We start from the raw sequence: 57,231 nt of genomic DNA, 5'->3' as shown, positions 1-57,231 counted from the left end.
CTGCGGCTCACCGAGGCCGGGCACCGGATCGTCTGCGACCGCGAGGCCGTGGTGGTGCACGACAAGAGCAGCATCGAGTCGCTCGGGACGGTGTGCCGGCGCCTGATCACGTACGGCCGGTCCGGCCAGTGGCTCCTCGACGTCCACGCGGGCCGGGGCCGGCCGAAGCTGAACCGGGTGAGCACGCTGTCGGCGACCGCCGTCGCCGGGCCGCTGCTGCTACCCGCGGTCGCGGCGGTGCTGCTCGCGGCCGACGCCCGGCAGCGCCTCGGCGACGACGCGCCCACGCTGCGCTCGCTGGCCGAGTCGATCGCCTGCGCCGGGCTCGACTGGTGCTTCGACCTCGGCGAGTTCATCGCCGCCTGGCAGCTGGGCCGCCCCGACCGGCTGTTCACCGGCTTCGGCTGGACCGACGACCCCGCGTTCGTCTGGGACCGCGAGCCGGCCCAGCGGTACGGCGGCTGAGCGCGTGGGCCACCAGGGACAGCTCGCCGCGGTCACCGGCGCCCCCTCCACCGACCTCGCCGCCGCCCGGGCCGAGCTGCTGCGCCGCCGGCTCGCCACCCGCCGCGCCGACACCGTCCCGCGCCGCGCCGACGACGCCCGCCCGCCGCTGTCCTTCGCGCAGGAGCGGCTGTGGTTCATGGACCAGCTGGCCCCCGGCACCTCCGCGTACACCGTCCCGATCGCGTCCCGCCTGACCGGCCCGCTCGACGCCGACCGGCTCCGGGCCGCCCTCGACGCGGTCGCGGCCCGGCACGAGACCCTGCGCACCCGCTTCGGCACCGACGCCGACGGCCGCCCGGAGGCGCACGTCGAGGAGCGGGTGAGCGTCCCGCTGGAGACGTTCGCCGCGCCCGGGGAGGCCGCCGCGCGCGAGATCGTCGCCGAGTTCGGCGCGCGCCCGTTCGACCTGGGCACCGGCCCGCTCGTGCGCGCCGCCCTGGTCCGGCTCGCCGGCGACGAGCACGTGCTGAGCGTGGTCATGCACCACATCGGCTCCGACGGCTGGTCCATCGACGTGTTCCTCAAGGACCTGCTGCGCGCCTACGCCGGCCGGCCGCTCGACCCGCTGCCGGTGCGCTACGGCGACTTCGCCGCCTGGCAGCGGGACCGCTACACCGGCGAGCGCCTCGAACGCGACCTCGCCTACTGGCACGGCCGCCTCGCCGGGGTGCCGCCGCTGGACCTGCCCACCGACCGGCCGCGCCCGCCCGAGCAGACCTTCCACGGCGCCGGGCACGCGCTGAGCTTCGGCGACGACCTCGCCCACGCCGTCGCCGGCCTCGCCCGCCGCTTCGGCGCCACCCCGTACATGACGCTGCTGGCCGCGTACCAGACGCTGCTGTCGCGCTACTCCCGCCAGGACGACTTCGCCGTCGGCTCCACCGTCGCCGGGCGCACCCGGCCCGAGCTCGAGGGCGTCGTGGGCCTCTTCGCCAACGTCCTCGCGCTGCGCGCCGACCTGTCGGGCGACCCGACGTTCGCCGAGCTGCTCGTGCGGGTCCGCGACGGCGTGCTGGACGCGTTCGACCACCAGGAGACGCCCTTCGACCGGGTCGTCGCCCACCTGCGCGGGCCGCGCGACGTGTCCCGCTCGCCGGTGTTCCAGGCGACGTTCACGATGCTCAACTACGGCCGCGGCGGCCTGCCCGAGGCCGGGCCGCGCGTCGAGCCGTTCCCGATCGACGCCCGGCAGACCCGGTTCGACCTGGAGCTGTACCTGTTCGACCCCGACGCCGGCGAGCTGCCCGGCTTCTTCACCTACAACACCGACCTCTTCGCGCCCGCGACCGTCGAGCGCATGGCCGGGCACCTGGAGCGCATCCTGCGCGCCGTGACCGCCGACCCGGACCAGCGCGTCAGCCGCATCCCCATGCTCGGCCCGGACGAGCGCGCGTTCGTCATGGACACCGTCAACGACTCCACCGTGAACATCGGCCCCGCCCGCACCCTGCACGAGCTCATCGCGCGGCAGGCGCGCCGGACCCCCGAGGCGCCCGCCGTCGTCTTCGAAGGGCAGCGGATGTCGTACGGCGAGCTGGAGGCGAGGGCCGCCGCGCTCGCGGACCGCCTGCGCTCAGCCGGCGCCGGCCCCGGCCGCACCGTGGGCGTGCATCTGGAGCGCGGGCCGGAGCTGGTCGTGGCCCTCCTCGGTGTGCTGAAGTCCGGCGCCGCCTATGTGCCGCTCGACGCGGACAACCCGCCGGAGCGCACGGCCTTCATGGTGTCCGACGCCGCCCCGGTGGCCGTCGTGTCCGAGGGCTCGGTCGAGGTCCGGGAGGGAGCGCCGCTACCGCGGGACGACGTCGCCTACGTCATCTACACGTCCGGCTCCACCGGCCGGCCCAAGGGCGTGCCCACCACCCACCGCGCGATCCACAACCGCCTCGACTGGATGCAGCGCGCCTTCGGCCTCGGCCCCGGCGACGCCGTGCTGCAGAAGACCCCGATCGGCTTCGACGTGTCCGTGTGGGAGCTGTTCTGGCCGCTCATCACCGGCGCCCGGCTGGTGCTGGCCCGCCCCGGCGGCCACCGTGACGCCGCCTACCTGCGCGACCTGATCGCCGCCGAGGGCATCACGACCGTCCACTTCGTCCCGTCGATGCTCGCGATGTTCCTCGCCGAGGACGGGATCGAGGCGTGCACGAGCCTGCGGCGGGTCATCGCCAGCGGCGAGGCGCTGCCGGTCGACCTGGCCCGGGCCGCGCTCGAGCGCCTCGGCTGCGCGGTCCACAACCTCTACGGCCCGACCGAGGCCGCGATCGACGTCAGCTGGTGGGAGTGCACGGCGGCGGGCCTCGCCGGACGGGCGCGCGTGCCGATCGGTCGGCCGATCCAGAACATCCGGCTGTACGTCCTGGACCCCGCGGGCGCGCCGGTGCCCGTCGGGGTCCCCGGCGAGCTGCACATCGCGGGTGTCGGGGTGGCCGCCGGGTACCTCAACCGGCCCGAGCTGACCGCCGAGCGCTTCCGCGACGGGATGTACGCCACCGGCGACCTCGTGCTGCGCAACCCGGACGGCACGCTGGAGTACCTCGGCCGCCTCGACGACCAGGTGAAGCTGCGCGGGATGCGGATCGAGCCGGGCGAGATCGCGGCGGTCCTGCGCGCCCGGCCCGGCGTGCGGGACGCGGCCGTGGTCGTGCGCGAGGACCGGCCGGGGGATCAGCGCCTGGTCGCCTACGTCGTCGGGGCGGACTTCGGCGACCTGCGCGCCGCGCTCAAGCGGGTGCTCCCGGACGCGATGGTGCCGGCGGCGTACGTCACCCTGCCCGAGCTGCCCGTGACCGCCAACGGCAAGCTCGACCGCCGCGCCCTGCCCCCGCCCGCGGCGGCGGAGCGGGCGTTCGCCGAGCCCTCGACCCCGACCGAGGTCGCCGTCGCCGCGGTGTGGGCCGCCGTGCTCGGCCTGCCCCGCGTCGGCGCCGACGACGACTTCTTCGACCTCGGCGGGCACTCGCTGCTCGCCACCCAGGTCGTGGCCAAGCTCCGCAAGGTCCTGCCGGCCTCGGTCCCGGGCTCGGTGAGCGTCATGGACCTGTTCAAGCACCCGACCGTGCGCGGGCTCGCCGCCCTCGTCGACACCCCGGCCGAGCGGCGCGGACCCCGCCGGCTCCTGCACGAGCTCACGAAGCCGATCCCCGAGGGCCACCCGGAGCTGACCCTCGTCTGCATGCCGTACGGCGGCGGCAGCGCCATCGTCTACCAGCCGCTCGCCGACGCCCTCCCGCCCCGCCACGCCCTGCTCGCGCTGGCCGTCCCCGGCAACGACATCGGCCTGGAGGAGCGGCGGGAGGCGTTCGACACCCTGGTCACCGCCACCACCGCCGAGATCCTCGAGCGCGTCGAGGGCCCGGTCGCCGTCTACGGCCACTGCGGCCTCGGCGGCGCCCTGGCCGTCGCGGTCGCCTGCGCCCTGGAGGCCGCGGGCCGCCCGGTGCAGACGCTGTTCACCGGCGCCATCTTCCCGTTCGCCCGGCCCCGTGGCCGGTTCGTCACGCTGCTCAACCGGTTCGAGCGCCTGCGCAGCGACCGCGCCTACGCCAACTGGCTCACCTCCATCGGCCTCGACCTCAGCGACTTCGGCGAGGACCAGATCCGCTCCATGGTCCGCGGGATGCGCCGCGACACCGAGGCGGCCGAGGAGTTCTTCACCGAGCTCTACCGGACCGGCGCCACCCGCCTGCGGGCCCCCGTCGTGTCGATCGTCGGCGAGCGCGACGACGAGACCATGTACCACCAGGAGCGCTTCCGCGAGTGGCACTTCCTGTCCGACCGGACCGCCCTGTACGTGCTGGACGAGGCGGGCCACTACTTCCTGAAGTGGCGCGCGGCCGAGCTGGCCGCCGTGCTGACCGCGCGCCTGCCGTTCGAGGCCGGCACCGAGCACGCCGCGGACACCTGGCGCCTGGCCGCCGTCTCCACCGGCGAGCGCGGCGCCGGCCCGGAGCCGAGCATGCGCCGCTTCCTCGGCGTGGCCGCGAGCCAGCTGGTGTCGATGACCGGCACGGCCATGACCGAGTTCGCCGTCCCGGTCTGGATCTACCTGCACACCCACTCGCTGCTCAAGCTCGCCCTGTTCTCGACGATCGCGCTGGTCCCCGGCATGCTGGTGCTCCCGGTCGCGGGCGCCCTGGTGGACCGCCACAGCCGCCGGGCGGTGATGCTCGCCAGTGACGCCGCCGCCCTGGCGACCCAGGGCGTGTTCCTGGCGCTGCTGCTCACCGACCGCCTGCGGATCGGGCACATCTACGCCCTGCTGGCCGCCCTGTCGATCGCCCTGACCTTCCAGCGCCTCGCGTACAACTCGGCGGTGCCCCAGCTGGTGCCGAAGCGGTACCTGGGCCACGCCAACGGCATGGTCCAGGTCGGCGCGGGCATCGCCCAGTTCCTCGTGCCCGTGGCCGCCGTCGGGGTCATGGCCGCCATCGGCCTGGACGGCATCCTCGCGCTCGACGTCGGCTCCTACGCGGTCGCCGTCCTGGTGCTGGCCTGCGTGCGGTTCCCGGCCCTGATGGGCTACCGCCGCCGCGAGCCCATGGGCCAGGAGATCCGCAGCGGGTTCCGCTACGCCATGGGCACGCCGGGCTTCCGTGCCATGCTGCTGTTCTTCGCGGTCTCGAACCTGTTCCTGGGCCCGGTCCTGGTCCTGGTCCAGCCCCTGGTGCTGAGCGTCGGCGGGCTGCGCGCGGTGACCCAGGTGGCGGTGGCGGGCGGCGCCGGCGTCGTGGCCGGCGGCCTGCTCATGGCCCTCTGGGGCGGCCCGGCCCGGCGCCGCATGCGGGGCGTCCTGCTGTCCGCGCTGACGTTCGCCGCGTTCGCCGCGCTGGCGGGGGTGTCCCGCTCGATCCCGGTCATCGCCGCGGGGGTCTTCGGCATGTTCGCGGCCCTGACGGTGATGAACGCCGTCTACGCCACGATCGTGCAGGTGAAGGTGCCGCCCCGCGCCCACGGCCGGGTGTTCGCGGTGAACACGGTCTTCGCGTTCGGCACGCTGCCGATCGGCTTCATGCTGATCGGGCCCGGGGTGTCCGCCGCGATCGGCCTGGCCCCGACGTACCTGCTCTTCGGCGCGGCCATCGCGGCGATCGCCCTGGCCGCGATGTGGTACCGCCCGCTGGCCCGCTTCGACACCGACGTGCCCGACACCGAGCCGGAGGACCTGATCGGCCTGGCGGAGCTCGAACGCCGCGCGCGGTGAAGGGGCGCGGCCGGGGCGTTGCGGCATTTGTGCGTTTGACCGATTGGCGAAAGACGATCTTCACGCGGACATACATAGCTTGATATCAATCTCCGGACTACGCTCCTCATCCCCTGGGAGTACGAAGTGCGGAGATCCCGTCTCGTTTCCATCGTCATCAGCGCGGCCGCCGGGTTCGGCGTCGTGCTCGCCATCGCCGCCCCCGCCAACGCGGCCGCGACCGACCGGTACGTCGCCCTGGGCGACTCCTACGCCTCCGGCGTCGGGGCCGACAGCTACACCGCCGAGAGCGGCTCCTGCCAGCGCAGCACCAACGCCTACCCCGCCCTCTACAACGCCAACGTCAAGCCCGCCGCCTACAAGTCGGTCGCCTGCTCGGGCGCGACCACCGCCGACGTCATCAACAGCCAAGTGTCGGCGCTGGCGTCCAGCACCACCCTCGTGAGCGTCACCGTCGGCGGCAACGACATCGGCTTCACCAGCATCATGACCACCTGCGTGCTGCAGGGCGAGGCGGACTGCGTCGCCGCCGTGTCGGCCGCGGAGACCAGGGTTCGCAACGAGCTGCCCGGCAAGCTGGGCAACGTCTACAAGGCGATCAAGGCCAAGGCCCCCTCGGCGCGGGTCGTGGTCGTCGGATACCCGGTGTTCTACCAGCTCGGCACGATCTGCGTCGGGCTCAGCGCGACCTCCCGGGCGAAGATCAACGAGGGCATCAACCTGCTCGACGACACCACGAAGACGGCGGCCACCGCGGCCGGCTTCAAGTTCGCCGACGTGCGCTCCGCGTTCGTCGGGCACCAGCTGTGCAGCTACGGCGACAAGTGGCTGCACGCGCTCAACTACGTCAACCTCACCGTCTCGTACCACCCGACGGCCGCCGGCCAGTCCGGCGGGTACTACCCGGTGTTCCGCTCCACGGCCGGCTGAGCGACCAGCAGCCGCTTCGGGGCGTGGATGATCGGGTCGTGGTCCCGCCACGGCGGGTCGGGCTCGGTGAGCTCCAGCCTCGGGAAGGCGTCGAGCAGGGCCGTCAGCGCCGCACGGGCGGTCTGGCGGCTCAGCTCGGCGCCGGGGCAGTAGTGCCGGCCCAGGCCGAAGGACAGGTGCGGGTTCGGGCTGCGGGCCGGGTCGAAGCGGTCCGGGTCCGGGAAGCGCGCGGGGTCGCGGTTCGCCGCGGCCGTCATGGCCACCAGGTCGGCGCCCGCCGGCAGCGCCCGGCCGGCCAGCTCGACCGCGCGGGTCGTGCGGCGCAGGACGCCCAGGACCGGCGGGGCGAACCGCGCGCCCTCCTCGACCGCGGCGGCCGCCGGGGCCGGCCACGAGCCGGTGCTGAGCATCGCGTGCAGGGTGTTCACGATCAGGTTCTGGGTCGTCTCGACGCCGGCGAACAGCAGCATCGCGCTGTGCGCGGGCACGTGCGGGTCGGAGTCGCCCCAGGCCGCCCGCAGCGCGGACGGGATCGGCGCCGCGGGCGAGAACGACTCCGGGGTCAGCCCGGCGATCGCCCGCAGGCCGGCCCGCCGGGCGCCGGGGTCGCGGGCGTACGCGCCCGCGTGCTCCAGGACCCGGGCGCGGGCCAGGAACGCGTCCGTCGCCTCGCCTGGCGCGCACAGCAGGCCGGCGACGACCCGGGCCGCGAGCGGGTGCGCGAAGTCCGCGAGGGCGTCGAACGAGGGGCCGGGCAGGTCCGCCAGCAGCCGCCGGGCCAGCGCGGCGATGGGCTCGGCCAGGGGCGCGATCGCGCTCGGGGCCAGGGCGCGGGCGACCGGCCCTCGCCGCGCCGTGTGATCCGGCGGGTCCAGGAAGAACAGCCAGCGCGCGGACCAGGCGGCGAAGCCGGCGAGCAGGTCCCGGTCGGCGGCGGGGACCGGCGGGGCCACGGCCGACGAGAACGTGACCGGGTCGCGCAGCACCGCGGCCACCTCGGCGTAGCCGGTCAGCACGAACCGGCGCAGCCGCGGGTCCCAGGTCATGCCCGGCGCGGGGCCAGCAGGTCGCGCACCGCCTCCACGGCCCTCGCGTAGCGCGCGGGGAAGTCGCCTTCGAGCAGCACGTACGGGCGGCCCAGGCGGATCAGCTCGCGCTCGGCGGCGGCGTGGAAGTCGCGGCGCTCGGCGGGGGCGTTGTGCCGTTCGTCGCCCACGTACGGCACGTCCGGAGCGCACAGGAGGTACAGATGCTGGGTCTGGCGCTCTGCCGCCTCGACCAGCCAGGGCGGTGCGGCGCCGAACAGCCGCTCGCTCCACAGCCGCGCGGAGAGCAGGTCCGTGTCGCAGAACAGCGCGACCCGGGACCGGCGGGCGATCGCCTCCTCGGCGGCGCGCTGGCCGTGCGCGGCGAGGGCGAGGTCGGCGGGGCCGAAGTCGGGGCCCAGGGCGCGCAGGCGCTCGGGCAGCCACACGGTGTCGAACTGCCGCGCGAGGTCCCGGGCCAGAGTCGTCTTGCCGGTGGACTCGGCGCCGATGAGGCAGACCCGGCGGGTGTACCAGGCCCTGACCGGCGGCGGCAGGTAGCGCTCGTAGTCCCATGGCCCGTTGCGCACCGCCGTGCCGGAGACCGGGACGGCCAGGCGGTCGACGCCGACGAACCGGGCCCCGAGCCGCGCCGCGAACCCGGGGCCCCAGGGCTCGGCGCTGAACAGGTAGTCCGGCTGGACCTCGGCCAGAATCCGCGGCACCCACTCGTCCTGCTCGCCGTCGACCGCGGTGACGGGCAGGCCCGGGAACAGCTCGAGCATCCACTCCCGGCGCACCTCCCACGGGATCGGGTCGTCGGGCGCGACCCGCGCGAAGATGTGCACGCGTTCGGCGTGGGCGCGGGCGAACTCGACGAGGTACCGATGGCCCTCGTGCACCGGCAGGAACCGGCCCAGCACGACGCCGGTGCGAGACCGCGGCCCGGGCTCGGGGCCGAAGCTCTCCGGCGTGAACCCGGCCCGGCGCCGCTCGCGGGCGAGCTCGGCGACGGCGTCGAGCTCCTCCTCGGTCGGCCCCGGCTCGGGCTCGTCGTAGTACACGAAGCTCCCGCCGTACCACGCGATCGGTGACGGGCTCTCGGCGACGGTCACCCTCGCAGGATACGGAGGATCGACGGGGATGCTCGACGGGGGAATCAGGCCGGGTAGGGCGCCGCGGCCCGGGCCGTGCGCAGGGCGCCCGCCCACCAGGCGAGCTGGTCCAGCAGCGTCTTGGCGTAGCCGGCCGCCTCGGCGTCGAGGGGCTCGCCGTCGCGCCAGTTGTGGTAGTACGCCGGGAAGGCCAGCCCGTCGCGGATCGTCACCGCGTGCAGCTCGGTGAGCACGTTCTCCAGGTGCAGCACCGCGTGCCGGCCGCCCGCCGCCCCGCCGTAGCTCACGAACGCGACCGGCTTCGCGGTCCAGTGGGTGAAGTGCCAGTCGATCGCGGCCTTCAGGGCGGCCGGGTAGCTGTGGTTGTACTCCGGCGTCACGATCACGAACGCGTCGGCCCGCTCGAGCGCGGCCGTCAGCGGCGCCATCCCGGCCGGGCGTGGATACTGCTCGCCGGCGTATTTCGGCGGTACGGCCGGCAGCCCGAGCGGCAGCTCGACGTCGGCGAGATCGGCCACCTCCACGTCGAACGCGCCGTGCGCGCGGGCCCGGGCCGCGACCCACTCGGCGGCCGTGGGCCCGAAGCGGCCCTCCCGGACGCTGCCGACGATGATCAGAAGCTGATGCGCGTTGGTCATGCCACCACCGTCGCCGGTCGCGTGAGGCGCATCCAGACCGCCGTGAGAGTGGTACCGCCGGTGCTCTGCTACTGTCACGCAGAGTAGTCATACAGTGTCACGGGGTGATGGCGATGATCGGCAGAATCGGCGTTCTCGCGGCGGTGCTGGTGGCCGTGGGCGGGATCGGAGCGTCGGCGAGCGCGGCCGCGGCCGAGGGGGTCGTGCACGGCGACGCGTCGGCGGAGTCGCACGGGTACGTCGTCATGCTCAAGGACACCGCGGGCGCCCAGGGCGCCGGGAACCCCGCGGACCTCGTGGCCCAGCGCGCCACGGCCCTCGCCCAGCGCTTCGGGGGGACGGTGCACGAGCGGTACAGCAGCGCCGTCAAGGGCTTCGCCATCGACGGCCTCGACGAGACCCGCGCGCGGCAGCTCGCCGCCGCCCCCGAGGTCGAGCGCGTCGAGCGCAACGTGCTGACGCGGCGCTCGACCCGCCCTGACGTGGCGCCGCGCGGCACGCAGAGCGGGCCGACGTGGGCCCTCGACCGCATCGACCACCACGAGCGCAGCATCGACGGGTACTTCGACTACCCGAACACCGCCCAGGACGTCAACACGTACCTGCTCGACGGCGGCATCCGCATCAGCCACAACGACCTCGGCGGCCGGGCCGGCTACGGCCGCAACTTCGTGGACCGGGTCACGAACCCGTCCAGCAGCCCGGCCAACGTCGACAACAGCAACGACCCGGCCGACGCCAACGACTGCGAGGGCTACGGCACCTGGTCCGCCGGGGCCGTCGCCGGCACCACGTACGGCGTCGCCAAGCAGGCCAAGCCGGTCGCCGTGCGGGTGTTCGACTGCGGCGGCCGCGGCTACGTCTCCGAGACCGTGGCCGGCATCGACTGGGTGACCGCCTACGCCCAGCGCCCGGCCGTCGCGGAGCTGGACGGGTTCTACGGCAAGACGATCATCATCGACGCGGCCGTACGCCGCTCGATCGCGTCCGGCCTGACCTGGGTGATCCCGGCCGGGGACTTCAACGACTACGGCGACGACGCGTGCTACTTCTCGCCGACCGGGATCACCGAGGCGATCGTCGTGTCCTCCTCGACGTACTACGACGACCCCGATTACTACGCCAACTACGGCCCGTGCGTCGACACGTACGCACCCGGCGAGGACGTGCCCGGGATCTGGAAGGACTCGGACCTGGCGCTGAAGACCATGAGCGGCAGCTCGATGGCGGCCGCGTACGTCGTCGGCGCGGCCGCGCTCATCCTGCAGGCGCACCCCGCGTACACCCCGGCGCAGGTGCGCAACGCGCTGGTCCAGGACTCGACGGTCGGCGCGCTGCGGATGGCGGCGATGCCCGCCTACTACTCCGCGGCCTCCCCGAACCGGCTGCTCTACGTGCGCCAGGGCGAGCCGTCGCGGCCGGTCGGGAAGCTGCAGAGCCTCTACAACCCGCGCTACGGCACGACCGAGGTCTACGCGCGCTCCGACAACAGCGACCACCTCATGTACGCGTACTGGTCCGGCGACTGGTCGGGCTGGATGGACCTCGGCGGCACGATCCAGGGCGACCCGGCGGTGCTGTACAACCCGAGGTTCGGCACGACCGAGGCGTATGCGCGGCTGTCGAACAACCACCTCGGCTACCGCTACTTCTCCGGCGGCTGGTCGCCGTGGATCGACCTCGGCGGCAGTCTCGCGGGGAACCCGGCGGTCATCTACAACCCGAAGTTCGGCACGACCGAGGTGTACGCCCGCACCTCCACGAACTCGCTCGCCTACGTGTACTACGCCGGCGGCTGGTCGGACTGGACGGATCTGGGCGGGACGCTCACGGCCGACCCGGGGGTGCTCTACAACCCGAAGTTCGGCACCACCGAGGCGTACGCGGTCACCGGCAGCGGCCTCGCCTACGTCTACTACCTCGGCGGCTGGTCCGGCTGGACCGGGCTCGGCGGCTCGGTGCAGGGGACGCCGGCGGTGCTGTACAACCCGAAGTACGGGACCACGGAGGTGTACCTGCGTACGTCGGGCAACCAGCTGTCCTACGTCTACTACCTCGGCGGCTGGAGCGGCTGGACCGGCCTCGGCGGCGCCCTGGACCAGGATCCTGGCGTCGTCTACAACCGGTCCTCGGGCACCACCGAGGTCTACGTGCACACGCCGTCGAACCAGCTGCGGTACGTGTACTACCTGGGCGGCTGGTCCGGGTGGAACGACCTCGGCGGCGCCACCGCGGGCAGCCCCTCGGTGCTGTACAACCCGCGGTTCGGCACCACCGAGGCGTACACCCTGGCCCAGGACGGGCACGGGTACTACAAGTACTACGCCGGCGGCTGGTCGGACTACGTCGACATCACGGCCTGAGTCAGCAGGTCCACCTGACGATCGCGTACGGGCCGTGGTCGCCGTCGCGCATGGTGGCCACGACCGTCCGGCCGTCCGCGGAGATGTCGGCGTAGTACACGAGCCCGGCGGCCGCGGCGGGCAGCGGGAGCGGCGTGACGGTACCGTCGCTCCACACGGCCGGCTGGTAGTCCTTCGTGTCGCGGACGCCGACGGCCCGACCGGTCTCGCTGAGCGCCACGGCCGTGAACGGGCCCATGGCGTCGGCCGTGCCCGTGCGCATGTTCCAGCGCACGCTCGGCTGGCCGACCTGCCCGTACTCGGCCGGCAGCGCGTGCCCGCGCAGCGCCAGGTCGGGCCCGACGTAGCCGGTTCCGATGACCCAGTCGCCCGCGATCAGCCTCGGCTCCCCGGTCGGCGCGTCGAGCAGCGTGCCCCCGCCGTCGAAGTTCCACCGGTAGGCCGCCGGGGTGCGACCCCCGTCGGCGGCCGGCGGCAGGTACACGTGGCCGACCATGACGCCGTCGCCGTTCATCGCGCTCGGGCGGGGCACGTCGGGGAACTCCCACTTCAGCTCGGGCGGCGTGACCAGCGGGACCGGGGCTCCCGCGCCCGGCCACAGCACCGGGATCGTCCCCTGGTGGCCGTCGAGCTCGACGGTGCCGAGCAGGTTGCCGTGCGCGTCCAGGTCCGTGACCTCGCTGGAGACGGCGTCGTTCGGCAGCTGCAGCCGGACGACCTTGCCGCCCCGGAAGAGGGCCGCGGCCTTGCGGTGGTCGGCGAGGTTCTCGTAGCCGCCGATGGTGCCCTGCGCGTCGACGGCGGCCGGCACGAAGTTCCGGGCGGCCGGCGGGCTGCTGACCTTGCCGTCGTGCCAGATCAGCGGGCCGAGCTTCGAGGAGCCGACGATCCACTGCCCGCTCGGGTCGATCGCCCGCAGCACGCGGCCGTCGGGCGTGGTGCCGGCCAGCTCCGGCAGTGCCTGCGCCGTGCACGACAGGGGTGCCCCGGGCTTCGTGACCGCGGGCGGCCAGGCCCGGGCCGTCCCGCTCACGGACGGGTTTCCCGACGGTGGTACCGCCGGCAGACCGCGATCCGGCCGGCGCGACGGCAGCGCGAACGCCACGCCCGCCAGCACGAGCAGCGCGGCGACCCCGGCGACGACGGCCACCCGGGTCCGGCCCCGGCGGATGCGGGCCCTCGCGGCGTCGAGGACGTCGTCGGCGCTCATCCGGGTCGGGGTGACGTCCTGCCCGGCGTACGACTGCAGCACTTCCTCGGGGCTCACGCTGACCTCCTCGCCGGCAGCTCGGCGCGCGACGACGCCTCGAACAGTTCCCGCAGCGTGCGCAGCGCCACCGACGTCTGCGCCTTGATCGTGCCCTCGGAGCGGCCGAGCACCTGCGCGACGTCGGCGACCGACATGTCGCACAGGAACCGCAGCGCCACGACGAGCCGCTGCCGCTCGGGCAGCCGGCGCAGCGCCTGGCGCACCGCGAGCCGGTCGTCGACCGCCCCCGTCGCGGCGTCGACCTCCCGGTCCGGCGGCGACCCGCGCAGGAACACCCTCGCCCACGGCCGCCGCTGATCGGACAGGCACGCGCGCACGACCATCGAGTGCACGTACGCGTCGAGGTTGGCCACGTCACCCCGCTTGGACCAGCGCTTGTAGAGCGTGGTCAGCGCGTTCTGCACCGCGTCCTCGGCGCGGTCGCGGTCCCCGAGCACCAGCACCGCGACGCGGTGCAGCCTGGGCAGCTGGGCCCGCACGTACTCGACGTACTCCCGCTCATCGTCGACCCGCACCCGCGCCGTCTCCCCTCCGTGGGCATGTCCGCCCAGTAGACGCGCGCGGCGGCCGGCGGGGTTTAGCGCATTCCCGGCCGATTGTCGCCGACGCCCGGCGGACCGGCGGGCGGGCCCGACGACTGCGCCACCGGGGCCCGGCCCGGCGCCGCGGCGGCGTGGGCGGGTGCTCGGTGACCGGCGGCGGTGCGCTGGACCGGCAGCAGCGCCGGGCGGCGGCGCGCGGCGAGGTCCTCCACCGGCCCCAGCACCAGCACCGGCACGCAGAGCAGCGCGAGGGCCACGGCGAAGTACCCCAGCTGGGTGGCGGGCCCGAGCTGCCACACGTGCAGCCGGTCACCGACCCAGAAGCACAGCGCGATGGCGATGTTGTGCCAGAGGTAGATCGTCACCGCCCGGGCGTTGAGCAGGGTGACCGCCCGGTCCAGCAGCGGGACCCGCCGCAGCCATCGCATCGCCGGGGCGGCCCGCAGCAGCAGGATCGCGAAGCCGAGGGAGTAGAGCCCCTGCGCGAGCGGGATGTCGTTGAGGTTGCCGGTGCCGTCCTCGGCCGGGTGGGTGAACGCCCAGGCGGCTCCGGCCGCGATGCAGCCGCCGGCCGATGCGGCCAGCGCCGCCGGGTGCAGGCGCCGCAGCGCGCCGGTGCGGTGCGCGAAGCCGGCCATCCAGCACGACCCGAACGTGGCCACGTCGACCACCACGGCCCCGGCCCGCCAGCCGAGCAGGTCCAGCCCGGCGTGCCCGGGCGCCAGCTGGGTGGCGGCCAGCACCGCCAGCGGCAGCACCGTCGCGACGACCGGCAGCCGGCGGAACAGCCGCCAGGCCAGGGGCGAGAGCAGGACCAGCCACAGGTACGTCACCAGGTACCACAGCACCACGGTCGCGTCGCCGGCCCAGGCGCTGCCGGGCGGGTCGGCGAGGGGCACGAGCCAGAACACCAGCAGGCGCAGGTCGCGGCCGTTCGGGTCGGCCGTCGTCCAGCCGTGCCACAGCATCACCGGCACGACGAACGCCGCCAGCACCCACAGGGCGGGCAGCAGCCGCCGGACGCGGCCGGTCACCGCCCGCACCGCCGAGCGCTGCAGCGACGCGGCCATGAGGGAGCCGCCCAGGGCGAACATGACCCCCATCGCCGGGAACGCCCAGCTGAGCCACACCACGCTGAACATGTGGAACACCACGACCCGGACGATCGCGACAGCGCGCAGCACGTCCAGATAGCGATCACGACCGGCAGGCATCGTCACAGACGACATGGTGGCCGCCGTCCGGTGCGCTCGCGGGCGCTTCGCCCAGACCTGGCCGACCCGCTTACCCCGGACGTGGACGCCGCGGCCCCTCGCCGCGCCCGGATGCTATCCGTGTGGCCGGACGATCGCGGTCAGTAGCCGGACGAGCTCGGCCCGCTCGGCCGGGCTCAGCGGGGCCAGGACGTCGTCCTCGGCCTCGGCCAGCAGGCCGTCCAGGGTCGCCAGCTGCCGGCGGCCGCGGGCGGTGAGCGTGATGACGTTCTGGCGGCGGTCGGCCGGGTTCGGCGCCCGCTCGACCTGCCCGCGCCCGGCCAGCTCGTTGACGACCGCGACGATGTCGCTGCGGAAGATGCCGGTGCGCTCGCTGAGCTGGGCCTGGCTGGCGGGGCCGGACTCGTCCAGCGTGGCGAGCACGGCGAAGTGCCACTTGCGCGCGTCCGCCGTCGCCAGGCCCTCGGTGACCCGCCGGTCGGACTGCATCGCGGCCAGCGACAGCAGCCGGGTCGGCAGGGAGCTCAGCCGTCTCACCATCGCACTCTACCACTTGCGTTAGTGCGACTAACGGTCTACCGTCTGCGTTAGTCGCACTAACGATTTACGGAGGGGTTCCCATGGACTTCGGCACGCAGCTGATCGGCCGCACCGAGAAGGCGCTCAACGCGATCCTCGAGCGGCTCCTGGCCGGTCCCGGCCTGACCGAGCGGCAGTGGGTCGCGCTGGCCCTGACCATCGGCGGCGGCTCGATCCCCGCCGCCCTGCACATCGACGCGGCCTCGGCCGAGCGGCTGGTGGCGGAGCTCGCCGAACGCGGCCTGGTCGACGCCGGCGGCGCGGCGACCGGGCGCGGCCACGAGGTGTTCCGCGAGGTCCGCGCGGCCGTCCTCGACGTCACCCACCGGCTCTGGGGCGACCTGCCCGAGGCCGACCTCGCCGTCGCCGGCCGGGTGCTCGACACGGTGCTGGCCCGCGCGAACGCCCTGCTGCCGGCCTGACCCCGCGACCGGCTGCCGGAGTCGTTCCGGCGAACGGGTCGCGACGCGCTGCCGACCGGGGAGCGCGGGCCGACGAACGGCGCGAAGATCGCGGGATTCCGGATGACGGTCTTGTGACGGCGCCGGGGGCTTCCATAGATTGACGCAGGGCCGCGCGAACCACGCAGCGTCACGCCGAATCGACGGGGAGTCCGATGACCACACAGGGCTGGGGCGGCGCGGGCGGCGAGCCGTGGGACCAGGCGATGCACAACGTGCAGGCGGCCTACCGCAACGCGCGGGTCACCTACACCGAGCCGGACGAGTTCGCCGACGACAGCGTGACCTGGAAGCAGCTGCGGCCGCACACGGTCCGGGCCGCGAACGTCGCGCTCGTGCTGTCCCTCGCCACCTTCGTCATCGTCTGCTGCGCGTGCGGCCTGTTCGCCAACATCGGCACCAGCTCGCAGGGCGACCTGAACACGCTCGGCGCCGCGACCGGCGCCTCGGTGGTCGTGCCGGCCGTCGTCATCGCGCTGGCCTTCATCGCCTGGATCGTGGCGCTGTTCTTCCCGATCAAGGAGCCGATCGCGGAGTACGCGCTGCTCGTGGAGAACCGGGCCGCGGCCGCCCCGGCGGTCTACGGCTACATGCTGCAGTCCGCGGCCCAGCGCGCGCTGCCGTTCCCGATGGCGCCGGTGCGCATCGCCGGGCAGTACCTGATGTCCTTCGGCGACACGCGGCTGCAGTCGCTCGTCGCCGTGCAGACCTACGGCGCCGACCTGTACTTCGGCTGGACCATGTGGCGCTCCCGCTCGACGATCATCCTGATCGGCCACGCGCTGCGCGACGGGTTCCGGGCCATGGCCGGCGGGGCCAGCTACCGCTCCGCGATCAACGGCGGGCGGATCCGGGCGCTGCGCGAGATCACGCACAGCATCACGCGCCTCGGCGTGCAGTCGGCCATCGCCGGGCTCGGCGCGACCGAGGAGACCAACCGGCTCGTCGCGACCACGCCGGAGGCCCCGATGCCGCCCGGCTCGCAGATCGCGCCGCCGGCCATCGCCCCGGTCATGATCGTGCCCGCCGCCGCGCCGCCGCAGCCGGTCACCGGCGCCTGGCCGCAGGTGCGGCCCGGCTACCCGACGAGCGCCCCGCCGGTCAGCGCCCCGCCGGTCAGTGCCCCACCGCAGAGTGTCCCGCCGAGCAGTGCGCCGCCCGCGTCCGGCCCGCCGTACGGAACCCAGCCGCCCCAGTGACCGGCGCGCTCGTCCCCGCTCCCTACCTGCTCCCCGGGCCCGGCCGGGTCTGGGGCTGGGTGGCGCTGCGGGTCACCGCCGCCGTCGACCTCTCGCGCCGCTCGGAGTACGCCCGCCTGGACGTCTCCGAGCGGCTCGCTCGTGCCGTCGGCGAGCAGGCCGCCTACCTCGGGCAGTTCCTCGCGCTGCCGGAGAGCGAGTCCGTGGCCCTGCGCCTGCTGCACCTCGAGCCCGGGCGCATCGAGGTGTACCTGCTGGGCCGCGTCGAGCAGCCGAACGCGGACCAGGCCCTGCGCGCCGCCCGCTCGCTCGCGGCCACCCTGGCCAACGTGCCCGAGCACGTGCGGGTCGAGCCGCTGTTCGAGGCCGAGCGCGTCCGCGAGGTGCTCTCCCCGTTCGTGCCCGCGCCGGGCGGCATCGCCCAGGTGCACAAGCGCATCCGGCTCGCGCGGCCCGAGCGCGTCGACGCCGGCGTGCCCGCCTACGTGGCCGTCGAGCCGTTCGGGCGCCAGCCGCACGGCTGGGAGGGGCTGCTGGAGGCGGTGCGGCTGCACCCGTCGCCGGTCGCGCTCTCCGTGGAGCTGACCGCCGGGGCGGTGCCCGCGGCGCTGCGCCGGATGCTGGAGACCGAGACCACGCGCTACCGGCGCCTCGCCCAGCCCAACGAGATCCCCGCGGACGTCGGCGGCCAGATCCGCATGCCGGCCGACGGCGGGGCGGTCGTCATCGAGCCCTACTACCTGGACGCGCTGCGGCGGTACGACGGCCGCGCCTTCCGCTTCGGGGTGACCGTCGCGAGCCCGGAGCCGCTGCCGGAGACCCTCGTGGGGCACGTCGGCGCGACCGTGAGCCCGGCCCCGAAGGCCCAGCCCGAGCGCGACGACCCGCAGACGCTCCTCAGTGGACACACGGTGGCCCGGCCGGCGGGCCCGGCCGAGCACGACGCGCTCGTGCGCGCCTTCACCACCCTGCAGCCGCTGGAGTGGGGCGGCGGGGAGCTCGACGCCGTCCTGCGCGCCGAGTCCGCCCCCGGCCGCGTCTCGGCCCGCGACAGCCTGCGCCAGCTGCGGCTGCTCGCCGACCGCGACGAGGCCGCGAGCCTCTTCCGGCTGCCGCTCGCGCTCGAGGGCCACACGCCCGGGATCGCGGTCGTCGCGCCGCGCGACCCCGTGCGGGTCGTCGCCGCCCCGACCGGCCCGGCGCTGCTGCTCGGCCGCCAGCCCGGCGCGGGCCCGGCAGGAGGCTCGGCGGGAGGCTCGGCAGGGGACCCGGCCGGGGGTGCCGTCGGACTCGCGGTCGCGGACCTGCCCCGGCACGGCTTCATCGTCGGCACTCCCGGGTCCGGCAAGACGAACACCGCGCTGCACCTCTGCCGCCAGCTGCGCGGGCACGGGGTGCCGTTTGCCGTCATCGAGCCGGTCAACGCGGCCCTGGACGACTACCGCTGGCTGGCCACCCTCGAGGACTTCGACGACCTGCTCGTGTTCACCGTCGGCGACGACGAGGTGGCGCCGCTGCGGCTCAACCCGTTCCAGGTGCCCGACGGCGCGACCGTGAACTCCCACGTGTCCAACCTGCTCGCCTGCTTCGAGGCCGCGTTCGGGCTCTGGGACCCGCTGCCGTTCCTGTACCGCCGCGCGCTCGTGGAGACCTACCGCCGCCGCGGGTTCCACGCCACGCACCGAGCCCGGCCCGCCGACGGCGAGCGGTGGCCGGTGCTGCCCGAGTTCGCCGGGGTCCTCGCCGAGGTCGTGGAACAGCTCGGGTACGCCGGCGAGACCCACGCGAACATCGACGCCGCGGCCCGGCTGCGCGCCGAGGCGCTCGTCGAGGGCGCGTGCGGCACGACGCTGAACTGCCGCCGCTCCTACGACATCGCCACCCTCATGCACCGCCCGGTCGTCTTCGAGCTCGCCGGCGTCGGCGACAACGCCAAGGAGCAGTCGCTCATCACGCTGCTGATCGTCACCGCGATGCGCGGCTGGTACCGGCAGCACCGCCGCTCCTCGGACACCCCGCACGTGGTGCTGCTGGAGGAGGCGCACCGGGTCTTCCCGCGCGCGACGCCCCAGAACGGCTCCGGCGACCAGAAGGAGGGCAACGCCCAGGCGCTCGCCGCGGAGCGGATCGCGCAGGGGCTCGCCGAGGACCGCAAGTACCGGCAGTCGTACCTGCTCATCGACCAGCAGGTCGGCAAGGTCGCCGAGGACGCGTACAAGATCACGAACCTGAAGATCATGCACCGCACCGCCGCCCAGGAGGACCGCGAGCTGCTCGGCTCGACCATGGGCATGCACGACGACCAGATCGAGGCGGCGGCGGCCCTGCGCCCGTTCGAGGCCGTCGTGTCGCACAACGGGCTCGACCAGGCGGTGCTGGTGGCGGTGCCGGACGTGCGCGCCGAGGACGCCCGGCGCCGGGGGCTGCCGGAGGCGCCGCTGGCCGACGACGCGCTGCTGAGGGCCCGGTTCGAGGCCTGGCGGGCGAGCGAGCCGAGCGTGCGGGACGCGCTCGCCCCGTTCGCGGAGTGCGCCGGGTGCCGGCACCGCTGCGTCTTCCGGCCGCGGGCCGAGGCGGTGCTCGGCGGCGCCGCGGGCAAGGACGACGCGGGGCGGCTGCTCGCGTCGATGGGGACGTCGGCCTGGTTCTCCTCGCTGCCGGCACGGATCGACGAGCTCGGCGGGGGACCGCCGGAAGTGCCGGACGGGGCCGATCCCGACGCGTGGCGCGCCGACTATCGCGTGTGCCTGTTCGTGCACGCGTTCCGGCGGCGGTACCCGCCCGCGGTGTGGACCGACAACGACCGGCGCTCGTCGGTGAACTGGGCCCGGGACGTGCGCAAGGCGGTGGACGGCCATGAGTGACCGGCACAGCGACCTCACGCCGCCGCAGCCGGAGTCCGTCGTGCCGGGCGGTGACACGGTTCCCCAGCGGGGCGACACGACGCCGGAGCCGGAGCCCGCGGAGGGCATCGCCGGGCTGGGGGAGGCCGCGGGCCTCGGCGGAGGCCGGGACACGGTGCCCTTCCGCGGCGACACGACACCCCTTCCCGACGCCCCGGAGGCCCCCGGAGCCCTCGATGCCCCCGGCGGACTCGGCGCCCTCGACGCCTCCGGCGCCGCGGCCGGTGGGGCGGGCGAGACGCTGGGTGAGGCCGTGCAGGCGGTCGAGGGCGGCGTCGAGTCCGCCGGCGGCCCCGCCCTCGAGCGCGACCTCGGGAAGTTCGTCGACGCGGCGGGCCAGGGCTGGGACCTGAAGGCGCCGGCCGACATCTTCCGGTCGGGGCCGAACGCGGGGGAGCGGATGCCGGCCGGCCAGCCCGGCGCCTACGACGGCGACGTCTTCGAGCACCAGCTCGACGGCGCGCTCGCCAAGGGCCTCAACGTCGTCGTCGACACCAGCGGCCTGTCGAAGGACGCGAACGCCGACGCCCGCCGCCGGGCCGACGAGCGCCCCGAATGGGCGGGCCGGGTCCTGTTCCGATGACGACGTACGGCCGAACCCCGGTCGCCTGGCCCGCCGACCCGCTCGCCCGGGCCGGGCTGGAGCGGGCCCTGGCCGGCGGCGGCCCGTTCGATGGCGGCCCGTTCGGCGGCGGCCCGTTCGGCGGCGGCCCGTTCGGCGGCGTGGGTGCGGACCTGCGCGGCGCCGACCTGACCGGCCTGGACCTCGGCGCCGCGGACCTCACGGGCGCGACCCTCGCCGGCGTGCGGCTGGTCCGCGCGAACCTCGCCGCCGCCCGGCTCTCCGGGGCCGACCTGACCGCGGCGAACCTCTCCGGCGCCGAGCTGGCCCGCGCCGAGGCCGATCGCCTGCACGCCCCCGGCGCCGCGTTCCGGGCCGCCCATCTGTTCGCCGCCGACCTCGTGCACGCCGTCCTCACCGGCGCCGACCTGCGCGACGCCCTGCTCAACTCGGCCACGCTGATCGGTGCCGACCTGCGCGGCGCGGACCTGCGCGGCGCCTCGCTGCGCCACTGCGTGCTGGGCACCCCGGCCGCCCCGCTGCGCCTGGCCGGCGTCCGCCTCGACGGCGCCGCCCTGACCGGCGCGGTGGGCTGCGTGTCGGGCGCGGCGGCGGTCGGCGACGAGGTGCTGACGGGCCCGGCCCTCACGGCGTGGTTGCAGAGCCGCGGATGTGTGATGCTGAGCCCATGATCGTCGAGTTCGAGGCCGAGCTGTGGGCATGGGACGCCAAGCGCGGCGACGCCTGGGTCTTCGTGAGCCTGCCGGACGAGCCCTCGGAGGAGATCCGCGAGCTGACCGTTGGCGCCCGGCGCGGCTTCGGCTCGCTGCGCGTCCAGGCGCGGATCGGCGCGACGACCTGGAAGACGTCCATCTTTCCGTCCGCGGACGGCCCGTACGTGCTGCCGCTCAAGCGTGCCGTGCGCACCGCCCAGCGCCTGGAGGTCGGCGACACGGCCGCGGTGAGCGTCGAACTGCTCGACGCGCCGTAGTGTCCGACGAGTACGGCCGCGACCCGTGGCGCTAGGTCCGCCGCGCACCGGCCTGGCTGACGTTCGCGACGACGTGGATCGCGCTGCTGTCCGGCGCCGCCCATCTGTATCTCGGCGCCGCCCGGGTCGTGTGGCTCGCGGGCTCGGCCGTGCTGGTGGTGTCCTGCGTCGTCGCCGTCGTGCTCCTGCGCGCCCGGGCCCGCGACCGCCAGCGGCGCCTGGCCGCCCAGACGCTGCTGCTGTGGGCGGCGGGCCTGCTGACCGTGCTCGTCGCCGCCGCCCTGCCCTAGCCGCCCGGCATCATGGCGGCGGCCGCGGCCGGTGGCGCGTCGCCGCGGCCCTGCCCTGGCGGCCCGGCATCATGGCGGCGGCCGCGGCCGGTGGCGCGTCGCCGCGGCCCTGCCCTGGCGGCCCGGCATCATGGCGGCCGGCCGTGGACGGTGGCGCGTCGCCCGGTCCCGGCTCAGCGGGCGCGGCGGCGCATGCCGGACGCCAGCTCGGCGGCGTCGAGGTCCCCGGCGGCCAGGCGGGCCCGCACGGTGCGGGTGACCATCGCGGCGGCCAGCGACGGCAAGTGCCGGGCGATCGCCATCTCGACGCGGCCGCGCGGGGTCGTGGCCACGTCGCGGGGCGGGCGCCTGGCGGTGGCGGCGCGCAGGATCGCGGCCACGACGCCCTCGACCGGCTCGTGGCGCGAGACGCCCTCCAGGGACAGGCCGGCCTGCGCCGTCGCGTCGTGGATCGGGGACGCGACCATGCTCGGGTACACCACGCTCACGCCGATGTGCGAGCCGACCTCGAGGCGCAGGGCGTCGGCGTAGGCGGCCAGGGCGCGCTTGCTCACGCCGTAGGCGGCGGCCAGGGGCAGCGGCAGCACGGCCATCCGGCTGGCCACGAACACGACCCGGCCGCGGGTGCGCTCCAGGGCCGGGATCGCGGCGGCGGTCGTGCGCCAGGCGGCGAGCAGGTTCACCTCCAGCTGGCGGCGGACCTCCGCGCCCGGGGGCAGCTCGGCCGGGGCCGGGCCGCCCACGCCCGCGTTGTTGATGAGCAGGTCCAGGCCGCCGAGGAGGTCCACGGCGTGCTCGACGGCCGGCGGCACCTCGGTGTCGGAGGTCAGGTCGCAGCGCAGCATCGGGGCCGGGCTCGTGATGGAGGGCACCAGGTCCAGGCCCACGACCTGCGCGCCCGAGGCCAGCAGGCGCTCGGTGAGGGCCCGGCCGAACGTGCCGGAGGCGCCCGTGATCAGCACCCGGCGGCCGTGCAGCGTCAGCGCCATCGCACGTCACCTTCCGTGGATCGGCGCCGCAGCTCGGCGGCGGCCTCGGCGAGGTACACGTCGAAGTCGACGCGCATGGCGGGCCGCCGCGAGCCCCAGCGCTCCGTCGCCGCCCGCAGGTGCCGGTCGCAGTCCGCGCGCTGCTCGGCCGGCGGCGGGAGCGCATACTGCCCGGCCAGGAACGCGCCGACCAGCCGGGCCTGCGCCTCGACCACGGGCAGGGCGGCGCCCGTGGACTGCATGAGGCCCACGAAGAACAGGCCCGGCGCGTCGAGGTGGAAGATCCGGCGGTACAGCGGCAGCCGGTCGGCCCCCGGGCCCAGCAGGGCGGGGTCGAGGAACGGCAGGTCGACCCGGTAGCCGGTGCACCACACGATGAGGTCGACGGGGTCGCGGCGGCCGTCGGCGAAGCACACCGCGTCGCCGTCGAGGCGCTCGATGCCCGGCCGCACGCCGATCTCCCCGTGCGTGATCCGGGGGAGCAGGCCGTCGGACAGGGTCGGGTGGTCCTGCAGAAAACCGTGCGACGGCGCCGGCAGCCCGTAGCGCTGCGGCGGCCCGACCGCGAGCCGCAGCAGCCGCTCGCTGACCCGCTGCCGCAGCCGCCACGGCAGCCGCCGGGCGAGCGCGCCGTTGAGCGTGTCGGCGGGCCGGCCGAGCAGGTACTTCGGCACGATCCAGACCCCGCGGCGCAGCGACAGCAGGGTCGAGACGGCCACGTGCGAGGCGTCGACGGCGATGTCCATGGCCGAGTTCCCGCCGCCGACCACGAGCGCCCGCCGCCCGGCGAGCTGCTCCGGCCCGCGGTAGTCGTGGCTGTGCATGCACTCGCCGCCGAACGTGCCCGGGTACATCGGCTCGGGCAGCCGGGGCACCGCGTTGTGGCCGGTGGCGACGACGACGGCCGGGGTCTGCCAGGTCCCGGTCGCGGTGGAGACGGTCCAGGAGCCGTCGGCGGCCCGGGTCACCGCGGTCACGGTCTCGCCGTGGCGGATGTCCTCGGCCAGGCCGAACGCGTCGGTGTAGGCGGCGAGGTAGTCGGCGATGTGCTCGTGGTCGGGGTAGTCGGGCCAGTCGGCGGGCATCGGGAAGTCCGCGAACTCGGTGCGGGTGCGGCTGGTGTTGAGGTGCAGCGTGCGGTAGGCCGACGAGCCGGGCGCGCCGAACACCCACAGGCCGCCGGGGCGCTCGCCGGCGTCGAGGCACACGACGGGGACGTGCCGGTCGCGCAGCGCCTTCACCGTGGCCAGGCCGGCCGGGCCCGCGCCGATGACGACGACCGGTTTATCCAACACGTGATGGATAATGCGCCGAGACGTCGACGGCGGTCAAGCCGTGCCGTACATCCGCCGCAGCCACCGATGCGCGAACGTGCGGGCCGCGCGCTGCCGGTCCGGGTCCGGGCCCTCGTGCAGCACGTGCACGGCGTGCGCGTGCAGGGCCCAGATGAGGCTGCGCACGGCCGTGTGCGGGTCGGGCTCGTGCAGGACGCCGGCCGCGTCGGCCGCCGTGAGCAGGTCGGCGACCTGGGCGTACAGCGGCGCCGAATAGCGCTCGTCGAGCCCCTCGTGCCCGGCCGGGTCGAGCCAGCGCCGCAGCCACAGCCCGGTGTTCTCCGGGTGCGCCTCCAGGAAGTCCACGAACGTGTCGACCAGGCGGTGCAGCACCGGCAGCACGGCGTCGGCCCCGCCCGGCAGCGCCAGGCGCGCGTCGGCCAGCACCGGGCCGAGCGCGGCCCGCTCGGCGTCGTGCACGAGCCCGAAGCAGGCCTCGTACAGCGCCGCCTTCCCGCCGGCGTGGTGGTGCACGGTGGCCACGTCGACGCCGGCCGCCTCGGCGACCTGGCGCAGGCTCACCGCGGCGAACCCGTGCCGGGCGAACAGGCCCACCGCCACGCGCAGGATCGACTCGCGGGTGGCGGCGCGCTCGTCCCGCCGGGGGCGGCCCGGTCCGCGGCGGGGGGTGTGCTGAGGCTCCATCGTCGCCTATTATCCATCAACCGTTGGATAACCTGGGGGCGGGATGGACGGCACGCGGCTACCCCGAGGCGGCCTCGCCGCGTTCGCGACCGGCTCCTTCGGCATGGGCATCTGGGTCACGGTGCCGGGGCTCCTGCTGCTGTACTTCCTCACCGACGTCCTCGCCGTGGCCCCGCTGCTGGCCGGCACCGCCCTGCTCGTGCCGAAGATCGCCGACGTGGTGCTGCACCCGTGGGTGGGCACCGTCTCCGACGCCGGCCTGGCCCGTCACGGCAGCCGGCGCCGCCTGCTGCTGGCCGGCTGCGCGCTGGTCCTGCCGTTCGCGGCGCTGTTCGCGGTGCCGGCCGGGCTCTCCGGGCCCGCCGCGGCCGGCTGGGTCGCGGTGGCCTTCGTCGCGGGCAACCTGCTGTTCGCCGCCTACCAGGTGCCCTACCTGTCCACCCCGGCCGACCTCGCGATCGGCTACCACGAGCGCACCCGGCTCATGGGCTTCCGCATGGTGGTGCTGACCGTCGGCATCCTCGCCAGCGGCCTCGCCGCGCCGCTGCTCGCCGGGCGCGAGGACCCGACCCGGGCCGGCTACGCCACCATGGCCCTGGTGCTCGGCGGGCTCATGCTCGCCGCGATGCTGACCGGCGTCGCGGGCGTGGGCCGGCTCGCCGCCACGGCCCCGCTGCAGCGCCCGCGGTCCGGCCCCGCGCTGCTCGCCGCGCTGCGGGACCGCCAGTTCCGCCTGCTCGCCGGCTCCTACCTGGCCATGTCGACCACCTCGCACCTGGTGCTCGCCGCGGTGCCCTACTACACCGAGTACGAGCTGGGCCGCCCGAAGCTCACCACGGTCCTCGTCGCCGCGTTCCTGGCCCCGGCCCTGCTCGCGACGCCGGCCTGGGTCGCGGTCGCGCGCCGCTGGGGCAAGCAGCGCGGCCTGCTGCTCGCCCAGGCCGTCTTCGTGGCCGGGTGCCTCGTGCTCGCGGCCGGCGCGGCCGCGGGCGTGGCGGTGCTCGTGGCCGCGGTGGCCGTGCTCGGGGTCGCGTTCGCCGCGCTGCAGCTGCTGCCGTTCTCGATGCTGCCCGACGTGGTGACCGCCTCGGGGCGCCCGGAGAGTGCGGGCAGCTACACGGGCGTGTGGACCGCGGCGGACTCGCTCGGCGGGGCGCTCGGGCCGTACGTGTACGCCGCCTGCCTGGCCCTGGGCGGCTTCGTCGCGGGCGCGGACGCGGCGGCCCAGCCGGACTCGGCGGTCACCTGGATCCGGCTCGGCTTCGGTGCCGTGCCGGCGGCGCTGATGCTCGCCGCGATCCTGCTCCAGCGCCGGTACCGCCTCGACGCCTCGGCCTCAACCCGGGCCGCGGTCTAAACCAGGCGCAGGGCCTCGGCCGCGATGAGCTCCGGCTCGGTGAACATGACCAGGTGCCCCGACGCCTCGGCCGGGACCAGCCGCCCGTTCGGCAGGGCGTCGGCCGTGCGGCGGTGGGCGTCCGTCACCGCCGCCCGCACCCCGCGGTCGAACCGGGCCGGGGCCGTGCCGGAGATGACGGTCACCGGCAGGTCGCCCAGGCGCGGCGGTTCGGCCCGCAGCTGCCCGAGATCCTCGAGCAGGCACTTGAGCTCGGCCGACATCGTCCGCGCCGCGCGCACCGTGAAGTCCTCGGCCCGGTGCTCGGCCGCCACATCCGAGGGCTGGACCATGCCCGGCCGCGCGGCCATCGGACGGTACAGCCCCGTGCGCGCCATCGCCCCGACGAGCCGGCGCGTGAGCGCGAAGCGGCGGCGGGCGGCCTTGGCGAAGTACAGCTCGCACCGCTCGTCCGTCGGGTCGACCAGCACGAGCCCGCGGACGCGGTCCGGCTCGGCCGCCGCCGCGGCGCGCACGAGCGGGCCGCCCCAGCTGTGCCCGACGAGGACGAACGGGCCGTCGCCGAGCGCCCGCAGCAGCGCGTCGAGGTCCGCGGCCATCCGGCCGAGCGTGAGCGGCTCGGGGTCGTCGTCGCTGCGCCCGGTGCCCGCCCGGTCGTAGACCACGGCGCGGGTGCGGGCGGCGACGAGCGGCTGCACCAGGCCCCAGACGGAGCGCGACAGGCCCATGCCGGAGGCGAACACGACGGTCGTGTCGCCCTCGCCGCGGGTCATGTAGTGCAGCCGCCGTCCGTCTCCGGTCCCCGCCCAGCCGCTCTCGCCGTACGAATGCTCCGCCACGCGAATAGGTTAGGTCAGCCTCATCAGTTGGTGGCTGAGAGAGCGATCACGTCGCGGCCGCTCGGCACGGCCGGAACTCAGGCGATCTGAGTGATTTTGCACCAGTTCAGGGCGAAGCCGCCGGCGACCGCGTACAGGCCGAGCTGATGGGTGCCGGCCGGCAGGTTCACCTCCAGCGACACCGTCTGGTACTGGCCCAGCCCGCCGGTACTGGGCAGCGCGCGGTCGCCCAGGGGCGTCGCGCCCTCGTCGATGTCCAGCGACAGCTTCGAGCCGGCGCCCGTCGTCGCCACGCGGTACTCGACCAGGTAGCGCGCCGCCTTCGGGATCGTCACGTTTCGCATGGCGATCCGGTCGCCGGTGTCGAACGACACCGCCTTGCCGCCGCCGGTGTCCGGAGTCGTCTTCGTCGTGACGCCCCGCATCGCGTCGTACGCCTCGGCCTCGAAGGAGCGGGTGTGGCAGCCGCCCGCGGCGAGCTCGCAGATGTCGGCGCGCACGGTGGACACCTTCAGGTCGTCGTACCAGATCCACGAGTCGTTGGCGGGCGCGAACGCGGTCGTGCCGCCGCCCGCGAACGAGGAGAAGTAGGCCTTGTCCACCACGTCCGCGTTGCGCACGAAGCGCAGGTTGCGGATGCTGCCCGCCGGGGAGCCGTTGAACCAGATATCGATCTCGCCGTCGCGGTTGGCGTTGCCGTTCGTGACGGTGTTGACCTTCAGCCGCTGCACCAGGTTGACCCAGGAGCCGCGCGGATAGTAGATCAGCGAGCCGTCGGCGCGCTTGAGGTCGAGGAAGTCGCCGTAGGTGTCCGAGTGGTCCATGTCGTAGTAGTAGATGGCCGCCTTGCCGCCGCTGCGCCAGATCATGCGCGAGCTGAAGCCGTTGTACCCGTCGCAGACCTGGCCGCCGGAGCAGGACGCGCCGCCGGCCAGCCCGAGGCCGACCTTGCCCGCGAACTCGGTCGTGCCCCAGCTGAAGTCGCTGCTGAAGCGGACCCAGTAGGACAGGTAGTACTCGCGCCCGGGGCTGAGCGTGAACGGGGCCTGGGCGCCGGAGTCCTCGGGGCCGATCTTGCCCTTCGGGTAGAACACCCGCAGCGACTGCCCGCCGGAGTGGTTGAAGTTGTAGCCGTCGATCCATGTGCGGTTGCTCATCCCGAGGTCCCAGGGCGCGCTCCAGCCGTCCTGGGCCCAGTTCGCGAGCGTGTAGGCGCTGCCCCGGGCGGGGCGTTCGAAGGTGTTGTACCGCAGGTTCACGGCGGCGGACGCGGGCGAGCCGGCCACGGTGGCGCCGAGGAGCAGCAGCAGGGCGGTGACGAGGGCGATCCTCACCAGGTTGCGCACGCTTGCCTCCATTCGGGGAGGTCGAGGACGAGCGTTCGTCCCCACGGATGACGGTGGGCCTCGGTGAAGCCGAGCGCGGAGTAGAAGGTGACGGCCTTCCGGTTCGCCTCGGCCACCCCGAGATGGACGCCGGGGACGCCACGGCGGTGGAGCGCCCCGAGGACGGTGCCCATGAGCCGGCGGCCGCAGCCCCGGCCCTGGGCCCGGGCGGCGACCTTGATGTGCAGGTGCGCCGGGTGGCTGTCGTGCCACGGCCGGCGGGGGCCGGACCCGGCGTGGATGGCGGCGACGAGCGCGTGGTCGCGGGTGCCGTCGTGCGGGTCGGGCGTCAGGGGGTACCGCCGCCGCAGCCTCGGCCACCAGCACCGCTCGGCCCAGTCGGCGAAGCGGGCCGTGTCGGCGACGGCGGCGACATAGCCGGCGACCCCGTCGACGTCGGCGACGAACGTCAGCCCGGGGGAGGCGGCCAGGTAGGGGCCCGCGTAGAGGTGGCCGGGCAGCTCGGGGCGGTGGTAGCGGGGCGGTGCGGCGGCGCCGGTGGCGTCGACGGTCGCGCACAGCCGGTAGATCGCGGCGGCGTCGGCACGAGCGGCCGGCCGGACCTTCACGCCCGGGTTCACGCCAGGCTCCCGGCGGCGGCGTAGATGGCGTGGACGGTCTCGACGACGCCGCGGCCGTAGTCGCCGCCGACCGCCGGTGCGCGCCGGTCCCGGCACGCGGCGGCGAAGTCGGCCAGCTGCGCGGCGAACGCGGCCGCCGGTCCGGCCGGGCCGGTCGCGACCGGCGTCTCGGTGCCGTCGTCGCGGCTCAGGACGGCGCCGTCGGCCGCCGACCAGCGCAGCGAGCCCCGCTCGCACACCACCACGGTCTCGTCGAGGTAGGCGGGCACCGCGCTGGTGAGCAGGAAGCTCGCCGGCACGCCGCTGTCGAGCTCGACGGTGCCCATGGCGTCGGTCTCGACCGCGTGCCCGTCACGGCGCCACACGCGCCCGGCCGCGGCGACGACCGAGCCGCCGCCGAGCCACTGGATGCGGTCGAGGCCGTGGATGCCGACGTTCATGACGATCCCGCCGCCGGCCATCGCCGGGTCGAAGAACCAGCCGGGGCGGGACCCGCGCCGGTAGTGGGAGGTCCGGCGGTGGCTGATCGCGAGCACGTCGCCGACCGCGCCCGAGCGCAGCGCCTCGGCGGCCCGGTGGGCGACGGGGTCGAAGCGGACCACGTGCCCGACGGCGAGGACGACGCCAGCGGCCGCGCACGCCTCGATCATCGCGGTGCAGTCGGCGACGGTCGTGGCCATCGGCTTCTCGACGAGCACGTGCACGCCCGCGGCGGCCGCGTCGAGGGTCAGCCGCGCGTGCAGGGCGTGCGGGGCGGTGACGACGACCGCGTCGAGGCGCTCGCGGGCCAGCATGGCGCGGTGGTCGGCGTAGGCGGCCGCGCCCGCCGCGGCGGCCATCGCCCGGGCCGAGTCGGCGCGGATGTCGCACACGGCGGTCACCCGCACGCCTGCGACGGCGCGGGCGGCCTCGAGGTGCTCGGCGGCGACGATGCCGGTACCGATGATGCCCAGTCTCATGCGGGCACCCGCTCGGTCCGGCGCGCGGGCGCGCACGACCCGCGGACCGTGAGCCGGGGCTGCAGCTCGACCCGGTGGGCCGGCGTGGCCGGGTCGGCGAGGATGCGCAGCAGCAGCTCGGCGGCGAGCGCGCCCACCTCGGCCTTGGGCGGGGCGACGGCGGTCAGCGGCGGGTCGACGAGCTCGGTGACGTCGTCGTCGTAGGCGACGAGGGAGAGGTCCTCGGGCACGCGCAGGCCGGCCTTGCGGGCCGCGTGGCGCAGGCCGGCGGCGTCGCGGTCGCCGTGGCAGAACACCGCCGTGACCCCGGCGTCGCGGCAGTGCGCGGCGTACGCGGCGATCTGCTCGGCCGTCCACTCCTCGTGCCGCACCACGGACCCGGGCACGACGTCGAGGCCGAGCGCGGCGGCGGCGAGCCCGAAGCCGTCGGCGACCGCGGCGAGGCGAGCATGACCCCGGCGCGGGCCGCGGTCAGGGCGCGCTCGATCATGACCCCGGCGCGGGCCGCGGTCAGGGCGCGCTCGATGCCCTCGATGACCTTCGGGTAGTAGTACGACGTCGACGGCACCAGCACCCCGACGGTGCGCCGCGCGAGGGCGGGCACGCCGACGACGTAGGTCCCGGAGCCCTGCCGGCGCACGACCACGCCCTCGGCGACCAGCCGCCCGACGGCCCGGCGCACGGTGTTGAGCCCGACGCCGAATCGCGCGGCGAGCTCCGGCTCGGTGGGCAGCCGGCCGCCGACCGGCACCGCCCCGGACGCCACGAGGTCCCGCAGCCGCCCGGCCACCGCCCCGGTTTTCATTCCACCGGGGAATGAATCGTCATCCCTGGATACCGGCCCGTCAATGGCGCGAATTCATGCCATGACGGGCCGGTCCTCACGCGTTCGTCAGCTGTACGCCTCGAACTCGTAGATCCGCGCGGCGCCGCCGGTTCCCGACTGCTCGGCGGTGACGACGTTGAGCCTGAGGTACCGCGCCGAGACGTTCACCGCGTGGTTCGTGACGCTGGCGGTGTTCCCGCGGGCCGACACGATCGTCGTCCACGTGGTGCCGTCGTTGGACGCCTGCACGTCGTAGTCCTTGGTGTTCCACGACGTCGACTCCCCGCCGGCCCCGGCGTGCCGGATGGTGATCGTCTTGACCGTGGCCGCGGCGCCGAGGTCGACCCGCCACCACTTCGAGGCGCTCGTCGAGCACCACTTGTCGCTGGTGCCGCCCGAGACGCTGCCGTTGTTGGCCTTGGCCGGGCCCTCGTTGGCGTTGCAGGACGAGTCCGCGGTGGCGGGCTTGTTCAGCGCCAGGTTCGCCGAGCTCGGCGGGGCGGAGTCGAACGACGGCGGCGCGTCCGCGGCGGCGCTGCCCCACGAGGTGTTCGCGGTCGTGCCGAGGGTCAGCTCGACGGTACCGCCGGCCGCGAGCAGGCTCTCCGGCAGCCACGGCTTGGTGGTCGTGGCCCCGTTGAGCTTCGCGCTCTGGATGTAGGGCGCGTTCGTGGCGGCGCCGGTGCCGTTGACGGTGATGGTGGCGCCGTTGCCGCGGTGGATCGCGACCTGGCTGAACAGCGGGCTGCCCAGCAGCAGCTCGCCGCGGCCGGGGGTGAGCGGGTAGATGCCCATGGCCGCGAAGACGTACCACGACGACATCGCGCCGAGGTCGTCCTGGCCCGGAATGCCGCCCGGGGCGCTGGACCACAGCGTGTTCACGACCTGGCGGACGGTCTGCTGCGTCTTGTACGGCTGGCCGGCGAAGTCGTAGAGCCACGGCGTGCCGATCGACGGCTCGTTGCTCAGGTCCGACTTGGTGCCGCCGGCGTTGGACAGCGCCCAGCTGCCGTCGCTGTTGTGGAAGAACGAGTCCAGGCGCGACGCGGCCGAGCCCGCACCGCCCATCTTGGCGAACAGGCCGTTCACGTTGAAGGGGACCATCCAGGTGTACTGCGCCGCGCTGCCCTCCGCGAACCCGTCCGAGCTCGCCGGGTCGAACGACTGCCAGGCCCCGGAGGAGTTGCGCTGCTGGATGTAGCCGGTCGCGGGGTTGAACACGTTCTTCCAGTTCTGCGCGCGGCCGAGGAACGTCGCGGCGTTGCCGCTGTCGCCGAGGCTCCCGGCCAGCTGCGCGATGCCGAAGTCGGCGGAGACGTCCTCGAGGGTTTCCCCGGCACCGCCCCACGCGTTGCCGTCCGACGGCACGTAGCCGATGGACAGGTACTTGTCCAGCGACGGCCGCTCGCCGACCACCATGACGTTCCAGCCGGTGCGGCTCAGGTCCGCGGCGGTCACGGTCGTCGCGGCGTGGACCATCGAGCTGAGCGCGCCCGCGGCGTCGAACGTGGTGCCGCCGAAGGCGTAGATGCTCGCCACGGCCGCGTGGCCGGGGTCGCCGGTCATCACGTGCGTGCCGCCCTGGTTGTGCGTCCAGCGGTCCCAGACGCCGTTGTTCTGGTTCGCCTGGTTGAGCAGCGACTGGGCGATGTCCGCGCCGATGTCGGGCCGCAGGAGGGTGACGAGCTGGACCTGGTCGCGGTAGACGTCCCAGCCGGAGAAGTTCGCGTACTGCGCGTGCTGCGCCCCCGAGACCGTGTGCACGGCCTGGTCCGTCCCGCGGTACTGCCCGTTGGTGTCGCTGAACACGTTGGGGTGCAGCAGGGAGTGGTACAGCGCGGTGTAGAACGTGGTCTGCTGCGCGCTCGTGCCGCCGGTGATGGCGACCCGGTTCAGCTCCGCGTTCCAGGCGTCGTGGGCCCGGGTCCGCACGGTGTCGAACGTCGTGCCGGCCGGGTTCTCGGCGTCGAGGTTGGCCTTGGCGTTGGCCGCGCTGACGTAGGAGATGCCGACCCGGACGCCGACCGCCTGGCCGGAGCTGGTGTCGAAGGAGACGTACGCGCCGGAGCCCTTGCCCGCGGGCGGCCAGCCGGCGGTGCCGTAGGTGGTGCCGCCGCTCGAGCTCGTGGACCCGGGCGACAGCGTGCCGTCCTGCCAGGTGCCCGTGCTCGCGAAGGGCTTGTCGAAGGCGGCGTAGAAGTACAGCGTGTAGTAGCTGCGCCGGTCCTCGGTGTTGATGTAGCCGCAGAAGTTCCCGCTCGTCACCGACCCGCTGATGACCCGGTTGGCGCTGTCCACCGTGGTCGTCGCGGCGCTGGAGCCGACCTCGGAGTTCGAGGTGCGCACCAGCAGGGAGGCGGTCTTGCCGGTCGGATACGTGAACCGGCCCGCGCCCGTGCGGGTGGTGGCCGACAGCTCCACGTTGACGCCGGAGTCCAGGCCGACGCGGTAGTACCCCGCGGTGCCGGTCTCGTTCGCGTGCTGGAAGCTGCTCGCGTAGGTCGCGTCGGTGTTGTCCGAGGAGGGCGACGAGGTCACTGTGCCGGGGTACGGCAGGAACGGAATGTCCCCGGATCCACCGGCGCAGCCCGTGCCCGACATGTGGGTGAGGCTGAACCCGCGCGTGCGGGTGACGTTGTAGTCGTAGCCGCCCGGCTGCGGGGTGCGGGTCTGGTCGCCGCGGGTGTTCTCGGGGCTCCACTGCACCATGCCGAAGGGCGTGTCGGCCCCGGGGAAGGTCTCACCGGAGTTGGCGGATCCGATGAGCGTGTTGACGGTGGCGGCGGGATCGGCCACCGCGGCGCTCGCGCCGGGTATGGCGCTCAGCTGGACGGCGCTGACGAGCAAGGCGAGTGCCGCCGAGGCCGTCAGGGCACGCCGAAGGGCTTGTGGACGCACGGGGATACGCCTCCTGGAGGGATGGCTGCGCCGCCGCAGGGCTCTGGCGGGAGCGCGGCGCGGAAACGGGTCAACGACTTTCGTCGATCCCTAAAGGAAGCTAACAATGCTCGCGATCGATGACAAGGGCAAGTTTTGTAAAAATTTGCCGCTCGCCGAGGGTGGTGGAATCGTTGGCCGCGTGATGCAGGCTGCGCGGCGTGAGCTGGGTCGGGTGCGGGCCTCTCCGGCGGCGTGGCAGGAGCTGCGCTACGAGCGGTCCACGGACGCTCATGCGGCAACCCGGGCGATGGTGTTGTGGGCGTCGCAGTACGACCGGCGGCCCGGGGATCTCCCGCTGGTGCGCTGGCCGGCCGAGCAGGAGGCGCCGTTCCAGCTCGGCTCCGGCGCGTCGGACCGATCCGCCTACGCGGGGTTGAGGCCGAGCTGCTGGAGGAGGTGAAGGAAGAGGTCTTCGGCGAACGTCTCGTGCCCGTCCAGGACGCTCGCGATCGCTTCGACGGCGTCGGGGACCAGGCCGGCGTCCCGTGCCCAGGCCTGCGCGGAACCGGCGCCCGCCATGCCGCCCGGCGCTTGAGCGAGGATTTCGCGTCGGGTCAGCTCGACCTTGGCCTCGTACGCGGGGTCGCGCCAGTCGTCGCCGAAGGGAGATGGCGGATCCAGCAGATAGCCCATCGCATAGGTGAGGTGCAGCCACACTTCCCAGAGCCGCACGGATGTCCCGGTGGCGACCACGTGGACGGCGCTGCTGTCCAGGACGCGTCCGAGCAGCACCGGGGCTCCGGTCCCGGCGTGCAGTTGTTCGAGGAGATCGTCAGGTAGCGAGCCGGCCGAGTCCCGCACGACCCACACCCGCCAGCCCGTGCTCCATGCGCCATCGCGGGAAACGGCGCCTCGCAGCGCCGTGATCGCCGGCAACACCCGTGCCGGCGGCTCGTCCGAGCGCAGGACCACATAGGTGCCCCAGAATCCCATCCTTGCCCTGCCCGACGTCGGAGGATGATCGCGGCCAGGAGTCCAGACCGAATGATCTCTATGCTCGAAGGGTGTCTCAGACCCTCGACGAACTGTTGCGCGCACTCGTCGCAGCGGGTGCCGATATCGATGAGATCGAGGAGCTCGTCGGAGACGATCCGGAGGGCAGCCGCGCCGCCGTCTGGTCCTATGCCGGCGACGAGGGGATGCGGCTGATCGGCTTCCTCGGCGATCCGCGCGACTTCGAATTTCTCGCGGCGCATCTTGCCGATCCACAGCTGCGGCACACGGCGTTGGAGGCGCTCGCCAACCAGCCGGACGCCGAGCGGGCCGACGCTCTGGCCCGCTCGTTGCTGGACGACGCCGATCCCAGGGTTCGTTCGAGAGCCGCGGGCATGCTGGCTATGCCCATCCCAGGATCTATCTCGCGAGCGACCGCCTGCGGGATGCCTGAACCAGCGATGGCGAGGTCCTGATGTGTCTGTGATCGACTGGCGGTCGGTGCAGGATTTGTCGGGTGGTTCCGGCGTGACGGTCGGCAGGCTGCTCGACGGCATCGAGCACCATCCGACCGCTGAGGCGTGGGACGAGATCGAGCACCGGCTCGTGGTCGAGGCCGAATGCTGGTGCTCGGCCGGTTTCGCCGCGCTGCCCAGACTCGCCGAGCTGGCGCAGTCCGGCGCCGAGGAGCATCAGGTTCGGGCACTGCGGCTGGCAGCGACGATCGTGCGATCACTGCACCGGTGCCATCAGTACGACGACATCGTTCGCGCCGGTGCGCAGGCCCTCACGGTATTGCACCGCGTCGCCCGGAACCGGCCGACGACCCACACCGGGCAGGCATTCGTGGCGCAGCTACAGGACACGCTCGCGCTCGCCGGGTATACGTTCTGGGCCACGATCAGCCTGGACTTCACCGACGAGCACTACCACCTCGGCTGCCCGCACTGCGCCGTCAGGCTGGCGGTCGTCATCGGCGACTACGGCCACTACAGCGCGATCCGGCACTACAACGACGGCGACATCCACCGTGTCGTGCTTCGTCCCGCCGCACCGGGGGAGCTGACCGGGATCGGCCGATGGATGTACGACACCGCCGACGCCGCCGGCGAAACCGTGCTCGCCGACGGCCTCACGTACCTGTTCGGCCGGGCCACGTGCAGCACCTGCGGCAGCGTGTTCAACGTGGCCGAGTGGTTGGAGGCGGAGAACGGCCCGAGTCAACCCATCGACTCCGTCGTGCCGCGCACCGACCGCTCGACCTGACTGACGTCGGACCCACCTCGCCCGCCGTGCGTAGTTGACGTGGTGGATCCGGGGCGCCAATCGATCACCTGACCGCCGGTCAGGTTCGGGTCAGGGCGAACAGCGGAATGCGCCGCGCCGTCTTCGTCTGGTAGTCGCCGAACCCGGGCATCCGGGCCACGAGCCGCTTCCACGTCGCCGCGTAGTCGTCGCCCAGGATCTCCTCGGCGTGCACGCCCACGGTCGCGGTGCCGACCTCCGCCGTGGTGTCCGGATTGGCCTTGAGGTTGTGGTACCAGTCGGGGTTCTTGTCCGCGCCGGCCGCCGAGGCGACGATCACCATGCGGTCGCCGTCTGGTAGATAGGCCACGGGGTTGACGCGTTCCGTGCCGGTCCGGGCGCCGCGGTGGTGGATGAGCAGCAGCGTGCCGCCCTCGAACGGTCCGCCGACCCTGCCGCCGTTGGCGCGGAACTCCTCGATGATCTGCGTGTTCCAGTCGCTCACGGATCCATCAGAACACGATCGCCCCGCGCGCCGCGAGGGTGAGCGGCCACCGGCCGGTGCCGCTCACCCCGCAACGTGATCACGCCACGTCGAAGCGGTCCAGGTTCATCACCTTGTCCCACGTCTTCACGAAGTCGCGGACGAACTTGTCCTTCGCGTCGGCGCTCGCGTAGACCTCGGCGATCGCGCGCAGCTGGGAGTGCGCGCCGAACACGAGGTCGACGGCGGTCGCGGTCCAGGTGACCTTGCCGGTGGCGTCCCGGCCCTCGTAGACGTTCTCGTCCGACTTCGACGCCGACCATTCGGTGCCCGCGCGCAGCAGGTTGGTGAAGAAGTCGTTGCTCAGCGTGCCCGGGCGGTCGGTGAGCACGCCGTGCGCGGTGCCGCCGTGGTTGATGCCGAGGGAGCGCAGGCCGCCGACCAGGACGGTCATCTCGGGCGCGCTCAGGTTCAGCATGTACGCGCGGTCGACGAGCAGGACCTCCGGCGGCAGCTTCTCGCCGGGGCGCACCCAGTTGCGGAAGCCGTCGGCACGCGGCTCGAGCACCGCGAAGGACTCGACGTCGGTCTGCTCCGCCGTCGCGTCGGTGCGGCCCGGGGTGAACGGCACGGTGATGTCGTGGCCCGCGTCGCGCGCCGCCTTCTCGACGGCCGCGCAGCCGCCGAGGACGATGAGGTCGGCGAGGGACACGGACGTCTTGGAGCCGGACACGGACTCCGCCTGGATGCGTTCGAGCACCGGCAGTACCGTGGCGAGCTGATCCGGATCGTTGACCGCCCAGTCCTTCTGGGGCGCGAGGCGGAGCCGGGCCCCGTTGGCGCCGCCGCGCTTGTCCGTGCCGCGGAAGCTCGCCGCCGCCGCCCACGCGGTCGCGATCAGCTGGGTGGCGGACAGGCCGGAGTCGAGCAGCTTGGCCTTGAGCGCGGCGATGTCGTCCGCGCCGAGCGTGCCGGTCGCGGCCGGCACCGGGTCCTGCCACAGCTGCGGCTCGGGGATCCACGGCCCGAGGTAGCGCGCGATCGGCCCCATGTCGCGGTGCAGCAGCTTGAACCAGGCCTTCGCGAACGCCTCGGCGAGCTCCTCCGGGTGCTCGTGGAAGCGCTTGGCGATCGGCCCGTAGATCGGGTCGAAGCGCAGGGCGAGGTCGGACGTGAGCATCATCGGGGCGTGGCGCCGCGCCGGGTCGTGCGCGTCGGGCACGGCGTCGCGGGCCGCGCCGCCCTTGGGGGTCCACTGCTTGGCCCCGGCCGGGCTGGTGGTCAGCTCCCAGTCGTAGTTGAACAGGTTGTCGAGGAACCCGTTGTCCCACTGGGTCGGCGCGTTCGTCCAGGCGCCCTCGAGCCCGCTGGTGAGCGCGTCGGCGCCCTTGCCGGTGCCGGACGGGTTTTTCCAGCCCAGCCCCTGCTGCTCGATCGGCGCGCCCTCGGGCTCCGGGCCCAGGTGCGCCGGGTCGTGCGCGCCGTGGGCCTTGCCGACGGTGTGCCCGCCGACGATGAGCGCGACGGTCTCCTCGTCGTTCATCGCCATCCGGCCGAACGTCTCACGGATGTCCCGCGCGGAGGCGAGCGCGTCCGGCACGCCGGCGGGCCCCTCCGGGTTGACGTAGATGAGGCCCATCTGCACCGCGCCGAGCGGCTCGGCGAGGGAGCGCTCGCCGCTGTAGCGCTCGTCGCCGAGCCAGGTGTCCTCCGGGCCCCAGAAGATCTCCTCGGGCTCCCAGATGTCCTCGCGGCCGAAGCCGAAGCCGAAGGTGGTGAACCCCATCGACTCGTAGGCCACGTTCCCGGCGAAGACGAGCAGGTCGGCCCACGAGATCTTCTGGCCGTACTTCTCCTTGACCGGCCACAGCAGCCGGCGCGCCTTGTCCAGGCTGGCGTTGTCGGGCCAGCTGTTGAGCGGCGCGAACCGCTGGGCGCCGCTGCCGCCGCCGCCCCGGCCGTCGGCGGTGCGGTAGGTGCCGGCCGCGTGCCAGCTCATGCGGATGAACAGGGGCCCGTAGTGGCCGTAGTCGGCCGGCCACCAGTCCTGCGAGGTGGTCATCAGCTCAGTGAGGTCGCGCTTGAGCGCCTCGACGTCGAGCGTCGCGAACTCCCGGCGGTAGTCGTAGTCGCCGTCCATCGGGTTGGCGCGCGCCGTGTGCCGGTGCAGCACGGAAAGGTCGAGTTGGTTGGGCCACCAGTCCCGGTTGGTCCGCGGCCGGCTCGGGGCCTTGGCGGTCGGGGCCGGGATGGCCGGGTTCTCACTCTCGCTGGTGCTGGCGGTCACGTCCTTGTTGTCAGACACGTCGCTTCTTCTTCCCAAGATTTCTGGAATCAATCAAGTCTGAGTCGCTGACCAGCCTACCGCCACCCGCCCGGCGAGGCCCGCCGAACGCGGCGAACGGTACCGTGAAGGCGTGCCAACCGACCTGGAACTCCCCGAGTTCGAGGACCCGCCGGACGATCCCGTCGCGCTGCTGCGGGCCTGGCTCGGCGCGGCCGTCGAGCGGGGCGTCGGGCTGGCGAACGCGGTCGCCCTGGCCACCGCCGACGCCGACGGCACGCCGTCCAGCCGCACGGTGCTCGTCCAGCACATCCGCGACGACGGGCTGGTGTTCGGCACGCACACCGTGAGCCGCAAGGGCCGCGACCTGGCCGCGCGCCCGTACGCCGCGGCGACGTTCTTCTGGCGCGAGACCCTCCAGCAGGTCCACGTCGCCGGCCCGGTCCACCGGCTGCCCGCCGCCGAGGCCGACGCGCTCTTCGCCGAGCGGGCGCCCGTCGCGCGGGCGATGGCGGCGGCCTCCCGGCAGAGTGAGCCGATGCTCGACGAGGCGGCGCTGCGGGCCCGGGCCGCCGAGCTGGGCGCGGACGGACCGGCCGCGCGGCCGGACACGTGGGCCGGCTACCGCATCGAGCCCGCGGCCGTCGAGTTCTGGCACGACAGCGCCGACCGGCTGCACCGCCGGCTGCGCTACGACCGGACCCCGGCGGGCTGGACCTCGGTCCGCCTCCAGCCCTGACGGTCCGGCGCCGGCACCTTCTCGCGCCGGACGGCGGCTGGCGGTAGCTGGGCGGGTTCGGAATGATGGGCGCATGGTCGACGGGACGGACGCGCACGTGCTGCCCTCCGCCGACGTGCTCGCGATGCTCGACGCCGATCCGCAGGGGTGGGCGTTCGCCCGCGCGGTGCGCGACGGCGGCGGGGACATCGTGGACTTCGAGATCGTCCACCTCAACGACGCCGGGGCGCGGTACGTCGGGCGGGCGCGCGCGCAGCTCGTCGGCCGGCGGTTGCGGGAGCTGTGGCCCGACACGGTCAACGACAGCACGATCCCGCTGTACCGCAAGGTCGTCGAGTCCCGCGAGCCCGTCACCCGCACCGTCTACTACGACCGCCCCACCCTCGCCGGGCACTTCGAGCTGTGGATCGGGCCCAGCGGCGACGGGTTCGCCGCGCGGTTCGTCGATCTGCGGACGGTCACGCTGGGGCCGCAGTCCGCGGGCGGGACGCGCCTCTACGAGGTGCTCGACGCCGCCTTCGACGGGTTCACGCTCCTGCGCGCCGTGCGCGACGCGTCCGGGGCGGTGCGCGACTTCGTGTGCGAGTACGTCAACCGGCCCGGCGCCGCGCTGACCGGCCGCTCCGCGGAGGAGACGATCGGGCGGCGCTGGAGCGAGCTGTCCGCGCCCGACGGGCAGGCCCGGGACCTGCTCGAGCGCTGGCGCGAGGTCGCCGAGACGGGCCGGGCGTGGCAGGGGCAGCTGCGCTACGACCAGCTCGGCCAGGTCTGGCAGCTCGGCGCCGCGCCCGCCGGGGCCGACGGCGTGGCGGTCTCGTTCCGCGACGTCAGCACGCTCGTCGGGCAGCAGGAGCGGCTCGAGCAGAGCATGGCCGCGGCCCGCCGGGCGGCCGGGCGCAACGCCGCGCTGCAGGCGGTCACCGCGGCCCTCGTCGCCGCGAGCACGGCCGCGGACGTGTACGCGGCGATCGGCGCCGTGCTGCGGCCCTCGGCCGGCGGGCAGGGGCTGGCGGTGCTGCTGCGCCGCGACGACCACCTGGTGCTGCAGTACCACGCCGGCTACGAGCCGCAGGTGGTGGCGCGTCTGCAGGCGGTACCGCTGCGGCATCCGTATCCGGCGACCGAGGTCGCACGCACCGGGCGGGCCCGCTATCTGAGCAGCCTGGACGAGTTCGTCGCGGCGCAGTCCGGCGACGCCGCCCCGATCCCCAGCGGCGGGCGGCAGGCGTGGGCGTTCCTGCCCCTGGCCGCGGCCGGCGACGTGCTCGGCACCCTGGTCATCGGCTACGGCACCCCGCGCGAGTTCGACGAGGGGGAGCGGGCCAACCTCGCCGCGTTCGCCGGCGTGTGCGCGCAGGCGATGCAGCGGGCGCTGCTGTTCGAGGCCCAGCTGTCCATCGCCGGGGAGCTGCAGCGGGCCCTGCTGCCGGCGGAGCTGCCGCAGGTGCCGGGGCTGCGGCACGCCGCGCGGTACCTCCCGTGGACCCACGGCGCCGACGTGGGCGGCGACTGGTACGACGTCATCCCGCTCGGCCACGACGTGGTCGCGGTCGTCATCGGCGACGTCGTCGGGCACAACGCCACCGCCGCCGCGGTCATGGGCCAGGTCCGCAACGCGCTGCGGGCGTACGCGGCCGAGCGGCACAGCCCGTCCGTGGTCATGCAGCGGGTCAACCGGCTGCTGCTGGACCTGCAGCCCGACGCCGTCGCCACCTGCTGCTACCTCGAGCTGCACCTGGCCGAGGGGACGGCGACCGCCGTGCTGGCCGGCCATCCGCCACCCGTCATGCGGGCCGGCGACGAGGCCGGCATCCTGGCGCTGCGCTCCGGGCCGCCGCTGGGCGTCAGCGCCACGGTCGTGTTCAGCGAGACGACGTTCCTGGTGCCCGGCGGGGCCAACCTGCTGCTCTACACCGACGGGCTGGTCGAGGACCGCCGCTACGACATCGACGACGGCCTCGCCGACCTGCGCAGCGCCGTCGGCTCCGCCCCCTCGGACGACCCGGGCGCCATGCTCGACCACGTGCTGACCTCCGGCGTCGGCCCGCGCCCGCGCACCGACGACGTGGCCGTGGTCTGCCTCGCCGTCGACCCGCGCGCCGAGGCCGAACGGCCGCCGGCGGCCCAGCGGCGCTTCCGCGGCGACGCCGTCAGCGCCTCGGCCGCCCGGCGCTTCGCCGCCGACGTGCTCACCGCCTGGGGCGAGCGCCGCATCGCCGACGACACCCTGCTCCTGCTCGACGAGGTCATCACCAACGCCATCCAGCACACCGTCGGGGCCGTCCTGGTGCGCCTCGAGCTCGGCGCCGAGCGGCTGCGGGTCACCGTCGCCGACCGCAGCGAGCGGCTGCCCAGCCCGCGCCCGGCCGGCGCCGACAGCGAGAACGGGCGCGGACTGCTCATCGTGGCGTCGGTCGCGGCGGCCTGGGGCACGTCGCCGATCCCGGCCGGCGGCAAGGAAGTCTGGTTCGAGGTCGCGCGCAACGGCCGGTGAGGACTACGCTCGGTGGTCAGATCGATCGACCACGGGGGATGGTGCGGTGATCAGACGGGCCCGGGCGCCACGCGCGCAGCTCGCGTCGGATCGCGGCTGGCGCTACTCGAGGCACGGCTCCCGGCCCGGCTTCGGGGCGGTCGAGGACCGCTGGCGCCGGGCCGGCAACCCCGTCGCCGACCTGGACCCGGCCGACGAGCTGACCGGCGCCGTCGACGCCGCGGGCCGCCCGTTCACGCTGTTCGACACGACCGTGCTGGGTTCTGCGGGGTACCGCACCGTCAGCGTCCTGCACCTGCCCGTCGCCCTGCCGCCGGTGGCCGTGATGCCCGACCCCATCGACGGCGAGCCGTGCGCCGAGGGGCGCGTCGGCCCGGTGCCGCCCTGGGCCGCGCTCGCCTTCCAGCACCCGCCCGAGCTCGACGGCGCGCCCCCGCCCGAGCACCCGTCGTTCGCCGGGGAGCTCGTCACCGGCGAGGTCCTCGACGTCACCCGGCGGCTCGGGCTGCTGGGCTGGCGCATCGCCGGGCGGGACCTCGTGTGGGTCTCCCGCCCCGGCGACCGCCTCGACCCGGACCGGGTGGTGGCGGTGCTGGAGGCGCTGGCCACGCTGGCAACGGTACTGCCACCGGCCGTCGTGCGCTCCTACGCCCGCGACGAGCGCCGCCCGTAGCCCGTCCCGCCGGGCGAGTGCGGCGCGGACATCGGCGAGCGTCGCGGGACTATGATTCCTGCCGCACGGGGTCGACACGGACGGAGACTGCGGTGGCGGGTTCGGAGTGGAACGAGCGGGTGGACACCACCGTGGCGCATCCCGCGCGGCGGTACGACTACTGGCTCGGCGGCAAGGACAACTTCGCCGCCGATCGGGAGTCCGGTGACGCGATCGCGGCGGCGTTCCCGGCGATCCGCACGGCCGTGGTCGAGAACCGGGCGTTCCTGCGGCGGGTCGTGAAGGTGCTCGCCGCCGAGCACGGCATCCGGCAGTTCCTCGACATCGGCACCGGCATCCCGACCAGCCCCAACGTGCACGAGGTCGCGCAGGGGATCGCGGCCGGCGCGCGGGTCGTCTACGTCGACAACGACCCGATCGTGCTCGCCCACGCGCGGGCGCTGCTGACCAGCGCGCCGGAGGGGGCGACCGCCTACGTCGACGCGGACCTGCGCGACCCCGAGCGGATCCTCGGCGACCCCGCGCTCAAGGCCACCATCGACCTGAGCCGGCCCGTGGCGCTCATCCTCGTGGCGGTCGTGCACTTCCTGCCCGACGCCGACGAGCCGTACGAGATCGTGCAACGCCTGCTGAGCGCGCTCGCGCCCGGGAGCTTCCTGGTCATGTCGCACGCCACGACCGACGGGCTCGCCCCCGAGCTCGCGGCGCAGATCCAGTCGGGCCGGCACGGGCCGGGCAAGCTGCGCGACCGGGCCGAGTTCGCGGGGTTCCTCGAGGGCCTGGACCTGCTGGAGCCCGGGATCGTGTCGGTGGCCGAGTGGCGTGCCGAAGGGGAGCCCGGGCCGCGGCCGACCTTCGACGAGGTGGCCGTCTGGGGTGCGGTTGGGCGCAAGACGACTGGGTAATCGGTACCCCATGAAGGATGAGAACGCCACGATGGGCACGACCGGCACGCCGGGAGGCGACGGGGCGTCGCGCATCGACGAAGAGGACAAGCCCAACGGCTCGGCGCGGGGCGTGACGGTCCCGAGCCTCGGCGGGGAGGTCGACGACCCGGCCATGCCGTTCGACGAGAAGGTCGACTCGAACGGCAAGATCCACATGCCGCGCAACGCCGTCGGCCGCGGATAGGACTCAGCCGCGCAGCTCGGCGTACCGCCGCAGCAACAGGCCCTCGCGCAACGCCCACGGGCACACGTCCAGCGTGCGCAGGTCCAGCGCCTCCATCACGGTCACGGCGGTGACCGCCCCGGCCAGCAGCTGCCGGGCGCGGGCCGCCGCGACCCCGGGCAGCTCGGCGCGCTCCGGCGGGGTCATCGACCGCAGGCGCGGCACCCACCGGCGCAGGGCCCGCCGATCGAGCCGCTCCGGGTCCCCCGTGAGGCAGGCCAGCTGCTTGAACGTCTTGGACGTGCCGACCACCCGCCGCGGGCGCGGCGACCGGCCCAGCTCCCGGGCCACCGGCTTCACCAGCGAGCGGACGTGCCGGCGGACGCGCTCGACCGCGTCCCGCCGCGCCGGGTGCTCGGGCAGGAACCGGCGGGTGAGCAGCCCGGCCCCGATCGGCAGCGACACCGCCAGGTCGGGCTCGGCCCCGGCCCCGGCCGCGATCTCCATCGACATGCCGCCGATGTCGAGCAGCCACAGCCCGTCGTCGGCCGCGTGCAGGCGGCGGACCGCCTCGAACGTCACGCGGGCCTCGTCCTCCCCGCTGAGCGAGCGCAGCTCCACCCCGGTCGCCTCGCGGACCCGGCGGCGGATCTCGGCGTTGTTCGTCGCATCGCGGATCGTCGCCGTCGCCAGGGGGATGAGGTCGGTGGCCGCGTGCCGGCGATACGCCTCGACGGTGCACGACACGGCGTCCACGACCCGATCCACGCCGTCGGGGGAGAGGGCGCCGTCGGCCCGGACCTCCTCGGCGAGGCGGGTCGGGGCCTTCAGGCGGTACACGAGCTGCGGAGGCCTGCCGCGACGCGCCTGCACGATCTGCAGGTGGGCTGAGTTCGACCCGACGTCGAGCACGGCGAGCAGCACGGGCGCCTCCCATCAAACCGTCAACGGTAATGCATGAAAGGCGCCCGTTACCCGTACTGTCAGCGAACAAACACACCCGAGGGCGCGGGCGCGTAGCCGGCGGGGCGCGTGGTGAACACTCCCCGGCCCTGGGTCCGGCTGCGCAGCCGCGTGGCGTAGCCGAACAGCTCGGCCAGCGGCACCGTCGCCGTCACCACGACCGTCGCGCCCCGGGCGGCCGTGCCGCCGACCTGGCCCCGGCGGGCCAGCAGGTCGCCGAGCACGCCGCCGACCATGTCCTCGGGCACGGTCACCGTCACCTCGGCCACCGGCTCCAGCAGCACCATCCGCGACTCGCGCAGGGCGAGCTGCAGCGCCTCCCGGCCGGCGAGCCGGAAGGCCAGGTCGGAGGAGTCGTGGTCGTGCATCTTGCCGTCGGTGAGCGTGACCTTGACGCCCGTGACCGGATAGCCCGCGACCGGGCCGGCCGCGAGCGCGTCGCGGCAGCCGGCCTCGACCGCCCGCACGTACTCCTTCGACACGTGCCCACCGACCACAGTGGACTCGAACACGAACTCCTCACCGTCCACAGGGGACACGTCGATGGCCACGTGGGCGTAGAGGCCCGCGCCGCCGTCCTGCTTGACCAGGCGGTGGTAGAACCCGCTCACGCCCCGGACCAGCGTCTCGCGGTAGGCGACCTGGGGCCGGCCGACCGCGATCCGCAGCCCGTTGTTCGCCAGGCGCATCTTCTCCACCGCCACCTCCAGGTGCAGCTCGCCCAGGCCGCTGAGCAGCGTCTGGCCGGTCTCGCCGTCGACCCGCACGACCAGCGACGGGTCCTCCTCGACCAGCCGGGCCAGCGCGGTCGCCAGCCGGCCGGTGTCGGCGCGGCTGCTGGCCTCGACCGCGACCGAGACGACGGGCGTGGCCCGGCTCGGCGGCTCGAGGACCACCGGGTGCGCCGGGTCGCACAGCGTCTCGCCGACGCGGGCCTGCTTCAGCCCGACGAGCGCGACGATGTCGCCCGCGACCGCCCGGTCGACGTCGGTGTACCGGTCCGCCTGGACGTGCAGGATGCGCGACACGCGTTCGTGCCGCCCCGCGGTGGACAGCAGCACGTCGGTGCCCTTGGGCAGGGTGCCGGCGTAGACGCGGGCGTACGCGTACCGCCCGGTCGTCGCCGCGTGCACCTTGAACACCAGCGCCGCGAACGGCGCCCCGGGATCGGCCGGGGCCGCGGTGTCCAGCGGCGACGGCAGGTACGCCACCACCGCGTCGAGCAGCTCGGTGATGCCCTTGTCCCGGTACGCGGAGCCGCACAGCACCACGACCCCGGCGCCGGCGAGGGTGATCTCGCGCAGCGCCCGGCGCAGCGTGTCCGGGCTCAGGTCGCCGGTCTCGACGTACTCCTCCAACGCCCCCGCGTGCAGCTCGGCGACCTGCTCGACCAGCCGGGCCCGCTGCGGGAGGTCCGAGGGGCCCGTCAGGTCGACGACTCCCGCGAAGCCTCCCTCGGCGCCGATCGGGGCCTGCACCACCAGCGGCGTGACCCCGAGCCGGTCCCGGATCGATTCCACGGCGGCCCCGAGGTCGGCACCCGCCCGGTCGAGCTTGTTCACGAACGCGATCCTCGGCACGCCGTAGCGGTCCGCCTGCCGCCACACCGACTCGCTCTGCGGCTCCACGCCGGCGACGCCGTCGAACACGGCGACCGCGCCGTCGAGCACGCGCAGCGACCGCTCGACCTCGTCGGCGAAGTCGACGTGGCCGGGCGTGTCGATGAGGTTGATCCGGTGACCGTCCCAGTCGACGCTCACGGCGGCGGCGAAGATGGTGATGCCGCGGTTGCGCTCCTGCTGGTCGAAGTCGGTGACGGTGGTGCCGTCGTGGACCTCGCCCTGCTTGTACGTCGCGCCGGTGGCGAAGAGGATCCGCTCGGTGGTCGTGGTCTTCCCCGCGTCCACGTGGGCCAGGATGCCGATGTTGCGGACGCGTTGCAGTTCGTTGCGCACTGTTGCCCCTCGGGCTCGTCACGTGGACTCAGACAGCGCGATTGCGTCCCGCCGGGCGCTCAGCCCAGGACAGGACGGCCCAGTGCCGCCGCGCGAGCGGGCACCGGGAGCAACGAGGACACGCGGATCACCTCGTGCAGCGAGCGGGGGACGACGACGGCGGTGCGGTACTGCACGGCGGTCTCCCTCCACTCTCGAAGCTGACTACGTCAACCCTAGCGCCGCGGAGCAAGCGGTTATTCCGTCTAGACTCCTGCGATGCCCCGCGCTCTCATCGTCGGCAACACGGACGGCATCGGACTCGCCCTCACCCGCCGGCTGCTCGACGACGGCTGGGACGTCGCCGGCGTGTCCCGCCGCGAGTCGGGCCTGGCCCACCAGCGCTACGAGCATCTCGTCGCCGATGTCGGCGCGGCCGGCTACCCGGCGGTGCTGCGGGACCTGGCCGCCGTCGACCTGTGCGTGTACGCGGCCGGGATCGGCGAGATGTTCGACGCCGACCGGCTCGGGGGGCAGACCGACGCGATCCGGGTCAACCTGCTCGGGGCCGCGCTCACCGCCGAGGCCGTCGTGCCCGGGATGCTGGCGCGCGGCACCGGCCACCTCATCGGCCTGTCCAGCCTCTCCGACGTGCTCATCTCGCCGGTCGCGCCGGGGTACGCGGCGTCGAAGGCCGGCCTGACCTCCTACCTGCTCGGCCTCGGTCAGGCGCTGCGCCCGCGCGGGGTGGCGGTCACCGCGGTGCGGTTCGGCTTCGTCGACACGAAGCTGGCCAAGGGTCCGGCGACGCCGCTGAAGATCACCGTCGAGGACGCCGTGGCGGTGCTCATGCGCTGCGTCGCGCGGCGGCCCGCGGTCGTGTCGTACCCCCGCCGCATGTCCGTCGCCGCCCGCACCCTGCGCCTGGTGTCCCGCCTCGGCCTGCGCTGACGGGCCGGGGAGCCCGGCGAGGAGTGGTTGGCGGAGCCGTATTCAATCGTTAGTGTGAATATCGACCAATGTGCCGGCCGACGGGGGAGAGCCGTACATGAGCCGTATCGGCTTCGGGGTGCTCATGTTCCCGATCCACCGGCCCACGCACAATCCGACGCTGCAGCTCGAGGACGATCTCGCGCTCGCCGAGCTCTGTGACCGGCTCGGCTACGACGAGTTCTGGTTCGGGGAGCATCACTCCGGCGGCTGGCAGATCATCGCCGCCCCGGAGCTCATGATCGCCGCGGCGGCCCAGCGGACCCGGCGGATCCGGCTCGGCACCGGGGTGAGCACGCTGTCCTACCACCACCCGCTGACCCTGCTCGACCGCATCATCCAGCTCGACCATCTGACCCGCGGCCGGCTCATCTTCGGCGTCGGCGCGGGCGCGCTCGCCCTGGACTCCACGATGATCGGCCACGATCCGATGCAGGCGCGGCGGATGATGGAGGAGTCGCTGGAGACGATGACCGAGCTCCTGCGCTTCGCCGGGCCGGTCAGCCGCACCACCGACTGGTTCGAGCTGCGCGACGGCTATCTGCAGCTGGCGCCGTACTCCGATCCCCTCGACATCCGCGTCGCCGTCTTCCGCTCGCCGTCCGGGCCGCGGCTGGCCGGGCGGTTCGGGGCCGGGATGCTCTCCTTCGGCGCCTCGGCCGCCCTCGGGCTCGGCTCGGAGAACCCGATGACCACCGCCTGGCAGATCGCCACCGAACGGGCGGAGCGCTTCGGCCGGCACCTGGACCGGCGCCGCTGGTCGGTGATGAGCCCGATGCATCTGGCCGAGACCGAGGAGCAGGCGCGGCGGGAGGTGCGCTGGGGACTGCCGTCCTACATCCAGTACATCCGCCGGATTCTGCCCATGAACGTGCCCGTCGACCTGGAGGACGCCGATGCGGTGGTGGACGTGCTGCACACGGTCGGCCACGCGGTGATCGGCACCCCGGAGATGGCGATCGAGCACATCGAGCGGATGCTGCGGATCAGCGGCGGCTTCGGCACGTTCGTCATCGAGCACGCGGACCTGGCCGACCCGGAGGCGACCCGGCGCTCCTACGAGCTGTTCGCCCGGCGCGTCATGCCGCACTTCACCGGCGCGCTGCGGCCGCGGCTGGCCGCCGACGCGCGCGAGCTTGAGCACGACGGGCTCACCCGGCGCACGATGGCCGCCGCGCAGGCGAAGGCGGGCGTGGAGCACTCCCGCGAGCGCGCGGCGCTGCGCCTGCCGCGCCAGCGGGGGACGGAAGCCGGATGAGCGTGCACGACCCGGCCCTCGAGGCCGACTTCCGGCACGTGCTCGGCCACTTCGCGACCGGCCTGGGCGTGCTCACCGCCGACGCCGGGGCCGGACCGGTGGGCATGACCGTGCAGGCGCTCATGAGCCTGTCGCTGGCCCCGCCGCTGATCGCGCTGGGCATCGACCGCCGCTCGCGGGCCTGGCCGCAGATCCGCCGCGCGGGCCGGTTCTGCGTCAACCTGCTGCGGGTCGAGCAGGAGGACCTCGCCTGGCGGCTCGGCCGCTCCGACGCCGGCAAGTTCGACGGCGTCGGGCTGCGCGCCGGTCGCAACGGCCTTCCGGAGCTGCCCGAGGCCATCGCCTGGATCGGCTGCGAGGTGCGCGCCGAGCACGACGGCGGCGACCACTGGCTGGTCGTGGCCGAGGTCGACGACCTGCGGCTGGGATCCGGGGAGCCGCTCATCTTCCACCGGGGCCGCGCGGGGCGGCTGATGCTCTGAGGGGGCTGGTATGACCACGCACGTTGAAGTGATGGTGCTCGGCAGTGGCATCGGCGGCAGCACGGTGGCGGCGATCCTGGCCCGGCAGGGGGTGTCGGTCGGCATCGTGGACGCCGCGAGGCACCCGCGGTTCGCGCTCGGCGAGTCGACGATCGGCGAGACCTCGTTCCTGCTGCGGATGCTCGCCGCGCGCTGGGACGTGCCGGAGCTGGCGCAGGTGTCGACCAGCGGCGGCATCCGCGAGCACGCGAGCCGGCGCTGCGGCATCAAGACGAACTTCGGCTTCGTGTACCACCGGGCCGGCATCGACCACGACCCGTACGAGGTCACGCAGTGCTCGGTGTCGGAGGGCCCGTTCGGCCCGGAGTCGCACCTCATGCGGGCCGACATCGACAAGTACCTGTTCGAGGCGGCGGTCCGCCACGGCGCCGTGGCCCGTGAGGGCGTGCGCGTCCGGTCGATCGACTTCGGCGACCTCGTCCGGATCGAGCTGGACGATGGCGAGGAGTTCACCGCGGACTACGTCATCGACGCGACCGGCCGGACCTCGGTGCTGGCGGACCGGTTCGGCCTGCGCGACGAGCCGTGCCGGTTCAGGACCGACTCGCGGACCATCTTCACGCACATGCGGGGCGTGCGGCCCTTCGACGCGGTCGAGGAGTCCAGCGGCCAGCCCAGCCTGTGGCACGAGGGCACCCTGCACCACCTCTTCGACGGCGGCTGGCTGTGGGTGATCCCGTTCGACAACCACGAGGGCTCCGAGTCCGACCTCGTCAGCGTCGGGCTGAGCCTGGACACCAGGCGCTTCCCGAAGCCCGACGGGGTGACGCCGGAGCAGGAATGGGCCGAGTTCCTGTCGCGGTACCCCGCCGTCGCCCGCCAGTTCGAGGGCGCGGAGCCCGCGTTCCGCTGGATCTCCACCGGCCGCACCCAGTTCTCCTCCAGGCAGACCGTCGGCGACCGCTGGGTCCTCATGAGCCACGCCGCGGGCGCCATCGACGCCCTGTTCAGCCGCGGCATGGCCAACACCATGGCGGTCATCGAGGCGTTCGTGCCCCGCTACCTCGCCGCGCGCGAGGACGGGGACTTCGGCGCGGAGCGGTTCGCCTACCTGGAGACGCTCAACCAGAACATCCTGGAGAACAACGACAAGCTCATCGCCGGCTCCTACATCGCCTTCCGCGACTTCGACCTGTGGCGGGCGTGGTCGAAGATGTGGTACCTGGCCTGGAACCTGGGCGTCATCCGGATCGCGGGCACCTACTACCGCTACCTGGAGACCGGCGACGACACGCTGTTCGAGCGCCTGCACGGCGGCCCGGTGCCCGGCTCGTTCGCGCCGGACCTGCCCGTGGCCCAGGCCCAGTTCGAGGCCTGCTACGAGGTGATGGAGGGCGTCGAGCGCGGCGAGGTGACGCCGGAGGAGGCGGTCACGCGGCTGGCGTACCTGCTCGGCGACGGCGAGGCGTCCCCGTCGCCGCTGAACCTGCACGACGTGCTGCGCCGCTGGCACGACGGCTCGATGGAGACCCAGCGGCTCATCTACCAGTGGGGCCGCACGGCGGGCCCCGAGGCGCTGCGGCAGTTCTTCGAGTACGACCGCGCGACGATCCCGGCCGCGGCCGAAAGGGTCCTGCACGCCTGAACCGGTTGGGCTATATTCCCGCCCGCGACCACGGCGCCGTCGCGCGCACGGGGCCGGCGGTCGCGTGGCGTCTCGGGATCGCGGTGACGATCGCGGCGACGCTCGCGCTGCCGCACACCGGCCCCATCGGCGACGGCCGCTTCGCCGAGCGGCTGGCGTGGATGATCCCGGTGCTCGCGGTCCGCCTCGGCCTGGTCGGGCTCCTGGTCGTCGCCGCGCTCGGCGTGCGCCGCCGGCTGTCCGCGGCGGTGCCCGCCGCCTGAGCGGTCACGCCGGCACCGGGGGTCAGGCCGGCACCGGGGGCCGCCGCGCGGCCAGGCGCACCACGCCGAGGACGACGGCGAGCGCGCACACGGTGAAGACGGCGACGTCCCGTGGGGAGTGCGGGATCTCCTCGTGCAGCAGCAGGGCGCCGAGCAGCACCGCGGTGATCGGGTTGGCGATCAGGTCCGCGGGGTAGCCGACGCCCAGACCCTCGGCGGCGAACGCGAGCTGCAGCAGGACGAAGCTCGCGGCCGCGGAGGGGGCCAGCAGGACCGCGGCCACGATCGCGTCCGCGTCGGTGAACGCACCCCGGCCGAGCTGGTGCCAGGCGGCCGCGACCGCGTCGAGCAGCACGGCCGCGAGCCCGGCGCAGCAGCCGGCGACGAGGCCGAGGGCGGTGGCCCGGGCGCGGGCGCTCCAGCGGCGGGCCGCGCGCAGCACCACGGTGCCGGCGACGAGCAGGGTGGCCGCGGTGAGCACGGTCGTGCGCAGGCGCGGCGGGTCCGCGTCGCCGGGGTCGCCGACGAGCGCGAAGAACGCGGCCAGGCCCGCGATGATGAGGGCGCAGGCACCGTACTGCACGCCGCTCGGCCGGGCCGAGCCCAGGCGCCACGCGACCAGCAGCGACACCGGCAGCGCGAGCACCAGGCACGGCTGGACGAGCACGACCGGCCCGGTGGCCAGGGCGGTCGCGTGCAGCAGGACCGCGACGCCGTCCAGCGCGATGCCGAGCCGCCACCGCGGGTCGCGCCAGGTGCCGGCCGAGGCCGCGGCGTGCTCGAGGGCGGTGGCCGCGCCGTAGCCGCACGCCGCCGCCAGGGCGCACGGGATCGCCGCGAGGAGCATGAGCCGAGTTTTCCACGGCCGGGCCGGGCCCGTTATCTGTTAGGAACATTGACAGTCCCTTTTGGCCGGGGCTTAATACAAGTCTTGAAGTTAAGGAGGCGTGCACATGGTCCCAACCCGGCCACTGTCTGCACTGCTCGTGGCGGCCACCGCGGCCGCCGTGCTCACCTACGCCCAGGTGCCCGCATCCGCCGCGGCCACCAGCGTGCAGGTCTACTGGAGCTCCGAGTCCCGCACCGCGGGCTACGAGCCGAAGAACGGCAACTGGTACACCAGCCCCGCCACCGGCCTCGCCGGCACCCCGTACCAGCTGTCCCGCCAGAGCGACCTCCCGATCACCGCCGCGACCGGGAGCGCCACCATCACCGCCGACACGAACACGCGGTACCAGAGCATCCTGGGGGTTGGTTCCTCCCTCGAGGAGTCGACCATCTTCAACCTGTCGCGCATGAGCGCGGCCGGCCGCGACAAGGCGCTGCGCGCGCTCGTCGACCCCGCCGCCGGCGCCGGCTTCAACGTCGCCCGCATCACCTTCGGCACCAGCGACTTCACCTCGCACGACTTCTACACCTACGACGACGGGGCCGCCGACCCGTCGCTGTCGCGGTTCTCCATCCAGCGCGACATCGACTACAACATCATCGCCACGCTCAAGCAGGCCCTGGCGATCAACCCGAACCTCAAGATCTTCGCGAGCGCGTGGTCGGCGCCGCCGTGGATGAAGACCAGCAACAACATCATCGGCGGCAGCCTCAACAGCACCTACATCCCGACGCTCGCCACGTACTACCGGCGCGCGGTCCAGGCGTACGCCGCGCAGGGCATCCCCATCTACGCGCTCACCCTGCAGAACGAGCCGCTGTTCTCGCCGGCCGACTACCCGGGCATGCTCGTGAGCGCGGACCAGGAGCGGCAGCTGGCGAAGGCGCTGCGCACCGAGCTGTCCTCGGCCTCGCTCGGTACCGTCAAGATCTGGGCCTTCGACCACAACTTCAGCGAGGGCGTGTCGTATGCGGCCGGGGTCCTCGGCAGCGCCTCCGCGCACAGCGACGCCTACGGCTCGGTGGACGGCATCGCCTTCCACGACTACGCCGGCGACCCCTCGGCGATGGCCACGGTCAAGGCGAGCTACCCGGACAAGGACGTGCTCATGACCGAGCGTTCCGTCTGGGGTACCGCGGGCGCCGACCGGATCGTGCAGTACTTCCGCAACTCCGCGACCCTCTACGAGGGCTGGGTCAGCATGCTCGACCAGAACCGCTCGCCCGAGCGCTGGTCCGGCTCGCCCGACCCGACGATGCTCGTGCAGAGCACCACGAACCGCGACACGTTCTGGGCGCTGCCCGACTACAACATGGTCGCCCAGTTCTCGAAGTTCGTGCAGGCGGGCGCCCAGCGGGTGTCGACCGGCTACGGCTCCACCGGGAGCGTCACCAACGTGGCCTTCCGCAACCCCGACGGCACCCTGGTCGCCGTCGTGGTCAACCAGACCTCGGGCAACCAGGCGTTCACCCTGCGGGTCGGCGCCCAGCAGGTCGCGAGCACCCTGCCCGCGAAGACCGTCGGCACCTACCTGTGGGCCGGCGCCGACAGCGGCACCCCGACCACCCGGACCGGGCAGATCACCGGCTACGGCGGCAAGTGCGTCGACGTCGCCGGGGCGAGCTCCGCGAACGGCACGAAGATCCAGCTCTACACCTGCAACGGCACGACCGCGCAGCAGTGGACGATCGGCACCGACGGCACCGTACGCGCGCTCGGTAAGTGCCTGGACGTGGCGGCGGCGAGCTCCGCGAACGGGACGAAGGTGCAGCTGTACGACTGCAACGGCACGGCCGCGCAGCAGTGGTCGGCCGGGGCGAACGGCGGCCTGGTCGCGCTCGGCAAGTGCCTCGACGCGACCGGCCCGAGCTCCGCGGACGGGACCCAGCTGCAGATCTGGTCCTGCACCGGGGCCGCCAACCAGCAGTGGACCCTGCCCTAAGCGCCTCGACAGCGCCTCGGCGTCGGCGCCGAGGCGCTGTCGATGCTGGTGCTCCGCGGCGATGCGCAACGCCAGTGGTGGCCCCGCGCACCGGCGCCGTGGGACCAGCCGGTCGCGGCGGCCGGCTCGCGGTCGGCCGCATCGCCTGCGCCCCGGCGGGGTGATGACTTTCAGCATTGGACACCCGGTAAACCTCGGAGCCGGGTGATTGTCCCGTTGTGCTAATCCCACCCTCGGCGTCTATCGCTCCAAGGTGTCATGCCAAGCATTCCGTCGGTTACGATCGGTCCGCGTAATCGCCGCATCGTCGGTCGTCCGTGCGACGCCTGATTGCTTTCCAATCACACTCACCAATCGCATTGGCCGGCCCTTTCGCGCCATTTTCGAGTGTGCTTCGCGGATGCGACGAACGGCCAGACATCTGCCCTGGAGGGGAACGCGAGCGTGATGATCGGCAAATCCCGCCGGCGCCGGCATGCGGTGATTCGCGCCGTGGCGCTGGTCCTGTCCGTGCTGGCCGCCACCGTCGCCGTGAGCGTGCCGGCCAAGCCGCTGCGCGCGGCGCCACCACCCGGCTTCCAGACCTCGCTCGTGGCCGGGTCCGGTCTCGACGGGCCGTCGGGCTTCGAGATCGCGCCCGACGGCCGGATCTTCATCCTCGAGCGCACCGGAAAGATCAAGATCTTCAAGAATGGGCAGTTGCTGGCCCAGCCGTTCGCGGAGCTGCCGTCCGTCGGCTCGGGCGACCGGGGCCTGATCGGTGTCGCCTTCGACCCCGGATTCGGCGTCGACAACTTCTATGTGTACTTCTATTACACCGGTCTGGACCTGCTCAATCGGCTGGTCCGCTTCGACGCTTCCACCGATGTCGGCACGCAGGGGCCGTTTCTGATCTTCCAGACGCAGTCACCGTCGCAGGAATTGCACGTCGGCGGCAGTATCCGGTTCGGGCCGGACGGCAAGCTGTACTTCGCCGTCGGCGACAATGGGTATCCGCCGAATGCGCAGGATCTGAGCAACCCGCACGGCAAGATCCTGCGGATCAACAAGGACGGGTCCATTCCGGCGGACAACCCGTTCTACGGCCAGCCCGGCAAGCTCGGCGCGATCTGGGCCTACGGATTCCGCAACCCCTGGCGGTTCCAGTTCGACCGGGCCACCGGTGAGCTGTACGGCGGCGACGTCGGCGACTTCTCCTGGGAGGAGGTCAACCACATCGTCAAGGGCGGCAACTACGGCTGGCCGCTGCATGAAGGCGCCTGCACCAGCAACTGTGCCGGCTTCGTCGACCCGATCTACACCTATCCGCACGACGGGCAGAGTGCCGCCGTCACCGGCGGGCCGGTGTACCGCGGCACGATGTTCCCGCCCGAGTACCGGGGCAGCCTCTTTTTCGGCGACTACGCCAAGGGCTTCATCAAGCGCGCCGACCTCGACGGTGCCGGCAAGGTCACCGCCGTGCACGACTTCGACGCGGCCGCCGGCGCGGTGGTCGACCTGAAGGAGGCGCCGGACGGCTCGCTGTACTACCTGACCTACTACCCGGGCCGGCTGTACCGGATCGGCTACGACGCCGGCAACCAGCAGCCGACCGCCAACGCCGGCGCCGACGTGCTCAAGGGGACCAACCCGCTGACCGTGCACTTCTCCAGCGCGGGCAGCAGCGATCCGGACGGTGACCCGTTGACGTACCAGTGGTCGTTCGGCGACGGCACCGGCAGCGGCGAGGCGAACCCGACGAAGGTCTTCGACACCGTCGGCGTCTACCAGGTCAACCTCACCGTCTCCGACGGGCAGGGGCACTCCTCGACCGCGGTGCCGCTCGTGGTGCAGGTCGGTGTGCCGCCGACCCTGCGGGTCGCGGTGCCGGCCGACGGCTCGACGTACCGCGCCGGCGACACCGTCACCTACAACGCCTTCGCCACCGACGCGGCCGGCTTCGACCTCAACGACGCGAGCATCAAGACCGAGGTGCGGCTGCACCACGGCACCCACTTCCACCCGTTTCTCGGGCCGCTGACCGGCCGGGTCGGCTCCTTCACCATTCCGCGGACCGGCGAGCCGTCGGCCGACACCTGGTACGAGATCCTCGTGACGGCCACCGACACCAACGGGCTGTCCGACACGAAGTCGGTCCGGATCAACCCGCTCAAGTCCACCTTGACCTTCCAGACCTCGCCGCCCGGCCTCGGGCTGGACCTCGACGGCATCCCGATCACCACGCCGTACACGGTCCAGGGCGTGCGCGGGTTCCAGCGGGAACTCGCCGCGCAGCCCCTGGTGCAGGCCGCCGACGGCACCGTCTACCACTTCGTGAGCTGGTCCGACGGCAAGACGGTCCGGCACGTGATCACCACACCGGAGAACGACACCACATATACGGCCAACTATGCGCCGTCGGGCACCTTCGCCGCACAGTACTTCTCGAACACCACGCTGACCGGCACCCCGGCCCTCACGAGGCAGGACCCGCTCATCGACTTCGTCTGGCCGGACGAGCCCGGCCCGGGCGTCACGCCCGACCAGTTCTCGGCCCGCTGGACCAAGTCGCAGTACTTCGCGGCCGGGCGTTACAAGTTCACCACCGTCACCGACGACGGCGTCCGGTTGTTCATCGACGACAAGCTGGTCATCGACGAGTGGCACGACCAGGCCGGCACCGAGCACGACTACTCGACCGACCTCACGGCCGGCGACCACGCCATCAGGATGGAGTTCTACGACGGCGGAGCCGCAGCGGTCGCGAAGCTGTTCTGGGACAGCACGCCGGACCAGCCCAACCAGGCGTGGGCCGCGCAGTACTGGAACACACCCGGCACCGGCAGCTCACCGACCATCCCGAGCGGCCCACCGACGCTGAGCCGCAGCGAGGACGACCTCAGCCACGACTGGGCCGCCGGCTCGCCCGACCCGGCCATCACCCCCGACCACTTCGCCGCGCGCTGGAAGCGGACCGTCCTGCTGGAACCCGGCGTGTACACCTTCACCGCGACCGCGGACGACGGGGTACGGCTCTCCGTGGACGGCGTGCGGGTGATCGACCAGTGGACCGACCATCCACGGACCGAGTTCCCGGCGCAGGTGACGCTCGACGGCGGGCCGCACGACATCGTGCTGGACTACTACGAGAACGCCGGTGACGCGCAGATCCGGCTGGTGTACGCCAAGGTCGGCGACCCGCCGCAGCCCGCGTCGTACACCGCGGAGTTCTGGAACAGCACCACGCCGGCGATCCCGGACCGCGCGGCCGACCTGACCCGCA

General features: G+C 73.8%; 50 protein-coding genes and 1 pseudogene (2 of these 51 cut by a window edge). 28 read left to right on the top strand and 23 right to left on the bottom strand.

Annotation, left to right across the window (positions count from 1 at the left end; genetic code table 11):
- The 3 genes from AC6JBM_RS17095 to AC6JBM_RS17085 form a co-directional block, all read left to right on the top strand.
- A protein-coding gene (locus tag AC6JBM_RS17095) for a glycosyltransferase family 2 protein (protein WP_497984575.1) crosses the window boundary here: on the top strand, positions 1-465 show its 3' end. It extends 573 nt beyond the left edge of the window; 465 of the gene's 1,038 nt are visible here — the last part of the coding sequence; the start codon falls outside the window, past its left edge; its stop codon occupies positions 463-465.
- Between the two features lie 4 nt (positions 466-469).
- Positions 470-5,704, top strand: a complete 5,235-nt coding sequence (locus tag AC6JBM_RS17090) for a non-ribosomal peptide synthetase/MFS transporter (protein ID WP_497984574.1) — start codon at positions 470-472, stop codon at positions 5,702-5,704.
- A 126-nt stretch (positions 5,705-5,830) separates the two neighbouring features.
- On the top strand, positions 5,831-6,634 hold the full coding sequence (locus tag AC6JBM_RS17085; protein WP_497984573.1) for an SGNH/GDSL hydrolase family protein: 804 nt from the start codon (positions 5,831-5,833) through the stop codon (positions 6,632-6,634).
- Here the strand turns inward: AC6JBM_RS17085 and AC6JBM_RS17080 are convergent.
- Genes AC6JBM_RS17080 through AC6JBM_RS17070 form a run of 3 tightly spaced genes read right to left on the bottom strand, consistent with a single transcriptional unit; the run spans position 6,604 to position 9,412 of the window.
- Entirely contained in the window at positions 6,604-7,680 is a 1,077-nt protein-coding gene (locus tag AC6JBM_RS17080; protein WP_497984572.1) for a cytochrome P450, read from the bottom strand. The genes AC6JBM_RS17085 and AC6JBM_RS17080 overlap by 31 nt on opposite strands.
- Positions 7,677-8,774 (bottom strand): AAA family ATPase, encoded by a 1,098-nt coding sequence (locus AC6JBM_RS17075; protein ID WP_497984571.1) that lies wholly within the window; start codon positions 8,772-8,774, stop codon positions 7,677-7,679. The genes AC6JBM_RS17080 and AC6JBM_RS17075 overlap by 4 nt, the downstream gene beginning before the upstream one ends.
- 44 nt (positions 8,775-8,818) lie before the next feature.
- Positions 8,819-9,412 carry an NADPH-dependent FMN reductase gene (locus tag AC6JBM_RS17070; RefSeq protein ID WP_497984570.1) on the bottom strand — a complete coding sequence of 198 codons (594 nt, stop codon included), beginning with the start codon at positions 9,410-9,412 and terminating at the stop codon, positions 8,819-8,821.
- A 113-nt stretch (positions 9,413-9,525) separates the two neighbouring features.
- Between AC6JBM_RS17070 and AC6JBM_RS17065 the strand changes: the two genes are divergently transcribed.
- On the top strand, positions 9,526-11,775 hold the full coding sequence (locus tag AC6JBM_RS17065; protein ID WP_497984569.1) for a DUF8189 domain-containing protein: 2,250 nt from the start codon (positions 9,526-9,528) through the stop codon (positions 11,773-11,775).
- A gap of 1 nt (position 11,776) precedes the next feature.
- Here the strand turns inward: AC6JBM_RS17065 and AC6JBM_RS17060 are convergent, their stop codons facing one another.
- The 4 genes from AC6JBM_RS17060 to AC6JBM_RS17045 form a co-directional block, all read right to left on the bottom strand.
- A complete protein-coding gene (locus AC6JBM_RS17060; RefSeq protein WP_497984568.1) occupies positions 11,777-13,042 on the bottom strand; it encodes a hypothetical protein in 1,266 nt (421 codons plus the stop codon).
- Positions 13,039-13,560, bottom strand: a complete 522-nt coding sequence (locus AC6JBM_RS17055; protein WP_497984567.1) for a SigE family RNA polymerase sigma factor — start codon at positions 13,558-13,560, stop codon at positions 13,039-13,041. Before AC6JBM_RS17055 ends, AC6JBM_RS17060 begins: the two co-directional genes overlap by 4 nt.
- Positions 13,561-13,622: 62 nt before the next feature.
- Positions 13,623-14,801, bottom strand: coding sequence for an acyltransferase family protein (locus tag AC6JBM_RS17050; protein WP_497986479.1), 1,179 nt, complete (start codon positions 14,799-14,801; stop codon positions 13,623-13,625).
- 114 nt (positions 14,802-14,915) lie between these two features.
- Positions 14,916-15,338, bottom strand: a complete 423-nt coding sequence (locus tag AC6JBM_RS17045) for a MarR family winged helix-turn-helix transcriptional regulator (RefSeq protein ID WP_497984566.1) — start codon at positions 15,336-15,338, stop codon at positions 14,916-14,918.
- An 83-nt stretch (positions 15,339-15,421) separates the two neighbouring features.
- Between AC6JBM_RS17045 and AC6JBM_RS17040 the strand changes: the two genes are divergently transcribed.
- The 7 genes from AC6JBM_RS17040 to AC6JBM_RS17010 all read left to right on the top strand — a co-directional run bounded on the left by AC6JBM_RS17040 (position 15,422) and on the right by AC6JBM_RS17010 (position 21,786).
- Positions 15,422-15,802, top strand: coding sequence for a MarR family winged helix-turn-helix transcriptional regulator (locus AC6JBM_RS17040; RefSeq protein WP_497984565.1), 381 nt, complete (start codon positions 15,422-15,424; stop codon positions 15,800-15,802).
- Between the two features lie 194 nt (positions 15,803-15,996).
- A complete protein-coding gene (locus AC6JBM_RS17035; RefSeq protein WP_497984564.1) occupies positions 15,997-17,040 on the top strand; it encodes a hypothetical protein in 1,044 nt (347 codons plus the stop codon).
- Positions 17,037-19,904, top strand: coding sequence for an ATP-binding protein (locus AC6JBM_RS17030; RefSeq protein ID WP_497984563.1), 2,868 nt, complete (start codon positions 17,037-17,039; stop codon positions 19,902-19,904). The genes AC6JBM_RS17035 and AC6JBM_RS17030 overlap by 4 nt, the downstream gene beginning before the upstream one ends.
- The gene (locus AC6JBM_RS17025; protein WP_497984562.1) at positions 19,897-20,526 is read left to right on the top strand and encodes a hypothetical protein; all 630 of its coding nucleotides are present in this window, start codon (positions 19,897-19,899) and stop codon (positions 20,524-20,526) included. The genes AC6JBM_RS17030 and AC6JBM_RS17025 overlap by 8 nt, the downstream gene beginning before the upstream one ends.
- Positions 20,523-21,197, top strand: a complete 675-nt coding sequence (locus AC6JBM_RS17020) for a pentapeptide repeat-containing protein (protein ID WP_497984561.1) — start codon at positions 20,523-20,525, stop codon at positions 21,195-21,197. Before AC6JBM_RS17025 ends, AC6JBM_RS17020 begins: the two co-directional genes overlap by 4 nt.
- Complete coding sequence (locus AC6JBM_RS17015; RefSeq protein WP_497984560.1) at positions 21,194-21,496, top strand: DUF1905 domain-containing protein; 303 nt, start codon at positions 21,194-21,196, stop codon at positions 21,494-21,496. The genes AC6JBM_RS17020 and AC6JBM_RS17015 overlap by 4 nt, the downstream gene beginning before the upstream one ends.
- 128 nt (positions 21,497-21,624) lie before the next feature.
- Positions 21,625-21,786: a hypothetical protein gene (locus tag AC6JBM_RS17010; protein WP_497984559.1), complete on the top strand. Its 162-nt coding sequence runs from the start codon at positions 21,625-21,627 to the stop codon at positions 21,784-21,786.
- 173 nt (positions 21,787-21,959) lie between these two features.
- Here the strand turns inward: AC6JBM_RS17010 and AC6JBM_RS17005 are convergent, their stop codons facing one another.
- From AC6JBM_RS17005 to AC6JBM_RS16995, 3 genes are read right to left on the bottom strand one after another with little or no spacing between them, the layout of a single operon-like run.
- Positions 21,960-22,775: an SDR family NAD(P)-dependent oxidoreductase gene (locus tag AC6JBM_RS17005; protein WP_497984558.1), complete on the bottom strand. Its 816-nt coding sequence runs from the start codon at positions 22,773-22,775 to the stop codon at positions 21,960-21,962.
- Positions 22,766-24,070 carry a flavin-containing monooxygenase gene (locus AC6JBM_RS17000; protein ID WP_497984557.1) on the bottom strand — a complete coding sequence of 435 codons (1,305 nt, stop codon included), beginning with the start codon at positions 24,068-24,070 and terminating at the stop codon, positions 22,766-22,768. Before AC6JBM_RS17000 ends, AC6JBM_RS17005 begins: the two co-directional genes overlap by 10 nt.
- Positions 24,071-24,103: 33 nt before the next feature.
- A complete protein-coding gene (locus AC6JBM_RS16995; protein WP_350617872.1) occupies positions 24,104-24,754 on the bottom strand; it encodes a TetR/AcrR family transcriptional regulator in 651 nt (216 codons plus the stop codon).
- Between the two features lie 43 nt (positions 24,755-24,797).
- Between AC6JBM_RS16995 and AC6JBM_RS16990 the strand changes: the two genes are divergently transcribed.
- Positions 24,798-26,111 carry an MFS transporter gene (locus tag AC6JBM_RS16990; RefSeq protein WP_497984556.1) on the top strand — a complete coding sequence of 438 codons (1,314 nt, stop codon included), beginning with the start codon at positions 24,798-24,800 and terminating at the stop codon, positions 26,109-26,111.
- On the opposite strand, the gene AC6JBM_RS16985 is transcribed toward AC6JBM_RS16990, so the two are convergent.
- From AC6JBM_RS16985 to AC6JBM_RS16965, 5 genes are all read right to left on the bottom strand, one after another.
- The gene (locus AC6JBM_RS16985) at positions 26,108-26,950 is read right to left on the bottom strand and encodes an alpha/beta fold hydrolase (protein WP_497984555.1); all 843 of its coding nucleotides are present in this window, start codon (positions 26,948-26,950) and stop codon (positions 26,108-26,110) included. The two genes, AC6JBM_RS16990 and AC6JBM_RS16985, sit on opposite strands and share 4 nt — an antisense overlap.
- 77 nt (positions 26,951-27,027) lie before the next feature.
- On the bottom strand, positions 27,028-28,296 hold the full coding sequence (locus AC6JBM_RS16980) for a carbohydrate-binding protein (RefSeq protein ID WP_497984554.1): 1,269 nt from the start codon (positions 28,294-28,296) through the stop codon (positions 27,028-27,030).
- The gene (locus AC6JBM_RS16975) at positions 28,281-28,916 is read right to left on the bottom strand and encodes a GNAT family N-acetyltransferase (RefSeq protein WP_497984553.1); all 636 of its coding nucleotides are present in this window, start codon (positions 28,914-28,916) and stop codon (positions 28,281-28,283) included. The genes AC6JBM_RS16980 and AC6JBM_RS16975 overlap by 16 nt, the downstream gene beginning before the upstream one ends.
- A complete protein-coding gene (locus AC6JBM_RS16970) occupies positions 28,913-29,875 on the bottom strand; it encodes a Gfo/Idh/MocA family protein (protein WP_497984552.1) in 963 nt (320 codons plus the stop codon). The genes AC6JBM_RS16975 and AC6JBM_RS16970 overlap by 4 nt, the downstream gene beginning before the upstream one ends.
- Positions 29,872-30,249 carry a substrate-binding domain-containing protein gene (locus AC6JBM_RS16965; protein ID WP_497984551.1) on the bottom strand — a complete coding sequence of 126 codons (378 nt, stop codon included), beginning with the start codon at positions 30,247-30,249 and terminating at the stop codon, positions 29,872-29,874. Before AC6JBM_RS16965 ends, AC6JBM_RS16970 begins: the two co-directional genes overlap by 4 nt.
- On the opposite strand from AC6JBM_RS16965, the gene AC6JBM_RS16960 reads away from it, so the two are divergent.
- On the top strand, positions 30,238-30,423 hold the full coding sequence (locus AC6JBM_RS16960; RefSeq protein WP_497986775.1) for a hypothetical protein: 186 nt from the start codon (positions 30,238-30,240) through the stop codon (positions 30,421-30,423). The two genes, AC6JBM_RS16965 and AC6JBM_RS16960, sit on opposite strands and share 12 nt — an antisense overlap.
- Positions 30,424-30,497: 74 nt before the next feature.
- Here AC6JBM_RS16960 and AC6JBM_RS16955 read toward each other — a convergent pair.
- Both AC6JBM_RS16955 and AC6JBM_RS16950 read right to left on the bottom strand, forming a co-directional pair.
- A pseudogene (locus tag AC6JBM_RS16955) lies at positions 30,498-30,680 on the bottom strand (GntR family transcriptional regulator); the annotation flags it as partial.
- 87 nt (positions 30,681-30,767) lie between these two features.
- Complete coding sequence (locus AC6JBM_RS16950) at positions 30,768-33,599, bottom strand: GH92 family glycosyl hydrolase (protein WP_497984550.1); 2,832 nt, start codon at positions 33,597-33,599, stop codon at positions 30,768-30,770.
- Positions 33,600-33,705: 106 nt separating this feature from the next.
- Here AC6JBM_RS16950 and AC6JBM_RS16945 point away from each other — a divergent pair, with 106 nt between their 5' ends.
- Positions 33,706-34,041 (top strand): hypothetical protein, encoded by a 336-nt coding sequence (locus AC6JBM_RS16945; protein WP_497984549.1) that lies wholly within the window; start codon positions 33,706-33,708, stop codon positions 34,039-34,041.
- On the opposite strand, the gene AC6JBM_RS16940 is transcribed toward AC6JBM_RS16945, so the two are convergent.
- Positions 34,005-34,574 carry a hypothetical protein gene (locus AC6JBM_RS16940; RefSeq protein WP_497984548.1) on the bottom strand — a complete coding sequence of 190 codons (570 nt, stop codon included), beginning with the start codon at positions 34,572-34,574 and terminating at the stop codon, positions 34,005-34,007. The two genes, AC6JBM_RS16945 and AC6JBM_RS16940, sit on opposite strands and share 37 nt — an antisense overlap.
- A gap of 71 nt (positions 34,575-34,645) precedes the next feature.
- On the opposite strand from AC6JBM_RS16940, the gene AC6JBM_RS16935 reads away from it, so the two are divergent.
- Positions 34,646-35,050, top strand: coding sequence for a HEAT repeat domain-containing protein (locus AC6JBM_RS16935; protein ID WP_497984547.1), 405 nt, complete (start codon positions 34,646-34,648; stop codon positions 35,048-35,050).
- Between the two features lie 52 nt (positions 35,051-35,102).
- The gene (locus tag AC6JBM_RS16930; protein WP_497984546.1) at positions 35,103-35,840 is read left to right on the top strand and encodes a hypothetical protein; all 738 of its coding nucleotides are present in this window, start codon (positions 35,103-35,105) and stop codon (positions 35,838-35,840) included.
- Between the two features lie 79 nt (positions 35,841-35,919).
- Here AC6JBM_RS16930 and AC6JBM_RS16925 read toward each other — a convergent pair whose 3' ends face one another.
- Positions 35,920-36,324, bottom strand: coding sequence for a nitroreductase family deazaflavin-dependent oxidoreductase (locus AC6JBM_RS16925; RefSeq protein ID WP_497984545.1), 405 nt, complete (start codon positions 36,322-36,324; stop codon positions 35,920-35,922).
- Positions 36,325-36,403: 79 nt separating this feature from the next.
- The gene (katG, locus tag AC6JBM_RS16920) at positions 36,404-38,608 is read right to left on the bottom strand and encodes a catalase/peroxidase HPI (protein ID WP_497984544.1); all 2,205 of its coding nucleotides are present in this window, start codon (positions 38,606-38,608) and stop codon (positions 36,404-36,406) included.
- A gap of 112 nt (positions 38,609-38,720) precedes the next feature.
- Between katG and phzG the strand changes: the two genes are divergently transcribed.
- The 5 genes from phzG (at position 38,721) to AC6JBM_RS16895 (ending at position 43,624) form a co-directional block, all read left to right on the top strand.
- Positions 38,721-39,326, top strand: coding sequence for a phenazine biosynthesis FMN-dependent oxidase PhzG (gene phzG, locus AC6JBM_RS16915; protein WP_497984543.1), 606 nt, complete (start codon positions 38,721-38,723; stop codon positions 39,324-39,326).
- Positions 39,327-39,399: 73 nt separating this feature from the next.
- Positions 39,400-41,820 carry a SpoIIE family protein phosphatase gene (locus AC6JBM_RS16910; protein ID WP_497984542.1) on the top strand — a complete coding sequence of 807 codons (2,421 nt, stop codon included), beginning with the start codon at positions 39,400-39,402 and terminating at the stop codon, positions 41,818-41,820.
- Positions 41,821-41,866: 46 nt separating this feature from the next.
- Complete coding sequence (locus tag AC6JBM_RS16905) at positions 41,867-42,493, top strand: hypothetical protein (protein ID WP_497984541.1); 627 nt, start codon at positions 41,867-41,869, stop codon at positions 42,491-42,493.
- Positions 42,494-42,585: 92 nt separating this feature from the next.
- Positions 42,586-43,398: an SAM-dependent methyltransferase gene (locus AC6JBM_RS16900; protein WP_497984540.1), complete on the top strand. Its 813-nt coding sequence runs from the start codon at positions 42,586-42,588 to the stop codon at positions 43,396-43,398.
- 10 nt (positions 43,399-43,408) lie between these two features.
- Positions 43,409-43,624 (top strand): hypothetical protein, encoded by a 216-nt coding sequence (locus AC6JBM_RS16895; RefSeq protein ID WP_350617893.1) that lies wholly within the window; start codon positions 43,409-43,411, stop codon positions 43,622-43,624.
- Between the two features lie 3 nt (positions 43,625-43,627).
- Here the strand turns inward: AC6JBM_RS16895 and AC6JBM_RS16890 are convergent, their stop codons facing one another.
- Positions 43,628-44,527 (bottom strand): Ppx/GppA phosphatase family protein, encoded by a 900-nt coding sequence (locus tag AC6JBM_RS16890; RefSeq protein WP_497984539.1) that lies wholly within the window; start codon positions 44,525-44,527, stop codon positions 43,628-43,630.
- Between the two features lie 59 nt (positions 44,528-44,586).
- Positions 44,587-46,521: an elongation factor G gene (locus AC6JBM_RS16885; RefSeq protein WP_497984538.1), complete on the bottom strand. Its 1,935-nt coding sequence runs from the start codon at positions 46,519-46,521 to the stop codon at positions 44,587-44,589.
- A gap of 258 nt (positions 46,522-46,779) precedes the next feature.
- On the opposite strand from AC6JBM_RS16885, the gene AC6JBM_RS16880 reads away from it, so the two are divergent.
- From AC6JBM_RS16880 to AC6JBM_RS16860, 5 genes are all read left to right on the top strand, one after another.
- Positions 46,780-47,451: an SDR family NAD(P)-dependent oxidoreductase gene (locus AC6JBM_RS16880; protein WP_497984537.1), complete on the top strand. Its 672-nt coding sequence runs from the start codon at positions 46,780-46,782 to the stop codon at positions 47,449-47,451.
- Between the two features lie 97 nt (positions 47,452-47,548).
- The gene (locus AC6JBM_RS16875; protein WP_497984536.1) at positions 47,549-48,748 is read left to right on the top strand and encodes an LLM class flavin-dependent oxidoreductase; all 1,200 of its coding nucleotides are present in this window, start codon (positions 47,549-47,551) and stop codon (positions 48,746-48,748) included.
- On the top strand, positions 48,745-49,230 hold the full coding sequence (locus AC6JBM_RS16870) for a flavin reductase family protein (RefSeq protein ID WP_497984535.1): 486 nt from the start codon (positions 48,745-48,747) through the stop codon (positions 49,228-49,230). Before AC6JBM_RS16875 ends, AC6JBM_RS16870 begins: the two co-directional genes overlap by 4 nt.
- Before the next feature lie 10 nt (positions 49,231-49,240).
- The gene (locus tag AC6JBM_RS16865) at positions 49,241-50,875 is read left to right on the top strand and encodes an NAD(P)/FAD-dependent oxidoreductase (protein WP_497984534.1); all 1,635 of its coding nucleotides are present in this window, start codon (positions 49,241-49,243) and stop codon (positions 50,873-50,875) included.
- Positions 50,876-50,880: 5 nt separating this feature from the next.
- Positions 50,881-51,138 (top strand): hypothetical protein, encoded by a 258-nt coding sequence (locus tag AC6JBM_RS16860; protein WP_497984533.1) that lies wholly within the window; start codon positions 50,881-50,883, stop codon positions 51,136-51,138.
- A gap of 22 nt (positions 51,139-51,160) precedes the next feature.
- On the opposite strand, the gene AC6JBM_RS16855 is transcribed toward AC6JBM_RS16860, so the two are convergent.
- On the bottom strand, positions 51,161-51,985 hold the full coding sequence (locus tag AC6JBM_RS16855) for a DMT family transporter (RefSeq protein ID WP_497984532.1): 825 nt from the start codon (positions 51,983-51,985) through the stop codon (positions 51,161-51,163).
- Between the two features lie 106 nt (positions 51,986-52,091).
- On the opposite strand from AC6JBM_RS16855, the gene AC6JBM_RS16850 reads away from it, so the two are divergent.
- Together AC6JBM_RS16850 and AC6JBM_RS16845 are read left to right on the top strand one after the other, a co-directional pair.
- On the top strand, positions 52,092-53,969 hold the full coding sequence (locus tag AC6JBM_RS16850; RefSeq protein ID WP_497984531.1) for a ricin-type beta-trefoil lectin domain protein: 1,878 nt from the start codon (positions 52,092-52,094) through the stop codon (positions 53,967-53,969).
- A 447-nt stretch (positions 53,970-54,416) separates the two neighbouring features.
- A protein-coding gene (locus AC6JBM_RS16845) for a PA14 domain-containing protein (protein WP_497986478.1) crosses the window boundary here: on the top strand, positions 54,417-57,231 show its 5' portion. Its footprint extends 1,082 nt past the window's final position; only the first 2,815 of its 3,897 coding nucleotides appear in the window; the start codon lies at positions 54,417-54,419; its stop codon lies off the right edge, out of view.

It is taken from the genome of Dactylosporangium thailandense, from assembly GCF_059739745.1.
The sequence above is the reverse complement of the archived record's forward strand: the minus strand, read 5'-3'. Positions and strand labels throughout refer to the sequence as shown.

Bases quoted from the DNA above. Each gene is read 5' to 3' on its own strand.
- AC6JBM_RS17080 (WP_497984572.1), bottom strand. From the start codon at position 7,680: ATGACCTGGGACCCGCGGCTGCGCCGGTTCGTGCTGACCGGCTACGCC.
- AC6JBM_RS17070 (WP_497984570.1), bottom strand. From the start codon at position 9,412: ATGACCAACGCGCATCAGCTTCTGATCATCGTCGGCAGCGTCCGGGAG.
- AC6JBM_RS17065 (WP_497984569.1), top strand. From the start codon at position 9,526: ATGATCGGCAGAATCGGCGTTCTCGCGGCGGTGCTGGTGGCCGTGGGC.
- AC6JBM_RS17050 (WP_497986479.1), bottom strand. From the start codon at position 14,801: ATGCCTGCCGGTCGTGATCGCTATCTGGACGTGCTGCGCGCTGTCGCG.
- AC6JBM_RS17040 (WP_497984565.1), top strand. From the start codon at position 15,422: ATGGACTTCGGCACGCAGCTGATCGGCCGCACCGAGAAGGCGCTCAAC.
- AC6JBM_RS17035 (WP_497984564.1), top strand. From the start codon at position 15,997: ATGACCACACAGGGCTGGGGCGGCGCGGGCGGCGAGCCGTGGGACCAG.
- AC6JBM_RS17025 (WP_497984562.1), top strand. From the start codon at position 19,897: ATGAGTGACCGGCACAGCGACCTCACGCCGCCGCAGCCGGAGTCCGTC.
- AC6JBM_RS17020 (WP_497984561.1), top strand. From the start codon at position 20,523: ATGACGACGTACGGCCGAACCCCGGTCGCCTGGCCCGCCGACCCGCTC.
- AC6JBM_RS17015 (WP_497984560.1), top strand. From the start codon at position 21,194: ATGATCGTCGAGTTCGAGGCCGAGCTGTGGGCATGGGACGCCAAGCGC.
- AC6JBM_RS17005 (WP_497984558.1), bottom strand. From the start codon at position 22,775: ATGGCGCTGACGCTGCACGGCCGCCGGGTGCTGATCACGGGCGCCTCC.
- AC6JBM_RS16995 (WP_350617872.1), bottom strand. From the start codon at position 24,754: ATGGAGCCTCAGCACACCCCCCGCCGCGGACCGGGCCGCCCCCGGCGG.
- AC6JBM_RS16990 (WP_497984556.1), top strand. From the start codon at position 24,798: ATGGACGGCACGCGGCTACCCCGAGGCGGCCTCGCCGCGTTCGCGACC.
- AC6JBM_RS16970 (WP_497984552.1), bottom strand. From the start codon at position 29,875: ATGAGACTGGGCATCATCGGTACCGGCATCGTCGCCGCCGAGCACCTC.
- AC6JBM_RS16945 (WP_497984549.1), top strand. From the start codon at position 33,706: ATGCTCGCGATCGATGACAAGGGCAAGTTTTGTAAAAATTTGCCGCTC.
- AC6JBM_RS16940 (WP_497984548.1), bottom strand. From the start codon at position 34,574: ATGGGATTCTGGGGCACCTATGTGGTCCTGCGCTCGGACGAGCCGCCG.
- AC6JBM_RS16910 (WP_497984542.1), top strand. From the start codon at position 39,400: ATGGTCGACGGGACGGACGCGCACGTGCTGCCCTCCGCCGACGTGCTC.
- AC6JBM_RS16895 (WP_350617893.1), top strand. From the start codon at position 43,409: ATGAAGGATGAGAACGCCACGATGGGCACGACCGGCACGCCGGGAGGC.
- AC6JBM_RS16880 (WP_497984537.1), top strand. From the start codon at position 46,780: ATGCCCCGCGCTCTCATCGTCGGCAACACGGACGGCATCGGACTCGCC.
- AC6JBM_RS16875 (WP_497984536.1), top strand. From the start codon at position 47,549: ATGAGCCGTATCGGCTTCGGGGTGCTCATGTTCCCGATCCACCGGCCC.
- AC6JBM_RS16870 (WP_497984535.1), top strand. From the start codon at position 48,745: ATGAGCGTGCACGACCCGGCCCTCGAGGCCGACTTCCGGCACGTGCTC.
- AC6JBM_RS16865 (WP_497984534.1), top strand. From the start codon at position 49,241: ATGACCACGCACGTTGAAGTGATGGTGCTCGGCAGTGGCATCGGCGGC.
- AC6JBM_RS16855 (WP_497984532.1), bottom strand. From the start codon at position 51,985: ATGCTCCTCGCGGCGATCCCGTGCGCCCTGGCGGCGGCGTGCGGCTAC.
- AC6JBM_RS16850 (WP_497984531.1), top strand. From the start codon at position 52,092: ATGGTCCCAACCCGGCCACTGTCTGCACTGCTCGTGGCGGCCACCGCG.